At 38.8% G+C, this 47885-nt stretch carries 48 protein-coding genes and 1 pseudogene; 37 read left to right on the top strand and 12 right to left on the bottom strand.

Going from position 1 to position 47885, the window contains the following annotated elements:
* Positions 1-161: 161 nt before the first annotated feature.
* The 4 genes from AC1M89_RS13810 to AC1M89_RS13795 form a co-directional block, all read right to left on the bottom strand.
* Positions 162-905: an amino acid ABC transporter ATP-binding protein gene (locus AC1M89_RS13810; protein ID WP_481592363.1), complete on the bottom strand. Its 744-nt coding sequence runs from the start codon at positions 903-905 to the stop codon at positions 162-164.
* Positions 906-916: 11 nt separating this feature from the next.
* Positions 917-1594 carry an amino acid ABC transporter permease gene (locus AC1M89_RS13805; protein WP_481592364.1) on the bottom strand — a complete coding sequence of 226 codons (678 nt, stop codon included), beginning with the start codon at positions 1592-1594 and terminating at the stop codon, positions 917-919.
* 1 nt (position 1595) lies between these two features.
* Complete coding sequence (locus AC1M89_RS13800; protein ID WP_481592365.1) at positions 1596-2438, bottom strand: amino acid ABC transporter permease; 843 nt, start codon at positions 2436-2438, stop codon at positions 1596-1598.
* A gap of 69 nt (positions 2439-2507) precedes the next feature.
* Positions 2508-3407 (bottom strand): amino acid ABC transporter substrate-binding protein, encoded by a 900-nt coding sequence (locus AC1M89_RS13795; RefSeq protein ID WP_180028739.1) that lies wholly within the window; start codon positions 3405-3407, stop codon positions 2508-2510.
* Between the two features lie 458 nt (positions 3408-3865).
* Between AC1M89_RS13795 and AC1M89_RS13790 the strand changes: the two genes are divergently transcribed.
* The 5 genes from AC1M89_RS13790 (at position 3866) to hisG (ending at position 8202) form a co-directional block, all read left to right on the top strand.
* A complete protein-coding gene (locus AC1M89_RS13790) occupies positions 3866-5317 on the top strand; it encodes an RNA polymerase factor sigma-54 (protein ID WP_481592366.1) in 1452 nt (483 codons plus the stop codon).
* A 188-nt stretch (positions 5318-5505) separates the two neighbouring features.
* On the top strand, positions 5506-5838 hold the full coding sequence (gene hpf, locus AC1M89_RS13785; RefSeq protein WP_035268921.1) for a ribosome hibernation-promoting factor, HPF/YfiA family: 333 nt from the start codon (positions 5506-5508) through the stop codon (positions 5836-5838).
* 142 nt (positions 5839-5980) lie between these two features.
* Positions 5981-6232, top strand: coding sequence for a BolA family iron metabolism protein IbaG (ibaG, locus tag AC1M89_RS13780; RefSeq protein WP_180000146.1), 252 nt, complete (start codon positions 5981-5983; stop codon positions 6230-6232).
* Positions 6233-6239: 7 nt separating this feature from the next.
* The gene (gene murA / locus AC1M89_RS13775) at positions 6240-7499 is read left to right on the top strand and encodes a UDP-N-acetylglucosamine 1-carboxyvinyltransferase (protein WP_481592367.1); all 1260 of its coding nucleotides are present in this window, start codon (positions 6240-6242) and stop codon (positions 7497-7499) included.
* A gap of 4 nt (positions 7500-7503) precedes the next feature.
* The gene (gene hisG / locus AC1M89_RS13770; RefSeq protein ID WP_180000150.1) at positions 7504-8202 is read left to right on the top strand and encodes an ATP phosphoribosyltransferase; all 699 of its coding nucleotides are present in this window, start codon (positions 7504-7506) and stop codon (positions 8200-8202) included.
* On the opposite strand, the gene AC1M89_RS13765 is transcribed toward hisG, so the two are convergent.
* Positions 8199-8972: a hypothetical protein gene (locus tag AC1M89_RS13765; RefSeq protein WP_481592368.1), complete on the bottom strand. Its 774-nt coding sequence runs from the start codon at positions 8970-8972 to the stop codon at positions 8199-8201. The two genes, hisG and AC1M89_RS13765, sit on opposite strands and share 4 nt — an antisense overlap.
* Before the next feature lie 272 nt (positions 8973-9244).
* Between AC1M89_RS13765 and hisD the strand changes: the two genes are divergently transcribed.
* Both hisD and hisC read left to right on the top strand, forming a co-directional pair.
* A complete protein-coding gene (gene hisD / locus AC1M89_RS13760) occupies positions 9245-10546 on the top strand; it encodes a histidinol dehydrogenase (protein WP_481592369.1) in 1302 nt (433 codons plus the stop codon).
* A gap of 150 nt (positions 10547-10696) precedes the next feature.
* Positions 10697-11788, top strand: coding sequence for a histidinol-phosphate transaminase (gene hisC, locus AC1M89_RS13755; RefSeq protein ID WP_481609300.1), 1092 nt, complete (start codon positions 10697-10699; stop codon positions 11786-11788).
* Positions 11789-11836: 48 nt separating this feature from the next.
* Here the strand turns inward: hisC and pabB are convergent, their stop codons facing one another.
* Positions 11837-13183: an aminodeoxychorismate synthase component I gene (gene pabB, locus AC1M89_RS13750; protein ID WP_481614324.1), complete on the bottom strand. Its 1347-nt coding sequence runs from the start codon at positions 13181-13183 to the stop codon at positions 11837-11839.
* Between the two features lie 246 nt (positions 13184-13429).
* On the opposite strand from pabB, the gene filA reads away from it, so the two are divergent.
* The 6 genes from filA (at position 13430) to filF (ending at position 21446) form a co-directional block, all read left to right on the top strand.
* Entirely contained in the window at positions 13430-14299 is an 870-nt protein-coding gene (gene filA / locus AC1M89_RS13745) for a putative pilus system protein FilA (RefSeq protein WP_092768589.1), read from the top strand.
* A 183-nt stretch (positions 14300-14482) separates the two neighbouring features.
* The gene (gene filB / locus AC1M89_RS13740; protein ID WP_481609302.1) at positions 14483-15316 is read left to right on the top strand and encodes a putative pilus system C39 family peptidase FilB; all 834 of its coding nucleotides are present in this window, start codon (positions 14483-14485) and stop codon (positions 15314-15316) included.
* A gap of 65 nt (positions 15317-15381) precedes the next feature.
* The gene (filC, locus tag AC1M89_RS13735; protein ID WP_092768595.1) at positions 15382-16590 is read left to right on the top strand and encodes a putative pilus system protein FilC; all 1209 of its coding nucleotides are present in this window, start codon (positions 15382-15384) and stop codon (positions 16588-16590) included.
* 12 nt (positions 16591-16602) lie between these two features.
* A complete protein-coding gene (gene filD, locus AC1M89_RS13730; protein WP_180000164.1) occupies positions 16603-18270 on the top strand; it encodes a putative pilus system OmpP1/FadL family transporter FilD in 1668 nt (555 codons plus the stop codon).
* Positions 18270-19526, top strand: coding sequence for a putative pilus assembly protein FilE (gene filE, locus AC1M89_RS13725; RefSeq protein WP_481609303.1), 1257 nt, complete (start codon positions 18270-18272; stop codon positions 19524-19526). Before filD ends, filE begins: the two co-directional genes overlap by 1 nt.
* Positions 19527-19538: 12 nt before the next feature.
* Entirely contained in the window at positions 19539-21446 is a 1908-nt protein-coding gene (filF, locus tag AC1M89_RS13720) for a putative pilus system protein FilF (protein WP_481614323.1), read from the top strand.
* A gap of 35 nt (positions 21447-21481) precedes the next feature.
* Here filF and AC1M89_RS13715 read toward each other — a convergent pair whose 3' ends face one another.
* Positions 21482-22030, bottom strand: coding sequence for an NUDIX hydrolase (locus AC1M89_RS13715; RefSeq protein WP_035268253.1), 549 nt, complete (start codon positions 22028-22030; stop codon positions 21482-21484).
* A 130-nt stretch (positions 22031-22160) separates the two neighbouring features.
* Here AC1M89_RS13715 and AC1M89_RS13710 point away from each other — a divergent pair, with 130 nt between their 5' ends.
* The 9 genes from AC1M89_RS13710 (at position 22161) to AC1M89_RS13670 (ending at position 30449) form a co-directional block, all read left to right on the top strand.
* The gene (locus AC1M89_RS13710) at positions 22161-22775 is read left to right on the top strand and encodes a CoA pyrophosphatase (protein ID WP_035268255.1); all 615 of its coding nucleotides are present in this window, start codon (positions 22161-22163) and stop codon (positions 22773-22775) included.
* Between the two features lie 27 nt (positions 22776-22802).
* Complete coding sequence (locus tag AC1M89_RS13705; RefSeq protein WP_481598046.1) at positions 22803-23333, top strand: gamma carbonic anhydrase family protein; 531 nt, start codon at positions 22803-22805, stop codon at positions 23331-23333.
* A 122-nt stretch (positions 23334-23455) separates the two neighbouring features.
* Positions 23456-24121, top strand: coding sequence for a tRNA (adenosine(37)-N6)-threonylcarbamoyltransferase complex dimerization subunit type 1 TsaB (gene tsaB / locus AC1M89_RS13700; protein ID WP_481614322.1), 666 nt, complete (start codon positions 23456-23458; stop codon positions 24119-24121).
* A 12-nt stretch (positions 24122-24133) separates the two neighbouring features.
* On the top strand, positions 24134-24958 hold the full coding sequence (locus tag AC1M89_RS13695) for an undecaprenyl-diphosphate phosphatase (RefSeq protein WP_481592376.1): 825 nt from the start codon (positions 24134-24136) through the stop codon (positions 24956-24958).
* Positions 24952-25770, top strand: coding sequence for a class I SAM-dependent methyltransferase (locus tag AC1M89_RS13690; protein WP_481609307.1), 819 nt, complete (start codon positions 24952-24954; stop codon positions 25768-25770). Before AC1M89_RS13695 ends, AC1M89_RS13690 begins: the two co-directional genes overlap by 7 nt.
* Positions 25771-25888: 118 nt before the next feature.
* Positions 25889-27313, top strand: a complete 1425-nt coding sequence (locus AC1M89_RS13685; RefSeq protein WP_481614321.1) for a C13 family peptidase — start codon at positions 25889-25891, stop codon at positions 27311-27313.
* A gap of 32 nt (positions 27314-27345) precedes the next feature.
* The gene (gene fghA / locus AC1M89_RS13680; RefSeq protein ID WP_481592379.1) at positions 27346-28182 is read left to right on the top strand and encodes an S-formylglutathione hydrolase; all 837 of its coding nucleotides are present in this window, start codon (positions 27346-27348) and stop codon (positions 28180-28182) included.
* 219 nt (positions 28183-28401) lie between these two features.
* A complete protein-coding gene (locus tag AC1M89_RS13675) occupies positions 28402-29412 on the top strand; it encodes a YjgN family protein (RefSeq protein ID WP_481595149.1) in 1011 nt (336 codons plus the stop codon).
* An 11-nt stretch (positions 29413-29423) separates the two neighbouring features.
* Complete coding sequence (locus tag AC1M89_RS13670) at positions 29424-30449, top strand: M48 family metallopeptidase (RefSeq protein ID WP_481592380.1); 1026 nt, start codon at positions 29424-29426, stop codon at positions 30447-30449.
* A gap of 29 nt (positions 30450-30478) precedes the next feature.
* Here the strand turns inward: AC1M89_RS13670 and AC1M89_RS13665 are convergent, their stop codons facing one another.
* Positions 30479-30769, bottom strand: a complete 291-nt coding sequence (locus AC1M89_RS13665) for a DUF2218 domain-containing protein (RefSeq protein ID WP_481588036.1) — start codon at positions 30767-30769, stop codon at positions 30479-30481.
* A gap of 229 nt (positions 30770-30998) precedes the next feature.
* Here AC1M89_RS13665 and rpe point away from each other — a divergent pair, with 229 nt between their 5' ends.
* The 5 genes from rpe (at position 30999) to AC1M89_RS13640 (ending at position 34213) form a co-directional block, all read left to right on the top strand.
* A complete protein-coding gene (gene rpe / locus AC1M89_RS13660; protein ID WP_180000186.1) occupies positions 30999-31685 on the top strand; it encodes a ribulose-phosphate 3-epimerase in 687 nt (228 codons plus the stop codon).
* Between the two features lie 613 nt (positions 31686-32298).
* Positions 32299-32616 carry a DMT family transporter gene (locus AC1M89_RS13655; RefSeq protein ID WP_481588038.1) on the top strand — a complete coding sequence of 106 codons (318 nt, stop codon included), beginning with the start codon at positions 32299-32301 and terminating at the stop codon, positions 32614-32616.
* Positions 32617-32670: 54 nt separating this feature from the next.
* Complete coding sequence (sugE, locus tag AC1M89_RS13650) at positions 32671-32988, top strand: quaternary ammonium compound efflux SMR transporter SugE (RefSeq protein ID WP_180000188.1); 318 nt, start codon at positions 32671-32673, stop codon at positions 32986-32988.
* A 31-nt stretch (positions 32989-33019) separates the two neighbouring features.
* Entirely contained in the window at positions 33020-33508 is a 489-nt protein-coding gene (locus AC1M89_RS13645; protein WP_180028722.1) for a methylated-DNA--[protein]-cysteine S-methyltransferase, read from the top strand.
* Between the two features lie 36 nt (positions 33509-33544).
* Positions 33545-34213, top strand: coding sequence for a nuclease-related domain-containing protein (locus AC1M89_RS13640; RefSeq protein WP_180028721.1), 669 nt, complete (start codon positions 33545-33547; stop codon positions 34211-34213).
* 33 nt (positions 34214-34246) lie between these two features.
* Here the strand turns inward: AC1M89_RS13640 and AC1M89_RS13635 are convergent, their stop codons facing one another.
* Positions 34247-35014: a hydroxymethylpyrimidine/phosphomethylpyrimidine kinase gene (locus AC1M89_RS13635; protein WP_035268321.1), complete on the bottom strand. Its 768-nt coding sequence runs from the start codon at positions 35012-35014 to the stop codon at positions 34247-34249.
* Positions 35015-35097: 83 nt separating this feature from the next.
* Here AC1M89_RS13635 and AC1M89_RS13630 point away from each other — a divergent pair, with 83 nt between their 5' ends.
* A complete protein-coding gene (locus tag AC1M89_RS13630) occupies positions 35098-35745 on the top strand; it encodes an HAD-IA family hydrolase (protein WP_481614320.1) in 648 nt (215 codons plus the stop codon).
* A 54-nt stretch (positions 35746-35799) separates the two neighbouring features.
* Here AC1M89_RS13630 and AC1M89_RS13625 read toward each other — a convergent pair whose 3' ends face one another.
* Positions 35800-36264 (bottom strand): winged helix-turn-helix transcriptional regulator, encoded by a 465-nt coding sequence (locus AC1M89_RS13625; RefSeq protein ID WP_092768640.1) that lies wholly within the window; start codon positions 36262-36264, stop codon positions 35800-35802.
* Positions 36265-36402: 138 nt separating this feature from the next.
* On the opposite strand from AC1M89_RS13625, the gene AC1M89_RS13620 reads away from it, so the two are divergent.
* The 4 genes from AC1M89_RS13620 (at position 36403) to AC1M89_RS13605 (ending at position 40782) form a co-directional block, all read left to right on the top strand.
* On the top strand, positions 36403-37662 hold the full coding sequence (locus tag AC1M89_RS13620; protein WP_481614319.1) for a D-amino acid dehydrogenase: 1260 nt from the start codon (positions 36403-36405) through the stop codon (positions 37660-37662).
* Positions 37663-37706: 44 nt separating this feature from the next.
* A complete protein-coding gene (gene alr, locus AC1M89_RS13615; protein ID WP_481614318.1) occupies positions 37707-38810 on the top strand; it encodes an alanine racemase in 1104 nt (367 codons plus the stop codon).
* A 56-nt stretch (positions 38811-38866) separates the two neighbouring features.
* A complete protein-coding gene (locus AC1M89_RS13610; RefSeq protein ID WP_035268302.1) occupies positions 38867-39226 on the top strand; it encodes a RidA family protein in 360 nt (119 codons plus the stop codon).
* Between the two features lie 134 nt (positions 39227-39360).
* Positions 39361-40782, top strand: coding sequence for an amino acid permease (locus tag AC1M89_RS13605; RefSeq protein WP_092768649.1), 1422 nt, complete (start codon positions 39361-39363; stop codon positions 40780-40782).
* Positions 40783-40835: 53 nt separating this feature from the next.
* Here AC1M89_RS13605 and AC1M89_RS13600 read toward each other — a convergent pair whose 3' ends face one another.
* Positions 40836-41288, bottom strand: coding sequence for a CopD family protein (locus AC1M89_RS13600; protein ID WP_481589577.1), 453 nt, complete (start codon positions 41286-41288; stop codon positions 40836-40838).
* Positions 41289-41316: 28 nt separating this feature from the next.
* Entirely contained in the window at positions 41317-42546 is a 1230-nt protein-coding gene (locus tag AC1M89_RS13595) for a beta-ketoacyl synthase N-terminal-like domain-containing protein (protein WP_035268310.1), read from the bottom strand.
* A 275-nt stretch (positions 42547-42821) separates the two neighbouring features.
* Between AC1M89_RS13595 and AC1M89_RS13590 the strand changes: the two genes are divergently transcribed.
* The 5 genes and pseudogenes from AC1M89_RS13590 to AC1M89_RS13570 all read left to right on the top strand — a co-directional run.
* Entirely contained in the window at positions 42822-44249 is a 1428-nt protein-coding gene (locus AC1M89_RS13590) for an EcsC family protein (protein WP_481614317.1), read from the top strand.
* A gap of 171 nt (positions 44250-44420) precedes the next feature.
* Positions 44421-44795 carry a 30S ribosomal protein S12 gene (gene rpsL, locus AC1M89_RS13585; RefSeq protein ID WP_004648013.1) on the top strand — a complete coding sequence of 125 codons (375 nt, stop codon included), beginning with the start codon at positions 44421-44423 and terminating at the stop codon, positions 44793-44795.
* A 180-nt stretch (positions 44796-44975) separates the two neighbouring features.
* A complete protein-coding gene (gene rpsG / locus AC1M89_RS13580; protein ID WP_004648014.1) occupies positions 44976-45446 on the top strand; it encodes a 30S ribosomal protein S7 in 471 nt (156 codons plus the stop codon).
* Positions 45447-45577: 131 nt separating this feature from the next.
* Positions 45578-47713 (top strand): elongation factor G, encoded by a 2136-nt coding sequence (gene fusA / locus AC1M89_RS13575; RefSeq protein WP_035268315.1) that lies wholly within the window; start codon positions 45578-45580, stop codon positions 47711-47713.
* A 92-nt stretch (positions 47714-47805) separates the two neighbouring features.
* A pseudogene (locus tag AC1M89_RS13570) lies at positions 47806-47885 on the top strand (hypothetical protein); the annotation flags it as partial.

Here is a 47885-nt window from a genome sequence, read left to right as displayed (position 1 = left end):
CAAGGGGGTGTTTTTTTATATATATAAATTGAATTTGAAAATAATTAAACCCTTGTAATTAAATAAGAAGCTCCATTCAGTTAATTTATGCCAAAAGATTGATGATTCTTGCAATTAAAAAAACAACAATAATCGCGAAATTTTCGGATTTAATCTAATATTTAATGTACTGCTGAAATTTTCTCTAAAAAATACTTTGTTCTTTCATGTCGCTCTTGTGGCTTATTAAAGAAGTCATCAGTCGGGCAATCTTCTAGAATTTTGCCTTGATCCATAAATATCACTCGATCTGAAACTTTTTTTGCAAATCCCATTTCATGCGTAACACACATCATCGTCATGCCTTCTTTTGCAAGTTGGCTCATGACTTCAAGCACTTCACCGACCATTTCAGGATCTAATGCGGAAGTGGGTTCATCAAAAAGCATACAGACTGGGTCCATACAAAGACCACGTGCAATCGCGACACGTTGTTGTTGACCACCTGATAATTGTCCTGGAAATTTATCTTTGTGTGCTGTCAAACCCACTCGATCCAAATATTGTAAGGCCTTTATTTTAGCTTCTTCAGTTGAGCGATTAAGTACTTTGATTTGTCCTATTGTTAGGTTCTCTAACACAGTCATATGAGGAAATAGTTCAAAATGTTGAAATACCATACCTACTCTAGATCTGAATTTTGCTAGATTCGTTTTAGAGTCTTTTAAAGCGGTACCATCAACGATAATATTTCCTTGTTGAAAAGGTTCTAAAGCATTCACTGTCTTAATAAGTGTAGATTTACCTGAGCCAGATGGACCGCATACAACGACAACTTCACCTTTGTTGATAGTGGTTGAGCATTCGCTAAGTACCTGAAAATCTCCATACCATTTGGATACATCTTGAATTTCAATCATTGGCATTTTGATTCTCCTTATCGAATAATGGCTATTTTTTGATGTAAGTGTTTAACTAGTCGTGAAAGTGCAAATGAAATGACAAAATAGACGACAGCAACAACTAGATAAAAAACGGCTTTGGTTTCCGAACCATAGGTATTAGCTAAAGTATTTGCATTGCCTAGGAAATCTGGTGCACTGATGACATAAACCAAAGATACATCTTGAAAAAGAACAATGGATTGCGTCAATATCACGGGTAACATATTTCTAAAAGCTTGGGGTAAAACTACGTATGACATTGTCTGGCGATAATTAAAACCCAAGGCGTAACCTGCATTCACTTGTCCTTTAGAAACTGATTGAATGCCAGAGCGGACAATTTCTGAAAAAAAAGCAGCCTCAAAAATGGCGAAGGTTACTACACTTGAAAATAAAGGTCCCCAATAGGTGTGATATTGGAAATCGAAAAACTTAGGAAGTAAAAAGTAAAAGATAAAAATAACTTGAATGAGGGGAACACCTCGAAAAAAGTCGACATAAAATTTTGCAAATCCACTGGCAATTTTATTATTCGATAGACGCATCATCGCGATTGGTGTACCAAGAAGAATCCCACCAATAATCGAAAGAATGGTTACTGTAACTGTAAATTTAAAACCAGCGATCAAACTTGCAACGACATCGGGATGAGTTAGAACACTAAAGTCCATTTTATTTACCTCCCGAACCTAGACCTGGTACAGCCATCCGTTTCTCAATCCATGCCATCAGGTATTTAATTGAATAAGTGATGATGAGATAAACAGGTGTTGAAAGAATTAAAATGACCACGTCTTGAGAGGTTTCTTCTCGCATTGTTTTGGTATATGCAAAAAAATTCAAAACACTTAAGGCAAAAAGTACGGCTGAATTTTTAAATACATTCATTGCTTCTGATGTCAGTGTTGGCCAAACGATTCGATAAGCCACTGGCAGAATGACATAACGATAACTTTGGTTTAAATTTAAACCGATCGCATAAGCTGCATTTTTTTGACCTTGTGAAACGGTATTAATACCTGCTCGAACCTGCTCAGCAATCCTTGCAGCGGTATATAGGCCCAGCGCAAATACACCAATAATTGCTGGATTATTATTTAAAATATTTTGCCACCATCCGCCAGAAACCATTTCACCACTTCCAGTACTCATACTCAATGGTAGAAGTTGAGGGAAAACGAATGCCCAGAAAAATAATTGAACAATTAAGGGTATATTTCTGAATAACTCTACATAACAAGTCCCAATGAATGACAGTAATTTATTGGGTAATGTACGCATAATGCCAATAAGTGAACCAAGTATAAATGCGATGAAAAAGGCAATGACAGCAGTCCAGATCATGGTCCAAATACCTGATCCAAGTATCTGTAACCAAGTCGGTGCATCAGCAACAGCTGAATAACTTGAACCTCCAATCGCACTACAGATAGATTCAGCCCAATCTTTTTTATCAACGCCATATTCGTTGGATGCCAAGCAAAATGACGTCCAATTTAAAGAACCAACAGCCATTGAAATTCCCTGCAATGGTTACGAGAAAAAAGGGCTTAAGTGTTTCTATTTAAGCCCTCATAATTTTTGTTATTTAATCCCTGCATCATTCGGAGATGCTTTTAATTTTTTAAATGAGCTACTCATAGGCATGTTTAGATTGATATTGCGTGGTGGAATAGGTGATAAGAACCATTTTTTATAAAGGGTATCCATTTGACCATTTTTCCACATTCCAGTTACCACACGATCTGCAATCGCTTTAAACTTGGCATCGCCTTTAGGCAGCATAATTCCGTAAGGTTCTGACGAAAGGACTGGACCTACAATTTTAAAATCTTGAGGTTTTGATGATTTGGCAATGAGCCCTGCAAGAATATTGTCATCCATAACAAATGCAGCTGCACGTCCCGAAGCGACCATTGCAAAAGAATCAGCATGATCTTTACCATAGACATTGGTAACTTTTATTTTTTCTCCTCGTGCACCCATTTTGATGTATTTATCCGAGGTTGTTCCTTGCGTTGTGGCAACGGCTTTACCATTTAAATCACCTAAATCTTTGAAAGGCGCTGAAGCTTTGACTGCCATACGTACTTCAGTGGCAAAGTAATTTGTAGAGAAGTTGACTTGCTGTTGTCGCTGGACAGAGTTGGTTGTCGTCCCGCATTCCATATCAATGTTTCCAGCGAGCATTTCAGGAATTCGCGTGGAAGAAGTAACCGCTTTATATTCAACTTTTAAGTTGGGGAGTTTTAAGTCTTTTTTTAATTCGTTAGCTACGTTATTACAGATATCGATGGCATATCCCATAGGTTTACCACCAACAATATATGAGATTGGATCAGAAGATTCACGATACCCGATGATCACTTTTCCATTTTTTTTGATTTTCGCAATGGTGTCAGTAGCATTGGCTTGACTCATTGTTCCACCAGCGATGATGAAGCCTAATGCGCTGAGAAGGACTTTACCAGATAGACTTTTCATCAAGAAATCTCCATGTCTTTTAATATATCGTTCTTATAATTTTGACAGTTCTCAAATTTGGTTGAAATCTATTCAAAATAAGCTATTAATTATTTTTATACTTTCTATGAGAATAAGTAAAGAATAAAAAATACTCGAAATTCGAATGAATTTAGATTTTTTGATTAACGCGAAACAAATCATGAGCTTATAAAACCTTAATCATGAGTAAGTGGTTTATTTTTAATCAACCATAACTGCAGATAACGCTAAAAAATTATTTTTTTTATTTAAACTTGAGTGCTCATATTTTTTCTGAATATTAATTAAAAAAAAATGATTGAATTATAATGTATTTTATCCTTATTTGTTATTAACAATTAAGACTAATTGATTAACTTAACACTTGAAACTTATGTTATAAGAATTGTAGGCATGATTATTGCTTAAATAATAACGATGTTAGGGGGTAATGATTAATGAAATTAGCGTTAGGACTAAAAGTATCCAATTCTTTGTCTTTGACACCCCAACTCCAACAAGCGATCCGACTTTTACAATTATCCAGCTTAGAGTTGGAGCAAGAAGTTCAATTGCAGTTGGATAGTAATCCCTTACTTGAGAAGGTGGAAGACGATTCCCCAATGCAAAGTTTGGAGGAGTTGAATCAGGAGCAGTCTGCTAGTGATCTTACTCGAGAATTAAATGCAGATCATTTACCAAATGATTTACCTGTAGATACTGAATGGGATGATGTCTATACTCATCAATCATCATCAATGGAATTACCAGAATATGAAGAACGTGAGGATAATCGTTCAATTCAAAATACACTGAAAGATCATATTTTACAGCAAGTTAATCTCCTAAATTTCTCCCAAACTGATCTTTTGATTGCCTATTGCATCGTAGATGGTTTGGATGAAAAAGGCTTTTTAGATGAGAGCGTTGAAGAAATTCACCACGCAGTGCTGACTTTACTCGCACAGATGGATATTCAAGAAGATGTTGAGATTGATGAAATTTTAGTGGTGTTGAAACATATACAAAGACTAGAGCCGATTGGCGTTGGTTCACGCAATCTTGTGGAATGCTTATATGTTCAGCTTCAAGTATTGCCTAATACCTTACCTTGCCGTAATGACGCGTTATTGTTATTGCAGCATTATGAATTATTGATTGCCAATGACCTAAATAAATTACTGAAGCAAACAGGTTTTAAACTTGAACAGTTAAAAGCAGCAATACAACTTTTAAAATCATTACAACCCTATCCAGGTCTAATGTTTGAGAATAAAGAATCTGATTACCAGGTACCTGATGTGGTGGTGGCAAAGAAAAATGACAGTTGGCATGTGCACTTAAATCCGGATATTTTGCCAAAATTACGCATCAATCCTTATTATGCAAATATGATTCGTCGAGCTGATCAAAGTGCAGATAATCAATATTTACGCAATCAAATGCTTGATGCTAAAAATTTTATTAAAAGTGTAGATGAGCGCCATAAAACGCTTTTAAAAGTAGCGACATGTATTGTTCAGCATCAACGAGATTTTTTAGACTTGGGTGCTGAAGGAATGAAACCTTTGGTGTTGAGAGATGTGGCGGAGGAGGTTGAGTTACATGAATCAACAGTATCTCGTGTAACCACCAATAAATATTTGCTTACTCCGAGAGGGTTGTTTGAACTTAAATATTTTTTCTCAAGCCATGTTGGAACAACGTCAGGTGGTGAAGCGTCTTCAACTGCGATCCGAGCAAAAATTAAAAAGTTGATTGCTGAAGAGAACCCAAGAAAACCATTATCTGATAACAGTTTAGCTAAGTTGTTAAATGAGGATGGTATCGATGTTGCACGTCGTACAGTCGCAAAATATCGCGAATCGTTACATATTCCTGCATCATCCGATCGAAAAGTCTTGATCTGAAATTTGAAGTGTGATTATTCTAGAGGTTCATTATGACGAAATAATGAATCTCTTTTTTTTAGTTACACGAGGTTTAGCCAGCATGATTTCATGACTTAAATTTGCAGAATAATTCTATGTTGAATGTTCTGTCATGCAATCACATGGCTTAACTCAATCAAATCCTTTAGAAGGAGAGGGATAGGATTATGCAAATAACAATTCGTGGACATCATTTAAGTATTACTCCTGCAATAGAAGAGAATATTCGTTGTAAATTCGCCGAAATGACCAAGCACCTTGATCAGGTCAATAGTATGCAGGTGAAACTCACAAAGGATCACCAAGTCGATAAGCGTTCGAAAAAAGGAAGTTCGAATCATATCGCTGAAGCAATCGTGCGTTTACCCGGCGTCGAACTTTTTGCTCAAGCATCTGGCGATGATATGTATGCATCAATTAAAAAATTAACTGAGAAAATAAAAAGACAGTTAATGCGATATCGTAAAATGCAAATGGCTTTTCAGCCGCTGCCTATATGACGGTCTGTAGCTGAAAATAAAAAAAGAGGTATATTGCCTCTTTTTTTTATAGATAAATTGTATAGCAGATGAATTCATTGAATGAGTTATAGTAAAATAATCCGTTTTTACACAATCGATCGTCCCATGAGAGGTCTTTGCAATGAATAGTGAACAGCTCACTGAAATCTTAAAAGCTGCTTTCCCTTCTGCTGATGTTGCTGTAAGTGGACAAGGTGGGAAATTTGACCTCCGTATTGTAGATGATCTGTTTGAAGGTAAAAGAACAGTTGCTCGTCAACAAGCAGTTTATGCTCCTCTTAACGAATATATTAAAAGTGGTGCAGTTCACGCTGTAACCATACGCGCAATGACAAAAGAAGAATGGCGCAAAGCTAGTCTTTTCGGAGCTTAAGGAATAAATGGATAAATTTCTAATCACTGGTGGTAAAAGACTAGAAGGCGAAGTTCGCATCTCTGGTGCAAAAAATGCTGCATTGCCACTTTTAGCAGCAATGATTCTTGCTGAAACACCAATTACGCTCAGAAATGTACCCAAGCTTAAAGATGTTCATACGCTTGTAAAATTAATTGCAGGGCTTGGGATTACCATGAAGTATGAAGGTGATACTGTTGTCGCTGATACTTCAACCCTTGATAATCAATTTGCACCATATGAACTCGTAAAGACTATGCGAGCGTCTATTTTGGTGCTTGGCCCATTGCTGGCGCGCTACGGTAGTGCAAAAGTATCTTTACCTGGTGGTTGTGCTATTGGCTCACGTCCTGTTGACCAGCATTTAAAAGCATTAGAAGCTTTAGGTGCGGAAATTGAAGTCGAAGCAGGCTATGTCAATGCAAAAGTTGATGGTCGCTTAAAAGGCGGTGAAGTTGTTTTCGATATGGTCACTGTAGGTGGGACAGAAAACATCCTCATGGCTGCTGTCTTAGCAGAAGGTGTTACTACCATCCGTAATGCGGCTCGTGAACCTGAAATCACTGATCTTGCACTAATGCTCATAAAAATGGGTGCGAAGATTGAAGGTTTAGATACGGATACATTAATCGTCACTGGCGTAGAAAGTTTGCATGGTTGTGAATACTCAGTTGTTGCTGACCGTATTGAAACAGGATCTTATTTAGCTGCTGCTGCTATTACGGGTGGACGAGTTAAAACGACACATACAGATCCATTGCTGATGGAATCAGTGTTGGATAAATTTGAAGAAATGGGTGCAGAAGTTACGCGCGGTGATGATTGGATCGAACTCGATATGATGGGTAAGCGTCCTAAGGCCGTTAGTTTCCGTACATTGCCTCATCCAGATTTTCCAACAGATATGCAAGCACAATTGATGGCGGTCAATGCAATCGGTCGTGGGTTTGCAACAATTTCAGAAACGATTTTTGAAAACCGTTTTATGCATGTACCTGAATTGTCACGTATGGGCGCTAATATTCAGGTTGAAGGTAATGATGCAGTTGTAACAGGAGTTGAAAAACTTTCAGCTGCACCTGTTATGGCAACAGATTTGCGTGCTTCATTTTCTTTAGTTTTGGCTGCTTTAGCTGCTGAAGGAGAGACTTTAATTGACCGTATTTATCACATTGATCGCGGTTACGAAGATGTTGAAGCAAAATTACAAGGTTTAGGTGCCCAAATTAAGCGAGTGAGCGAGTAAGTTAATGAGCGATATGAGAAACGATGATCCTAATTTTGACGTAATGGGCAATTTTGATCATGGTTTAACCTTAGCATTAAGTAAAGGTCGTATTTTAAAAGAGACATTGCCATTGCTAGAAACAGCAGGGATTAATCTTTTAGAAGACCCAGATAAATCGCGTAAATTAATTTTTCCTACGACGCATAAACATGTTCGAATTTTAATTTTACGTGCATCTGATGTACCAACTTATGTAGAAAATGGTGCGGCTGATATTGGTGTTGCAGGTAAAGATGTACTGATGGAACATGGTGCACAAAATGTCTATGAACCATTAGATCTTAAAATTGCAAACTGTAAGTTAATGACAGCGGGCAAAGTGGGTATGGAGCGTCCGAAAGGTCGTTTGAAGATCGCGACCAAGTACGTGAATTTGACGCGTCAATACTATGCGAGCTTAGGCGAGCAAGTAGATGTGATTAAACTTTACGGTTCGATGGAGCTTGCACCTTTGGTTGGTTTGGGTGATTACATCGTTGACGTCGTGGACACAGGTAATACACTTCGCGCGAATGGTTTAGAGCCTCTTGAAGAAATTTGCAAAGTGTCTTCAAGACTGATTGTGAACAAAGCGAGCTTTAAGCGTAAACAAGCCTTACTTAATCCGATTCTTGCACAGCTTGAAAAAGCGGTGGAAGAAAGAGAAGCGAAAAAAGCTTAAGCTAGTTTAAAAAAAAACCGCCTTATTAGGCGGTTTTTTTTATGCGGTTTAATAATTTTAACTAGTTCTTGAACTAAATCATTAAAAGATTGATCGTAATCTTTTTTGTGCTCTGCAAAAGTTTTATCTGATTCGTTTATTTCTATTGATAATGGATCGGTGATAGTAACTTTAATATTTTTTGTAGTTATCATTTCATATAATTGATCGCTGAATTCTCTTCGAGCAGCATTTCCGATTATAGGTGGTGAATTTTCGAAATTCGTACCAAAATTATGTAGATCAATGATCTGAGTATTTGGGGTCACCTTAAATGCGTCATTGATGTGTCTGTAATAATTATTTAAATAACTTTCTTCAATATAAGTTATAGATTGATCAAAAAAATGAAACTGCATATAGAACTTTTTGTAGAACTTTATATCAATACGATCTTGATGGTTTAAAATTTTGTTTAGTAGTTCTAAGCCTTGTTGAATTAATTCGATCTCATTAATTTGAGACAAGCTTACTCTTTCATGCTCAAGGCTTGGAATGATTACAATGCTTTCTTTAACAGAATAAAGTGATTCAATTAATTTGTATTTTTTGTAAATTTTAAAATTCACTTCAATTAAAAGACTTATTAGTTTCTCAGCTTGTGATTTTTCTAAATCATATTGTTTTTCAATCTTCCAATTTAAGAAACCAATAATTGCAACTATTGGCGTCAGTACATATGCGGTTAAAGTTACTATATCTTGGATTCCTTGTTTAGTAACGGCACACATCAAAGACTGTCCCTGACAGTAATAAAAGTATTGAAAAATCCACAAATAGTTAAAACAACGACATAAATACCTAAATAGTAACCGACATATTTTTCTATTTCTTTCATCTAAAATCCCCCCGAGTAAAATCAAATTATGATAAGAACAGAGCTCAATAGAAAATTCAATTTAATCAAAAGTTATTTTCAATCATTTCTATCTGGGTTGCTTGAATGAAGATGCCCACAAATCAGTAGAAAACAGGTAAACTAAAGCTTCCCTTTAATTTCATTGTGGATAAATTGATGCGACGTTTATCGACTCAAGATCAAAATTTTAAGCAAGACTTTGCTGACTTGCTCGCTTTTGAAACCGTGAGTGACCCAGAACTTTTAAAAACAGTAGACAAAATCATTGCCGATGTTCGTCAACATGGTGATGCTCATGTTCTCAAACTCACACAACAGTTCGATCGACATCCAGCGCATCAATTTTCAGATTTAGAACTGACACAAGAGCAACTTAAAGCTGCATTTGATCATTTAACGACTGAAGTTCGAGAAGCTTTAGAGTTGGCTGCAAATCGTGTCCGTGAATTCCATCAGGCACAAAAACAAGATGGTTGGACCTATGTTGATGCTTTGGGTAACACCTTAGGTCAAAAAGTGACGCCGCTTGACCGTGTTGGAATTTATGTGCCAGGTGGTTTGGCTTCATACCCATCATCAGTACTCATGAATGCGGTTCCTGCTCACGTCGCAGGAGTACCTGAAATTATTATGGTTGTGCCTGCACCAAATGGTGATTTAAATCCATTGGTGTTGGCAGCTGCGTATTTGGCAGGTGTCACTCGAGTTTTTACGATTGGTGGTGCACAAGCGGTTGCAGCATTGGCCTATGGTACTGAAACTATTCCAGCAGTAGACAAGATCACTGGACCGGGCAATCGTTTTGTTGCAGCAGCAAAACGCGCCGTATTTGGTCAGGTAGGTATTGATATGATTGCAGGTCCTTCAGAAATTTTAGTGTATGCTGAAGGGGAAAATAATGCAGAATGGCTTGCAATGGATCTTCTGTCTCAAGCAGAGCATGATACTGTTGCTCAAGCTGTATTTATGACGCCAGACGAGCAACTGCTTCATGATGTCGCGATTGCAATTGAAGAGCACTTAAAAGCACTTCCTAAAGCAGAAATCGCACGAACTTCTATTGCTAATCGTGGTGCGCTCGTTTTAGTTAAAGATCGTGCCGAAGGTGCAGAATTGATCAATCAAGTTGCCCCTGAACACTTGATGCTATGTTTAGATGAAGCACAAGAAATGGCTGAAGGTATTCGCCATGCAGGTGCTATCTTCATGGGGCGTTATACGCCTGAAGCAATTGGTGATTACTGTGCAGGTCCGAATCATGTATTGCCAACCTCGGGTACGGCACGTTTTTCATCACCACTCGGGGTGTATGATTTCCAAAAGCGTTCAAGCCTAATCATGTGTTCGGAAGATGGCGTGAAAACTTTAGCGAAAACAGCAGATATTCTCGCACAGCAAGAAAACTTAGATGCTCACGCTCGTTCAGCGCGATATCGTTATCAGTAATTTAAACCATAAATTTGGTATGAATATTCCTCTCTAAATCTGTTTTTAAGCATTGCTGGAAATCGAAATGCAAGTGAGGTTAGGTGAGGGTAATTAAAAAATCTCTCCCTAACCTCCTTAGTCAGTGAGGGGAATTTAGAGAATTTAAAAATGAATATTACAGTAGAACAAATGCGTTTTTGGAGTCCCGAAGTACGTGAACTAGAGCCATATGTGCCTGGTGAACAACCCAAAATCCAAAATCTTTTAAAATTGAATACCAACGAGAACCCGTATCCACCATCTCCAAAAGTTGTAGAAGCGGTACAACAAGTTTTAGCAAATGGCGCGGATGTTTTACGTTTGTATCCTGACCCTGACGCATCGGAATTAAAGCAAGCAATTGCGAAACAGCAACATGTTCCAGTGGGGCACGTGTTTGTTGGTAATGGTTCTGATGAGGTTTTAGCTCATATTTTTAAGGCATTTTTTGTTCAAGATTTGCCAATTCTTTATCCAGATATTACCTACAGTTTCTATCCTGTTTATAGCCAATTTTTTGGTGTGAAAACTCAAATTTTGCCTTTAAACGAAAAATTTGAAATTGTTGTGGATGACTATAAGCAACCAAATGGCGGCATCATTATCACCAATCCAAATGCCCCTACCAGCATTGCACTTGGTTTGTCTGCAATTGAGGAAGTACTTCAATCGAACCCAAATTCAGTGGTTGTGATTGATGAAGCATATGTAGACTTTGGTGCTGAATCTGCAGTGGCTCTCGTAGAAAAATATGACAACTTGGTGGTCTGTCAAACAACTTCGAAATCACGTTCGCTTGCGGGATTACGGGTCGGGTTTGCGATTGCACAGCCGCATTTAATTGCAGCGTTAGAAGCGGTAAAAAATAGCTTCAATTCATATCCAATGGATCGTTTTGCGATTGCCGCTGCAGTGGCGTCTTTCGAGGATCAAGCCTATTTCGAAGCGCAAAATGCCAAAGTGATTGCCAGTCGTATAAAGTTAGTTGAGCAACTGCAATCTTTAGGATTTGATGTGTTGCCTTCTGCCGCAAATTTTATATTTGCAACTTTACCAAGCAAAGATGCAGGTCAGCTTGCAAATGAATTGCGAGAGCGTGGCATTATCGTAAGATATTTTAATAAACCACGTATTAATCAATATTTGCGTATCACCATTGGTACCGATGAGCAAAATCAACGTTTAATAGACACCTTGAAGGATGACATTTTAAAAGTGTGAGTGCTGCAAATTTTTGTTGTGGAAAAAGCGACCAGATAGGTCGCTTTTTTATGATTCGTACCATTGATTCATCAGTTTTAGCATGGCATCAACCTTATCAAAACATTCTTGATATTCTGCATCGCAATCTGAACTGATTGTGACACCACCACCAGCCCAAATAGACACATCTTGCTGATATTTTTGAATTGTTCGAATCAAAATATTCCAAGAACCAGTACCATCAAAATTAAAATAACCAATAGAGCCACAGTATGCACCGCGTGGGGACTCTTCAAGTTCTTCAATAATTTCCATCGCTCGAATTTTGGGTGCCCCCGTTATTGAACCGCCGGGGAGCGCTGCGTGTAAAACATCTAATTGATGAACATCGGATTTTAACGTCGCTTCAATTTCACTGACCATGTGGTGGACTTGATTAAAGCTTTCAATGTTAAATAATTTTGGTGTCTTGACAGTGCCAGTTTCTGCATAAATGCTTAAATCATTTCTGAGAAGGTCAACAATCATCAGATTTTCGGCCTTATCTTTCTCAGAGTTGATGAGTGTTTGTTTGGATTCTTGGTCTTTTTGAGTATCTTTAAAGCGTGGCATGGTGCCTTTGATCGGTTTAGTGATCATTTTTTTATTGGGTCTAAACTCGATAAATAACTCAGGTGAACAGCTCAAAAGTTCAAGGTTATCAATTTTAAGATAAGCAGCATAAGGAGCATTTGTGAGTGCCCAAAAAGGTTTAGCTATACTCAGTAGCTCACCTTCAGCTTGTGCTACAAATTCTTGAGTTAGGTTAATTTGGTAACAATCCCCAGCAACAATGTAATCTTGTACTCGTTGAAATGCAGTTTGATATTGTTGTTTAGTCCAACGTGCTTGCATGGGTGAACTGAGTTGAAATGATGATGGACTAGATTGCTGAATACAGTCTAATAATCGTGTATAAAGGCGCTCGGCATTATGTTCAGTGCTATAGAAAACCCAATCATTATTTTCATAAATCAAATAGCTTTCATACAAGCCAAAAAACAATTGTGGTTGTTTTTTTACCTTAGTGTTGATTTGAAAATTTGCTGCAAAATTATAATCATAGTATCCAATGTAACCACCTCTGAAATAATGGCGTGCAGAGTCAGAAAGTGGATTTTCACTACACTGAACAAAATCTTTGAGTGAAGAAATTTGACTTTCATACTGATAATTAAAATCAGAGCAACGCACAAATTGACTGAATCCGCCGTTTATATAAACGCAATATTTTTTTGGCAAAAATCCGATAATCGGTAAATCCTGATTTTCAAGATATACCAATCCTGTCAATGAACCAATTTTTTGCAAAAAATCAGCTTTACTTAGTCCTGAAATTTTTAAGTTTTGTTTAAAAAATGAAGCACTTACCATTTGTGACTTGTTACACTCTTTTCAGAAAATTTGCATCACCCATTTAATACTAGTTCACACTTATGCCATTTATCGGGAATAGGTCGAATTTTCTTAACAGATATTGATCATAAGATAACATAAGGTTAACTTAATACTGCAAAGCGAACTGCTCAAGGATGAAGTTTCAGTCGTTAAATTATAAAAACTTCAGAAACACGGAGAGCAGTCAAAAAAATGAAAAAAATGCTCTTGGGAGAGTACATAATGAAATTATTCACAAAATTGGCTTTAGTTTCTTCAATGGCGGTGAGCGTGAATGCTATGGCGATGCAGGCAATGGATGATGCATCACTCAGCGCAACGACTGGTCAAGATGGTATTACTATTGCCATTGATACAACTGCTGGTATCGAAATCGATAAGTTATATATTCATGATAATGATGGTTTTACAAATAGCGCTTTGACATTCGGTGATACGACCATTAATACAGCTGGCACTGCTGATCCAACAATTGGTGCTGGTGCAATCACGGTTAACGGTTTAACGATTTCAAAGGGTACTGGAAATACTCAAAACTTAGCAACGTTGAAAGTTGATGCCGCAGATGTTGGTGGTCAAGCGGTACTTAATGTTCTTGCTGAAACTGGTGCTTTAGACATCAATGTTGGTTCTATTGGGGTTGCAAGCTCTGGCACTTACAGTTCTGATGACAATGTTCGTGGTGTTGTTGAAGGTTCTGAAAAACAAATTATTACAGGTTTAACATTATCATTGGGTGCAACCAAAGCAAACGTTCAATTAGGTAATGCACCTCAAGGCGCTATGATTGTCGTTGATTCTGAAATCACTGGTGGTTTATCTACAAGCTTAACTATTAATGATACATCTACATCGGGTGGTGGTAGCATTGGAATCGAGGGCTTGAAAGTTACAAGTTCAGGCAGTAAAAACCTGAATGCTGACGCCAAAATTGGTGTAACAAAAGATGGATTATATATCAGCCCAGCTCAATCACCATTGAATGCTTACATCCAAAAAGTTTCTTTAGGTGAAGCTAATAAGAGTATCGGTTCAATCGAAGTTCAAGGTTTGAATTTGGGTAGCACTTCAATCAAAATTTCTGGTCACTAAGTTTTTATACAAAAAACGCGTGTTGATCACGCGTTTTTTAAATTTTGCGAATTTGAAATTAAAAAGTAAAAGTACTGTATTTTTAGGATGAAAAAGGTATTCTGAATATAAGAATAAATGTGAGTGCAAACTCCAACTACAGAATCATAAAGGCAAGTACGCCGAACTAGAACAGTTAACATTATGATAGAAATTACTTTAGGCTCTGCAATTATGTATTTTTTTGCGAGTCATGCTCTCGAAATTAAAGAAAAACCACGCGAAGCAGTTTATTACAGTGAGATTGCAGACTCACGACATCTATCTTATACAAAAAATCACCGTGAACCTGTAGTTATCAAGCCGGCTATCGAAAATCAGTTTAGAGGAATAGTTCGTCAAGCGTATGACTATAGTTGTGGTTCTGCGGCGTTGACGACAGTTCTTAATGGTCACGCTGGTCTAAATTTGACAGAACAACAAACCATGGAGGGATTGTTGCGATTTGGCGAGTATGATCGAATCATTGAGCGTAGAAGCTTTTCATTATTGGATATGAAGCGCTTCGTCACTGCTTTAGGTTATGAAAGTGGGGGGTACCGTGGTGAATTCAAAGACCTGATTAAACAGACACAACCTGCTATTGTTCCAATTCACTATGCAGGTTTTAAGCACTTTGTTGTATACAAAGCATATAAAGATGGAAGGGTTTATGTTGCTGACCCTGCATTAGGAAATATCAGTTTTGATGAAGCACGATTTAAAGAAATTTGGGAAAACAATACCTTATTTTTAGTGAACGTTCCTGAATCTCAACAGAAAGATCTATTGGCATTACAAGAAACAGATTTAAGACATGTCGATGATGCAACAATTAACCGTTACGCCTTAGTTGATGCACAATTTTCGTCAGATTATATGAATAAAATCGCAGATAAAGCCTCAACTATGCGTAAAGTATTAGATCTTGATCCCAAATCTCCAACGTATAATCAACCCATTACAACATATATGCGGCTTTACTATAAACGTAAGTAATTTAAATGCAATTAAATTGAATTGAAACAAAATCCAAATAATGAAGAATTGTGGTAGGAAGTAAAATGAATAATCAATGGACGAAAAGAACGCTACTCGCAATCAGTATTCAAATGATTGTCACAGGCGTCTATGCAGCACCCGAAACAGTTGAAGCTCCATCAGAAGAGAATATTTCTCAAGATACTCAAAATAATACTGAAAATAGTTCTGCGACCGAGCTTGAACAAGCACAATCAAGTTATACGGCAGAATCTACTGAAAATGTTGATGCAACACCTTCTCTTAAGCCAGGTGTTGAAGGGCAGGCTGCAAATGCACTCCAACAAAAAGAAGGTGATGCGACGCAAGAGACTAACTTGCAGGAAGTTTTTTCCTCTAATGAGCGACAATATTCACTGATTAAGCGTGGTGAGTTTTCAACGTTCTATGATCTTGATTATTCGTACTATCGGGATTCACAAATAAATGCTTCGATCGATGAAGGACAGTTGTATCAACTTCGTATTGATGAAGATGCAAATCATACGATTACCAATACCATCACAGCGCAATATGGTTTAAGAGATAACATCACGCTAAATGCTTCAATTCCATTGGTTGCAAAGTCTGATAGTGTCAAAGATACGACCACTGCTGGTTTGGGTGATATTAGTTTAGGGGCGCGTTGGGAGCCATTTCCACTGAAAGAAGGTCGTTTGCCACTTATTTTGTTTGGTAATCTATCGACAAAAACAGGTGATAGCCCCTATGAAATTAATCCTTTGACGGATCTCTCAACAGGTAAGGGGTATTATTCAGTTGGTGTTGGTGCAAGTACAAGAAAATATATTGATCCAGTTGTATTGTTTGCGTCAGTATCAACAAATTATGGTTTTAAGGAATCTGGCTTAAATCAAATCCGAGGGGGAGGAAATACTCAAGGTGAAGGTTTAACCGGGCGTAACCGTGTTTTAGATACATTTGAACCCGGTGTTACGGCTGGATTCTCGTTCGGGTTTGCATATTCATTTAACTATGATGTCTCGTTGACCATGTCTTATCAGCAATCGATGAACATGGGTACCAAATTTACATATGATACAGGTGAATATTACGAGCCTGCGACTCAGACCAGTTCTATGTTTGCGGTGGCTCTCGGTGTACGTGTTAGTCCGAAGACGATTGTCAATGGAACGATAGGTATCGGTTTAACTGAAGATTCTCCAGATGTTTCTCTCGGCCTATCGTTCCCATTAGATATACTTGGCTTCGGTAAGAAAAAAGCAAGCTAAAGGAGTTCGGAAATGAGTCAATTCCGTTTGCATCCTTTAGTTACGGCAATTGTTCTGAGTGGATGTAGTACGCAAGTCTTTGCACACCTTGGGCAGAATTTATCTGTAGATGTACGCTCATTATCAATGGGTAATGCTGTCACTGCAGATCCACCCGGGATTAGTGCAATTCACTTTAACCCTGCGGGTTTAACCAAACTCAAAGGGTTACAAACCGACGTTCAAGGGTTAGTTGCTAATTTTGATATTCAGCGTGAATTTTCCGCGCCATCAGGTTATGACGTCTTTGGATATTCTGATGATCCATTAATCTGTAATGATGCGCTTGATAATCCATCAAACCTCTGTACTGATTTTAAGGATTCTGTGAGAGGTGATGTCGAGTACGCATCCTTATATATTCCTATATTGAAAAAAATGGTGGATTTAGGAGAGGGATGGCCAGTAGCAGCTCCAACTGGAGGAATCTCCTACAACCCACCAGGATCTAAGTTTACTTTCGCTACAGCAGTTTATGCACCAATGGTTGCAGGTTTCGGTGCAGAAGATGGTAATCCGGGTAACTTCATGGGGCAGCAAGTTGCCATGGAGCGTATTACATATTTATCACCATCGATTGCATATCAAGTAAATGATGAACTTTCAATTGGTGCTTCAGTGGGCATGTCTTATCAAGCCATTGCCATGAAAACAGATTTACGTTTTCCAAATGAAATGATTGGTCTTCTTCGGATGGTGGATGAGTCTGTCTGTGCCCCTTTCCGTGGAGGGAATGACAATATTGTCACGAATATTTTGTTATTCGGCTTATGTAATACCAATGAGGGCATGAATCCATTTTCAACTTTCGGGAAAATCAATGTTGAAATGGAGCAGAGTTTATCACCAAGCTACAACTTAGGTGTCTTGTGGGAACCCACTGAAGAGTTTGGTTTGGGGCTGGTTTACCAAAGCGGTGCTAAAATGCGCTTGAAGGGTAAATATATTGTAGAAAATGGAAACGCATCCCGAGAATTAATCAAAGGACTAAACTCCTCACCTACGGGGCAAGTTTTGGCAACCATACTTGGTTTTCCAAACTATGTACCTGCGATTGAAACTGGTCTAATGTCTATGGATTTAGAATATCCAGCACATTTCCAAGCGGGGATTAAGTACAAAGTATTCCCGGACTTACAGGTAAATTTCGATGTGGGATGGACTGACTATGCGGCTTGGGATAAGTTTAAATTTGAGTTCGATCGTCAAATTTCTGCTCTGAAGATTGCAAAACTGTTATCTAATGATGTAACAGACTCTTCTTTATCTCTGCCTCTAGGTTTTCAATCTCCATGGAGTTGGGGCGTTGGCGTTGAATATTCTGCCAATGACCGTTTGAAATTCCGTGCTGGTTATGAACCTAGAACAAGTGCGATCCCAGATGGAAAGCGGAATACAATGGTACCGATCAATAATGCACAATTGTTTGGATTGGGTATTGGTTACCGTTTTGATGAAGATACAGATATTGATTTATCAGTCGGGTTCCTTCGTAGCCGCGATAGAATTCCAGCGGGATCAAGTAGCCTAGCCAATCTAGACGCCGTGGATAATTTATTACTTAATCCATATGCTGGCTTAAATGTATCGACGAATACCAAAGTTACGATTTTAGGTATAAATTATAGAACGAGATGGTAATGGACTTAAATCTTGAGCAATTTAAACAAATAAAGATAAGAGTAAGCCAGTCTCTCGGTTGTGTCTTATGCGCAGGTTCTTTTTTAATATGTCCTACATTGAATGCCCAAGACTTTTACACAATTATAGGTCCAGATGGTAGACCGATTGTCATTGAAAGATCTGCATCTAGTGCTCAAAAAAACGAATCTATTAAAAATCGAAAATCAATTCAAAGAGAAAATGTTCAGCCAAAAATCATTCAAAAAAAACCAGCAGATGAGCCTAAAAAAATACAGGTTGAAATCGCTCAGCCGAGTATTAAAGCTCCTACAGCGAGCAAATCAGTTGGGCGCAGTCAAAATGACAATGTTGAACAATCAACAGTGAGTGTTGAAAAAAAGACTCAAGATCAAACGACGAAAATTGATCTTGCACAGACTAAAGTCAATACGAAACATGAGCAGTCATTAACAAAAAATAAATCTACACACGATCAAAATTCTAAAGAAAGCGTTCAACGTGTTGAGCAGATTTCAGATAGCAAAAACGCAGGTGGTTCACTGAAAGCTGAAAAAGGAAGTCCTGTAACTGTAATTGATGGTGTTGAATACATTGATCATGAATATCTTGAGGATCATGAGTTTAATCTGGAAGGAAGAAAACGGTTTTATGTAGTTCCTGATACGCAGGGTGTAGGTGCAGCTCGTTTTGAAACAATTGAGCGACAAAAAGGGATTACCAAAGCCGTTTTATCTCAGTTCCTACAGCCGACAGAGCCTACAGCGAAAGAAGCAATGGCTTTATCGAGTACGTACATGCGTATTGAAGCAAAAGATCTTGCAGAATCTTTGGAACGTAAATGCTTTCAAGATAAAAAAATTCAGAAAGCTAAGCGTTTGAAGGGTGCTCAAGGTGAAATTGGTTTATGGCCAGTTGCGCCATTGAAAGAACGTTTTGCTTATGAGGTGGTGGAGTTAGATGAATCAATTGATCAGATTCAAATTCAATCATTTGCTTCATCTCAAAATAACCCAACTTTTTATTGGCCGATTGCAGTATTTTTGGATCAGCAAGGTTGCATTTTAGAGGGAGCGACTGGTTTTAAAAGTACAGATACTCAAGCCAACGTCACGACATACTCTGCACTCGAAGGTATATTAAAAAAACCACCTCAAACACGATATTTATTACTCACCCCTTTAGTCGAATCAATTGATATTCAAAATCAAAAACTCGTGAATACTGGTCAGCTAAAGCTTAAGGCCATCAAATAAAAGAGAACTAGAATGAAAAAGTCTAATATTATCCCATTCACGTTTTCCACGCTTTTTTTAGCACTGACTGGATGTGGTGGAGAGAGTGCTAAAATAAATGAAGATCCTAACCGTGGTTCCGTTACAACCTCTAATGGTTGTTTAACCTCAAATGATGCTAATTGTCTTGGATTTGTCTTGGACTATCCTGTAGAGGGACTAAAGTTCGATTGTAGTACTGACAAACTGAATCACTATCGAACTGAACTCGATCCTAATGTTGCGATTGGTTCATGCAAAGTGGGAGACAAAGTTACATTTTATATTCAGGGTGAAGCCAGTGCTCGAAAAATTGAGTTAGGGACGGTCGATTTAGGTTCAATTGTGCCTAAGAAAATGAGCGATGTTTATATTCAGATTGGTGTGCAAGATATGGCTCAAGGGCTAACTGGTAAGCCAATTGAAAATTTTAATATGTCCGATCCTACCTATAACGCAATGGTCGGAATTACACGAATTTTGCAAACATTAGGTGTAGATCAAATCAGTAATGTGCCTGGTGATATACAGCAAGTTGTGCTGTCAAAAGACAATTTGGATGGGCTTCAAGTGATCAGCCAAAATATAACGGCCAATGAGTTCAACAATGGCAGTTATGTTCAGATCCTGAAACCATGGTTAGATGTCGATAAGGTATCAATTGATGATGCGGAAAAAGTAGCACAACAGATCATCAGAATGAGAAGTGTGGGTATTTATCAGGCCAATCACTTACTCTTTATTGGACAAAATACTAATTTCGCAGGGTTTCACGGCTCAAGCCTAAACAATAATCAAGCAATTGCTGATATGAGCGTAATTACTACGCGCGAAGGTTATGCGAGTGGTTATCTCTCACAGTGGAGAGGGAAACCAATTGTTACGGGTAGTAATACTTCAGAAGAGTTAGCACGAGTATTATTAATCAATCAAGTACCACCTGAAAAATTAGATGTCGTTTCTAATTCAAAAGATTGGTTGAATAATATCTCACAAAAAATACAAAAACCTTTAGTTTTTAAAAGTATTGAATCTTCAAATGACAAATTAGAAATCTATAAAGGAACTCTGTTTGGTCAATCCATTATTCCTGGTAATCAGTATGCTTATCAAGGATTCTTAGGCAGCAAGGATACACCTACAAGCACTGAGGTATATGGGGAGTGGCGTCAAGATGTCAATTCTGAGCGCTATACAGGTAAGCTTGATATTCTAAAATACAGTCCAGTGAGCTATTTAGATCGTAAAGTGTTCAAAACACGTAAAAATGTTGAAGCTGGGGATCAAATTATTTTCCCATTATACGCAGATTTAGTGTTTAACTTTAATGATAAAACGATTCCATCACAAACAGTGAGTATCGTCATTGATGAAAATGGAGATATACGAACCAATCGTACTGCATCGAGTTTAAAATCTACCACTTGTCCAAGCATTAAGAATACTTCAACCATGACCGATGAATTGGATGTTCAACAATTCATTATTGGTACGACAGGCACAACATATTCAACTGCAAATGATAAATCTCTGACAATACGTATGATTCTAGCGAATCCAATTTTTGGGAACCTAAATGGGGTCAGAGCTGGACTAAATAACAGACCAGACTTTGGAGTCGATTCTAATAGTGAACTTGTGTCATCTGGAGGTGTGCGTTTAAATTTACAAAACTTAATCGTAAATAATGACATAAGAGCGGGTATTAATATCACGAGTTGGGATACTAAGGGCTCTACAGCCGCAGCTGAATGGGTGAATACGCATGCGACATACCAACACACGTACAATTCGATTCCAGAGAATAAACCAACGACTGAACAACTTAATCTAGCAAAGCTTAGAACAGGAACAATTGAAATTGCTTTAACACCTTGTTATCAAATAGGTCGAAAAGCTTAACCAAAAAAACTCCATCTTATGAGATGGAGTTTTTTTTAACCTGTTTGATCAAGTCGAGTACCTAAGGTCTCTAAGTGTGTAGGAAAATGATTCGATTTTCGGTCTTCAAAATAATGACGAAGCGTTCGTTCAACACTTGGGAAAGCTAAACTATCCCATGGAATCTCGTGTTCTTCAAATAAACGACTTTCGATGGTTTCTTCACCAGCTCCAAATTTACCTTCAACAAGGTGAGATTTAAATAATACGTAAATTTGACCAATACGAGGGATATTGTACATACAGTACAATTGCTCAATTTCCACTTCAGCTTCAGCTTCTTCACGAGTTTCACGAGCTGCACCTTGCTCCATTGTCTCGAAGAGTTCCATATATCCTGCTGGTAGCGTCCAAAGACCATAGCGCGGCTCAATCGCTCTACGACATAAGAGTACTTTATCTTCCCAAATCGCTAAGGCTCCACAAATGACCTTCGGATTCACATAGTGAATGGTTTTACAATGCGTACAGACTTGGCGTACTTTATGATCACCTAAAGGAATCTGTTCGGTCGTCGGTTGCCCACAGGCCGTGCAAAAAGGCATATGCTGTCAAGTAAAAATGAGATGATTCAGCATACCCCAAAAAAATAACTTTCGCATCATTTATAGCCTTATGCACAAAATTTCATATATGATGGGATGAGAATAAAAAAGAGAGATCGAGCTATTCAAGATGATGGATCATTCATTAACATTGCAACTGCAACAACACCTTAGGTTTTCTAAACGCATTCAAAAAGCTGATGCTGCAGTATTACTTGCAATCACCAATGAAGATGATCCTAAAATTCTGCTGACGCGTCGCTCTATTTATATGAATAATCATGCGGGTGAAGTGTCATTCCCAGGAGGAAAAAGAGATCCGAACGACACCAGTAATATTGTTGTTGCACTCCGAGAAGCGTGGGAAGAAACGGCTTTGAATCCGTTCGATGTAAAGTTGCTAGGTGATCTGCCTTCAGAGCGCTCGAAAGCGGGTGTTTTAGTAAAACCTGTGGTTGGATTGATACCGCCTAATGTGAAGCTTGTCCCACAACCTACAGAAATCGATCGTATTTTTTTTGCTTCAATCCGCGAAATGATGGATGCTCGCCCAACACCTTATGAAGTTCGATTGGCTAAGCAATCAATCTATTTTCCAAGTTTAAGAGTTGAGAATGAGGTGATATGGGGTCTTACAGCAAGGATCCTGATTTCGTTGTTTCAGTATGGCTTAAATTATAAAAAAAACTGGCCCTTTTTGCTCAATTCCCCAAGTTTTAAATCTTCAATTTTCAAACAACATTAAAATATTAAATGCATAGGATTGCTGCATATGATGTACAAATTTCAAGACAAAACCCCTTCAACGACGATTCAACCATGGAATGGATGGATTGCAGAAAATGCCACTGTGATTGGCGATGTTGAACTTGGACAAGAGGTGAGTGTTTGGTTTGGTGCGGTAATACGCGGGGATAACTGCAAAATTCGTATTGGTGATTTCAGTAATATTCAAGAAAATGCCGTCTTACACACTGATCCGGGCATTGAATTGAATGTTGGGCAATATGTCACCATTGGTCATCAAGCAATGTTACATGGTTGTACGATTGGAGATAATAGTTTGATTGGTATCAACGCCGTCGTATTAAATAATGCTGTAATCGGTAAAAATTGCATTATTGGCGCGAATGCGTTGATTCCAGAAGGTAAAATCATCCCAGATAATTCATTGGTGATGGGCTCTCCTGGCAAAGTAATTAAAACATTAGATGAGTTTGCAGAAGCTAAACTTAAAATGAGTGCGATGCATTATGCGCATCATTTCAAAAATTTCACTCAGCTTGAAAAATTTGAATTTTAAATATAAGTGTTGAGATTGATACCAGCGTTCAATAATCACTAAATCTGAACAGATCTGCTCTCGCAGGAATAATTCGAGTGGAGTATGATTAGCACCATTTTTAACGATTTATAGGGGCATGCATGAAATTGCTTGCATTAGAAACTGCCAATGAGCAGTGCTCAGTTTCGTTAATTGATGAGAATCAAGTACTTTTTTATAAACTAGATGATCGTGCAAAAGCGCAGACCCAATCTATCCTCCCAATGATTGAAGCAGCTTTTCAGCAAGCTGAAGTACACGTTTCAGATTTGGATGCGATCGCTTTTAGTCGTGGTCCTGGCTCATTCAGCGGTGTGCGTATTAATGCAGCAGTCACTCAGGCGCTTGCATGGTCACATGACGTGCCTGTGATTCCTGTTTCATCCCTTCAAGCTCTGGCACAGGCTGCTTATCGAATGTATCAACTGACAGAAGTTACGGCTGTACTTGATGCAAGAATGAGTGAGGTCTACATTGCAAGTTTTCAGTTAAATGCTCAAGGTTTAATGCAGTTGGTGGATGAAGAGCAATTATTAAATTATGAAAATGCTGCAGCCTATCAAAAGTTTCAAATGATTGGTTCAGGAACAAAATGTATTCATCCCGAATTAAATGATTATTCACATGTCCAAGCAACTGCTGAGGATATAGCGACGATTGCACGTGAACATGCTTTAAAAGAACAATGGCTCAGTGCCGATCTCGCACTACCCGTTTATTTACGTGACAATGCGTGGAAAAAAATTCCAGAACAAGGCAAAGCATAATTAGGAATTTCTATGGATCTTTTACTGCTGCTTAAAGCGGCAATTATGGGTATCGTTGAAGGTATTACTGAGTTTTTACCCATTTCTAGTACAGGCCATTTAATTTTAGCCGCTGAACTCATGAATTTCTGGACCAAGGAAAAAAGTGATGTCTTTGTGATTGCCATTCAAATGGGGGCAATCGCAGCGGTTATTTATGAATATTGGTCGCGCTTATGGGGTGCTGCAACGGGTATGGTCACTGGCGAAGCACAAGGTAGAAGACTCGGATTTGGTTTAATCTTGGCTTCAATCCCAATTGTTACAATAGGTTTGACCTTTGGGCAAACAGTAAAAGAGCTATTATTTAATAACTACGCGATTGCAATTGGCCTGATTGTGGGTGGTTTAATTATCATTTGGGTAGAAAAAAATCCCCCAAGAATACGTGTCAAAGAAGTTGAAGAGCTCAGTTATAAAGATGCAATTTGGATTGGTTTAATTCAAGTGCTCTCTTTGATCCCAGGTACGTCACGTTCTGGTGCTACGATCATCGGGGCAATGTTTTTAGGCGTTTCCCGCAAAGCAGCGACCGAATTTTCATTCTTTCTTGGAATTCCAGTCATTATTGGTGCTGGATTATTAGATTTATATCAAAGCTATGATGTGTTCCAGACTGCTGAAGATTGGGCAGTGTTGACAACTGGGTTGATTGTTTCATTTGTCTCAGCTTTATTACTCATTCGAGCTTTGGTTGCCTATGTCGCAAAACGTGATTTTATGATTTTTGCTTGGTATCGAATTGCTTCAGGTTTAGTGATCCTTCTCTTTGCATTTACAGGTTGGAAATTATGGTAAGCGAAATACGCTTATTTGCTGAACGAGATTTTCTTGAGAAAGCACAGCATTTTAATGCTGTGCTTTCTTCTCGTGGGGTGCAGTCAACAATCGAAGAGGTTGAAAAATTGAATGCTCGATTTTTCAGACATCATCCTGAACTTGCGCTTTGTGTTGATCAAGATGGGTTGTGGCTGTGCGCACAGGGCATGCGTATGCAACCTGATTGGAAAGCCGAAGTCGGTCGCTTAAAACGTGCTAGCTTAAAATCTGAAATGATTGCGAGGGCATGCCAGTTATCTGAAAAACCCCAGCTCATTGATGCCACCGCAGGGCTTGGGCATGACAGTTTACTGATGGCACATTTAGGGGCAAATGTCACATTAGTTGAACGACATCCAATTTTATATACTTTGTTAGAATCTACTCATCAACAAGCGAGTCTTGACCCATTTTTAAAGAGTATTGTTGCGCGTATTCAGCTGGTTTTCTCAGATTCTGCTGATTATCTTAAGCAATGTGCAAACCAACTCGTCGATGCCGATGTAGTGTATTTAGATCCAATGTTTCCACAGCGCGATCAGAATCAAAATGCCATTAAAAAACAAGCGCAAGTGAAAAAACAAATGCAGCTGTTACATCTTCTGTTGCCTGAAGATGGAGAGATGGATTTAGGTGAAGAATTGTTGGCATTGGCTCAAAGCGTTGCTAAGCGAGTTATTGTAAAGCGACCAAGGCATGCTGTTTATCTCAATGCGCAAAAACCTGATCATCAATGGTTAGGTGATGCATGTCGCTTTGATGCCTATTTTCAAACGATTGTTTCTGAGTAGTTTGGTAAATGACTCAAAAATAATCGAAAAATTGTTATATAGTTAAAAGTAGCATTGATAATTATTTAACCGAGCATAAACTTAAAAAAGCTGATCCAAGCACCTACACAGTAATCTTATGATAGACCTTAAACCTTCAATTAACTTTTGGCATGATTTAAAAAGTAACCAGCTTGCAGGGATTTGGTTATTTTTAGGTTCAAGGAAATCACTACAGATTGTAAGGCCATCAATTCTTCAACTTATTTTTTGGGGAATTCTTGGAGGTTCAGCGAGCTCTTTATTTAGCTGGTTGTTATCGAATGGTGCTGGAGAATTTAATTCTCAAGGATTAGTGAGTTATGCGCTCTGGCCATTTATTGCTTTAATTGTTGGGATTTTCCTTTCACAGCGTACTAATAATCCACGTTTGATGTTAGTGCCAGCATTACTTTGGTTAGTACTAGACACACATATTGTTTTGATTCAGTGTCTTATCCAATATTATTTTAATAACTTTGACTATCAACCTAATTTCCTTGTTGATCATTTGCAGCACATATTTTCTTTATTGTTTGTTTGGCAAAGTTTAGCTGTTGTTTGGGTTTTTTCGCGTGAATTAAAATGGCCTTGGTGGGAGCGACTGCTCATCATGATCGCCACGTTTTTTACACTTTTTGTGTGGCAGATTTCGTCACAAAGTCAACCAATTTGGAAGGTAGATGAGGCGCCTCCAAGTATTTCAGAACAATCATTTTACGCGCAAAGCAGATTATTAAATCAGGCGCTTGAACAGATCCAATTTGGAGAGTTCGCGAACTCGCATTGGTATTTTATGGGCGTAGCTGGTGCAAGTTATCAAGATGTATTCAAATTGGAAATTCAAAGATTTAAAGATCAATTTGATACGCGTTTCGGAACCTTTGGTCGTTCAATTGCGTTAATTAATAATCCTGCAACTCGCGAAGAATATCCAATTGCGTCAAAGACCAGTATTGATTTGGCATTGCAACGTATTGGCGCTCAGATGAATCGTGAAAGTGATGTCCTGTTTCTTTATATGACTTCCCATGGATTGAGTAACCAATTTCAAATGGAAAATACGCCAATTGATTTGGAAGACATAGATCCAAAATGGTTGCGCCAAACGCTTGATAAATCAGGGATCAGATGGAGAGTCATTGTGATTTCATCATGTTTCTCTGGTAGTTTTATTCCAGCGTTGCAATCGCCAGATACATTAGTCATTACTGCAGCTGCAGCAGATCGAGAGTCTTTTGGTTGTTCAAATGATACAGACTCGACTTATTTTGGACGTGCTTTCTTTGATTTAGCGATGCGTGAAAAAAATAGCTTACGTGAAGCCTTTGAAGATGCATCAGTCAATATTGCGCATTGGGAAAATGCACAAGGGTTTATGCCATCAGAGCCACAATGGGTCATTGGTAAGAATATGGAAATTATGTTGCCGCAACTTGAAAAGAGATTATTTCCTCAGGTTGGATTATCAACCGTAAGTAGTGAACACCAGAGTGATAGTGCTCAGTTTACGAATATGCGATGATGTTTTAAAAATTAAATGTGTGAGGCAGTGCAATGGAATTGGTTCAAAAGAATAAATGTTTTGATGGTGAACAACGTGTTTATCAGATCAATTCAAAGTTTTTGAAAAATCCCACTAAATTTTCTGTATTTTTACCTTCACAGGCACTCGAGGGTCAAAAATGTATTGCGTTGTACTATCTTGCAGGTTTGACTTGTACTGAAGAAACTTTTGTTATCAAAGCACATGCACAACGTTTAGCTGCACAATTGGGAATTATCTTGATTGCTCCAGATACATCACCTCGTGGTGACGACGTGGCGGTCGGGGATTCTTGGGATATAGGGCAAGGGGCTGGATTCTATTTAAACGCAACTCAAGCACCTTGGGCTGAGCATTATCAGATGGAGTCGTATCTTATACAGGAGTTGTATCCTTTAGTTCTTACATCGTTTCCTGTACAGGATGACGGGATTGGTATTTTTGGTCACAGCATGGGAGGGCACGGTGCACTCACGCTTGCTTGGAAATATCCAGACTTATTCAAGTCAGTCTCAGCATTTGCACCGATTTGTGCACCATCAATTTGTCCATGGGGTGAAAAGGCATTTTCAGCTTACCTCGGAGAAGATCGTGAGTTATGGAAAGCACATGATGCGAATGAGCTCGTGAAAGCAAAGGGTGCTCTATATCACGAAATTTTAATTGATCAGGGGGTTGCAGATCAATTTTATGCTCAACTTAATCCAGCACTATTTGCTGAATCATGTAAAACCGTAGGTCAAAAGCTCACATTGCGTGAGCACGAGGCTTATGATCACGGATACTTCTTTATCCAAAGTTTTATTGATGATCATCTGCAATTCCATGCTTTACAATTGCAAAATTAATCTGATTTGAATTTTAAGATATTCATACTTAAGTTCGTTATAATGTGTGCGATATCACATTTAAACCATGTTGAATGATGACATCTCTCGGGATGTCATTTTTTATAATCAGAGAAAATAATAATGAATTCATCAGAACACTCCGCTGAACAAGCACCCTTACCATTGATCAACGATCCATTTCCATTATCTGATGCAGATGAAAATCGACCGATTTATATGGGGAAAGTATTTAAATTTAAATTTCATGGCAATGCGATGGAGTACTTTGGCATATGGATCGTCAATATTTTATTGACGATTGCGACATTGAGCCTATATGCGCCATGGGCGAAAGTACGTCGTTTAAGATATTTTTATAACAATACCGAATTTTTTCATCGCTTTTTTGATTTTACTGGTTTACCGACTAAAATTTTGATTGGTCGACTGATAGCCATTGGCATTTGGGCAATATTTGCGATTGCCTCATATATGGATATGACGATAGCAGCATTTGGTGGACTGATTATTTATATTGCTCTTCCATGGTTGGTTCGTGCCACAATTCGATTTAATGCGCGCAACAGTAAATTTGGGAACAGCCGTTTTTATTTTTCTGGCACGAATAAAGAAGCCTATAAACAATTTTTACTTGCGCTTGCTATCACCATTTTTACATTAGGTATATTTAGCCCTGTCGCAATTTGGATTTATAAAAAATATACGCTTAATCATTTGTACGTTGGACAACTCAAATTTCAATTAAACAATGACTGGCCTAGTTATATGCGAGCAGTATATGTTCCCATGATTCTCTTTGTATTGATTCTTATGCTCATCGGATTTGGTGGTTCGACATTATCAATACTCAGTGGTCATGGAATGGATATGATGCTGATGATGATCTTTGCCGTTTATGTGATTGGAATGTTGTTTATTGGTCCGTTAATACAGGCACGAATTTTTATTACTACGTGGAATAGCACAACACTCAACAGCAGTCAGTTTAAGACCAGTTGTAATCAATGGCGCTATGCATGGATTGTTGCGAGTAATTGGATCGCTAGAATCTTAAGTTTAGGATTATTGTCAGCATGGGCTGCTATTCGCATTTATCGATACCAAGTTGAATCGATGAGCTTAGAATTAAATGATGATCCAAACCTGATGATGAATATTGCGCAAAGTGATCATAGTGCCATCGCGGAAGAAATTAGTGATATTTTTGATATTGATATTTCACTTTAGGAGTTAATTCAATGAATCAACCTCTCACAGTGACATATTATGATGGTGTTCTTTCTAAGCCTTTTACAGCACAGATTCGCCCTGCTAATCAAGACAGTATCGCTGTCAGTTATACAGATCAAGGCGAAGTGAAAACAGTCTACTATCATGCAGATGAAATGGTATTGCTTGGTAAAATTGGTCGACGTAATCCAGCTTTAGAGTTAACACATGACGCTAGGATTGAATTTCATGAGCGTCAGCTTCCTGAATGGTTGCCTGTTGAGCATAAAAATTTTCATCAAAAAGTATGGAAACTTGAACGTACACCATCGTTGATTATTTTTAGTGTTATTTTCGTGGTCGCACTTGGTTTCTCCGTCATTAAATGGGGAATACCGACGGCATCGCACATTGTTGCTTTCCAGCTGCCAGAAAATACGCTGAATCGTTTGGGTGGTCAGGCAGAAGTTTATTTAGCCGAATACACTAAACCTTCTCAGTTATCACAGCAAAGACAGGATCGGATTCTCGCGGATTATCTGAAATATGTTGCTGAGGGTCGTCCCGCTCAGTTGAAATTTAGGGAAGGTACCTCGCTTGGAGCCAATGCACTCGCATTGCCAAACAATACAATTTATCTCACCGATGAATTAGTGAAGCTTGCCAAGAATGACCAGGAAATTATCGGCGTTTTGGCACATGAACAAGCACATTTATTAAAACGTCACAGCTTACAACAAGGTCTTTCGAGCCTAGGATTCAGCGTACTTTATATTGCTATCACTGGTGATGGATCGGATTTAATTGCGACTTTGCCAGTTGCCATGATTGGTGCAGGATATTCACGGAAGTTTGAGTTAGAATCAGATCAGTATGCGCTAGAACTCATGCATAAACATGAAATGGATACAGTGCATTTTGCAAACTTTTTAAAACGTATGAGTGATGATATGGGAGAAGACGAAGATCAATCAAAAATTCTTGATCTCTTTGCAAGTCATCCTGCCACTGAAGAACGAATTCGCCGTGTTACTGAATTTAAACAGCAACAATAATGAAAAGCCGACTTTATGTCGGTTTTTCTTTAACTTTCTCTAGACCATATAACTTGATAGTCAGCTTGAACCATGCGATTGATATGATCAAGCACGACATTTTCTAGTCGTATTAATTCTTCTAAAGATATTTCTTCTTTATTCACAATACTGACATGAAGTTGATCAGGTTGTATTGATAATTCAACTGTCACTTTTGGCATAAAAATTTGATATTGGTCATCGGTATTGGCGACATCAAATTTATGTTTCCAATGATTGCTTAATCGTTTAGCGATACGTAATGCTTCGGAGCTGTCTATCGTTGTGGTTGTTTTCATTATTTACCGTAATGCTTGAAATTTATTGTATCTTAACATTCATCTCACCATAAGGTTGTTCCGAATATGCAACATAGCTTTGCATAAGTCATATTCCGTCCTTGAAGATTTTTTTATCAACGATTTGCATTTTGAGTTGAAATTTAAATAGCAGTAATTTCGAAGGAATGAATAAACGAAGTTTTGCTATAATCAACTTTTGAATTCTAATTTCCCGCCAGGTCCTGACATGTCCAAGCCATTCTTAATTGCTCCATCGATTTTATCTGCTGATTTCGCTCGCTTAGGTGAAGAAGTCGAAAACGTACTTGAAGCAGGTGCAGATGTGGTCCATTTCGATGTAATGGACAATCATTATGTACCAAATTTAACTTTTGGTGCTGGTGTATGTAAGGCACTTAAAAAATATGGTATTCAGGCCCCAATTGACGTTCATCTTATGGTGAAACCAGTCGATCGTATGATCGGAGATTTCTTAGAAGCGGGTGCAGATATCATCACTTTTCATCCAGAAGCATCAGACCATATCGACCGTTCATTGCAGCTGATTAAAGCTGGTGGTGCTAAAGCAGGTTTAGTTTTTAACCCTGCAACGCCTTTACATTACCTTGATTATGTACTGGATAAAGTGGATCAAGTCTTATTAATGAGCGTCAACCCTGGCTTCGGTGGACAAAAATTTATCCCAATGACGCTAGATAAACTTCGTGAAGCACGCAAAATTATTGATGCATCTGGTAAAGATATTCGCTTAGAAGTTGATGGTGGTGTTGGTCCAGCAAATATTCGTGAAATCGCTGAAGCTGGTGCAGATATGTTTGTAGCTGGTTCTGCCATTTTTGGAAAGCCAGATTATAAAGCTGTAATTGATGAAATGCGTGCAGAGTTGGCGAAAGTAGGTTCAATTAACGTTTGATCCGAAACATGTATAACACTACACACATCTGTGGATAAGTTTATGGATAACATGGTGGATATCTGTGTTGATAACAGTCTGGATAATTTGATTAGATTATAATCATATTTAGTTCAATGGTTTGTTTATTAGACAATAAATGTATAAAAAGGACTCATTTGAGTCCTTTTTTACAAATAATGGATCTTCTTATCCTTTCTGTTGAATTGTTAGGGGGGAGAAATTTTCGTTGCTCATTATTTGGCTTATCTTCATTAATAAGTCTTAAAAGAGCGAGATAAAAAATCAATTTAAATTTAAACATCCCAGACCAGTGATTCTATAGTGCAGTAAAGTGTTTTAATTTAGTGCGGATTTAGTCTTCTATCTGCCAATAGCGATCGCCTTTGTAATGCAATAGCCTAAAAATGCAGAAATAATCTAGAAAAGCTAGTCCGATAATGACCTATTTTTTGTAGGTGTATTTTGGGTCAAAAATTGTAAAATTGCGCCTATTTTGTGCGTGTGTTGATATAATTCAACCATCATTTGGAGGAACGACCTCCCTCATTTCTCTGAGAAAAATCGTCAGGACGGCCTGACTCTTAAATTATTTTAATTGGGAGCAGGCATCATGGCTTGGTTTATTCTTATTCTCGCGGGTTTATTTGAGATCGTTTGGGCATATAGTATGAAAATGTCTGAAGGATTTACTAAATTCACACCGACTGCAATTACTCTATTTTTTATGGTTCTCAGTTTTGGGTTGTTGGCACATGCCATGAAAACATTCCCTCTGGGAACTGCCTATACGATTTGGACGGGGATTGGTGCAGTAGGGTCTTTTTTAGTCGGCATTTTTATTCTGGGTGAGCCTGCGACAGCAATGCGGATGATTGCGGCTATTCTGATTATTTCAGGTTTAGTCATGATGAAATTAGCTTCAGCGTAAGATTTAAGGCAGCGTATCCATACGCTGCTTTTTTTAATTGAGAGAGGGTTTATTTTGGCTTGGTTAGTCTTGATTGTTGCAGGGTTGTTGGAAGTGGTCTGGGCCTATTTTATGAAAGTTTCAGATGGATTCACCAAATTGACACCCAGTATTTTGACGATCGTTTTCATGATCGCAAGTTTTGCTTTACTTTCCCATGCGATGAAAACTTTGCCACTCGGGACAGCTTATACCGTATGGACAGGCATAGGTGCTGTAGGTTCATTTGTGGTTGGGATTTTTATTCTTGGAGAACCTGCAAATGCAATGAGAATGATCGCTGCAGTATTGATTATTTCGGGTTTGGTCTTGATGAAGTTATCATCAACATAGTTAGATGATTCAACTTTCAGGCGATTAAAAAATGACTCAATTTTATTTAAAAAAAATAATGACACCTGTCGGTGAACTTCAATTGGTTGCTCATGATCGAGCATTGATTGTTGTCGCTTGGGAGAATGCACTTCCTCAGTTTATCCGAAATCAAATCGTAATTCAGCGGGATGATCACGAGATTTTATGCATTGCCGAAACACAGCTTCGCGAATATTTTTTAAAACAACGTCAGGTATTTGATTTGCCTATAGAACTTTATGGGACAGAATTCCAACGCTCGGTATGGAATGCGCTGTTAAAAATTCCTTTTGGAGAGTCTAGAACGTATAAGCAAATTGCTGAGGATGTTGGGAATGTAAAAGCGGTTCGAGCGGTAGGCTTGGCCAATGGGAAAAATCCTATCGCGATCATTGTACCTTGTCATCGTGTAATAGGTGTCAATGGCAAGCTGGTCGGATTTTCAGGAGGTGTGGAAAATAAGCTTAAGCTGCTGCAGCTTGAAGATGATAAGTGGTGATGTTATAACAGCATAAACATATGAAATACAAAAATTATGTCTAATGAAAATCCTATAATTACAATTGTTTTTAATCTCATATCGCAGTTATGGTGGTTGATCTTAATTCTAGCAATCATCCCTGTATTCAAAATGTTTGTACCTTATATCAAAGGAAAATTGGGTGAATACATTGTCCAATATCATGCAAAAAAATTTTTGAATGAGGACTATATTTTACTGAATGATCTAACATTTTTGGATCAGGACAATCAGACCACACAGATTGACCATATTTTATTGAGTCCTTATGGAATATTTGTGATTGAGACCAAAAACTATAAAGGTTGGATTTTTGGCTCATCACATCAAAAAATGTGGACTCAAAAAATTTATAAATCTAGCCATAAATTTCAAAATCCATTGCACCAAAACTACAAGCATATAAAGGTTTTAGAGGGATTGTTAAAAGATTTAATCGATTCAAATCTGTCGATACATGGGTTAATAGTTTTCGTGCCTAATTGTGAGTTTAAAACACCAATTCCTGTACATGTTCATTGGGGTAAAAGTTGGATTGAAGAAGTTAAAAGCTACCAAATGAAAGTGATTGATGATCGTAGACTACAGAGAATTAAATATCGTATTGAAAAAGCAGCGCTTCAAAAATCGTGGAAAACCAATAGAGAACATATCCGATCAGTCAAAGAAAGACTAAAAGATTAATAAAAAAAAACCCACAGTCAGTGGGCTTTTTATTTAGAAGCGTTTTGGAATTCTTTGGCCACCTTCAACTGGGATTTCAGCACGTTTTAATACACCAAATAGCCATGTTTCCGCATGGTGAACTGCATTTTTAATTTGATCACCTTGTGCCAACCTCCCTGCAATAAAACTAGCAAGAGAACAGCCTGAACCATGATACTCACCTTCAAGACGAGGACATTTTGTTTCAGAGACCATATCACCGTTGATGTAGAGTGCATTTCTAATATAAGTCGGTGTGTCTTCGTGACCACCTTTGACTAATACAGCTTTAGCACCCATTTCAAATAACTTCTGTGTAGCTTGATCTAAATCTTCACAGCCTGTTAATGCGCGAAGTTCAACGGTATTCGGTGTAAGAATCGTAGCAAGAGGAATCAATTCAACAAAAGCCTTGACCAATGTTGCTTGATTTCCTAATGAGCCACCACTATTGGCAACCAAAACTGGATCGAGTACATATTGGAAATCAGGATGTGCTCTTAGGAATTCTGCCAAAGCGGCGATATTGTCGGTAGTGCCGAGCATGCCAGATTTCACTACTTTGATAGGAAGATCGTTCACTACAGCATTCGCTTGAGCCAGCAGTAAATCTTTTGAGGTTGCTTCAAATCCAAAAACTTGTTGAGAGTTTTGAATGGTTAACGCTGTACATGCGATTGCTGCATGAGCACCACTTTGGCCGATCGCTTCAATATCTGCTTGTAAGCCAGCACCACCAGATGGATCTAAACCAGAAAAGCACAATACAGTAGGGCGCACAACAATGTCCTTCATCGATCAATTTGGAGTAGTATAGGCAAGTTTCTGAGAAGTCTCGATAGCATTTCTAAAAAAGGTACAGCATGATTAAAAATATTCTCATTGATTTAGATGGAACGTTAACTGATCCTAAAGTGGGTATTACGACTTCTGCACGTTATGGTTTAGAAAAAGTAGGTCATCTTATCGCGGAGGATGAGAATATTGATTGGATTATTGGACCACCTTTAAAAGCCTCGTTGGCCAAAATTTTGAAGGTTGATGTGAATGATGATTTGGCGGAACAGGCTTTACTTGGTTATCGTGAACGCTTTGCTGTAAAAGGTTTATTTGAAAATTTATTATTTGAAGATGTAGCAGAGACATTGGCAAAACTTAAGAACAAAGGTTACAGATTGTTTTTAGCTACTGCAAAGCCTGAGGTGTATGCCCAGAAAATTCTTGAACATTTCAATCTCACACCGTATTTTGATTATGCCTATGGCAGTGAGTTAAATGGTGACCGCACCAATAAAGCTGAACTTATTGCATATATTTTAGAGCGAGAAAAAATTAAGCCAGAAACCTGTTTAATGGTAGGGGACCGAGAGCATGACATTATCGGTGCTCGAAAAAATGGGATTGAAACGATTGCGGTGGAATACGGTTATGGCAGTGATGCAGAGTTAGCCGCTGCTGCACCCAAAGCCAGAATTCAAGCTTTCCATCAAATTTTAAATTACGTTGATTAATCTAAGCCGAAATTTGGGCTCAAGAGCAACTCTCAAGAGATTGCTCTTCGTAGCTTAGCTTAGATCCAAGTACAAGGACTCTTTGACCTCTTCCATCACGATGTAACTATGGGAGGATGCAGAGGAGGGAAGCATTTTAAGCAGGTCACCCAGTAGTTGGCGATAAGCACTCATTTCTTTTAGTCTCGCTTTCACCAAGTAATCGAATTCACCTGAAATTAAATGACACTCTAATACCTCAGGTATCTCAACTAAATTCTTGGCGACTTGATCAAAAACATCTCCAGATTTCGCCGATAACTTAATTTCTAGAAAGACGAGTAAATTACGCTCCAATAACTCCGGATTTAATCGGGCGTAATAGCCCATAATAATGCCATCTCGTTCTAGTCTTTTCACTCTTTCCGAGCATGGGGTTGTAGAAAGATTTACTTTTGCAGCCAGTTCACTAATGGCAATACGACCGTCCTTTTGCAGAATATCTAAAATCATACGATCAGTGCGATCTAATTTCCGCATGAATAATTTCCTTATTTTTTAATTTTTTCAGGATAAAACCCTTAAATTACCTAAATTATAACGATTAAAAGAGTGAAAAAAACTATTAAAGCAAAAATATACTAGTGAAATAAACTACACAGTGCTGAGGGATAGTTCATGCGCGTTATTGTATTAGGTAGTGGTGTCATTGGTGTTGCAAGTGCGTATTACCTAGCGCAACAAGGAGCAAGCGTCACTGTATTAGATCGTCAATCAGGTCCTGCCGAAGAAACGAGTTTTGGCAATGCAGGACAGATTTCTCCTGGGTATTCTACACCATGGGCCGCACCAGGAATTCCATTTAAAGCGGTTAAATGGATGTTTCAACATCATGCACCATTAGCAATTAATGTAGATGGAAGCTTGTGGCAGCTGAAATGGATGGCTCAAATGTTGAAGAACTGCAATGCGGCACATTACGCCATCAATAAAGAGCGTATGGTACGTGTTGCTGAATACAGTCGAGATTGTTTAAGAGAGTTACGCGAAAATATTGGCATATCTTATGAGAATCGTTCAAAAGGAACATTACAAATTTTTCGTAAGGATGCGCAATTAGACGCAGTTCAACGAGACATTGAAGTTTTAAAAGAAACAGGTGTCGAATTTGAGTTATTAGATCGTGACGGTCTAGGTCGAGTTGAGCCTGCGTTAGCGGAAGTTAAAGACAAATTGGTCGGTGGTTTACATCTTCCAAATGATGAGACTGGGGATTGCTATATCTTTACCAACGCGCTTGCTGAATATGCAAAAGGTATTGGTGTTGAGTTTAAATTTAATCAAAATGTTGAAAAACTCGTAGTTGAAGGTGACGAAATCAAAGGCGTTGTTGTAGACGGTCAGGTACTCACGGCTGATCGTTATGTACTTGCCTTCGGTAGCTATTCACGAGATTTTATTAAACCATTAGGTCTAGATTTGCCCATTTATCCTGTAAAGGGATATTCATTAACTATACCTATCGTGGATGCGCAATATGCCCCTCAATCAACTGTCTTAGATGAAACCTACAAGATTGCAATAACTCGTTTTGATCAACGAATTCGTGTTGGTGGGATGGCTGAGTTAAGTGGTTTTAATAAAGAGTTAAATGAGGATCGCCGTGGCACCTTAGAGATGGTAACGCGTGATTTGTTCCCAGGTGGAGATATGGCACAAGCCAGCTTCTGGACGGGACTACGACCAATGACGCCAGACAGTACGCCTATTATCGGTGCGACGAAATATAAGAATCTATTTTTAAATACTGGACATGGCACGCTCGGTTGGACCATGGCATGTGGTTCTGGAAAGCTGATTAGTGATTTAGTGCTGAATCGGACTCCAGAGATTAGTACCGATGGACTTTCAATTCAACGTTATAACCACGCAGCTTAAAGGCTGCGTGGTTTGATATTAAAAAATATAATAGGACAAGGAATATGTCTCGCCCGATACAGGCTGTCATTCATTTAAACGCAATCAAACATAATTTGAAAGTTGCTAAGCAACATGTGCCAAATGCCCAAATTTTTGCTGTTGTAAAAGCTAATGCTTATGGCCATGGGATCGAGCGCATTTATTCAGCCTTAAAGGATGCAGATGGAATTGCACTTCTAGAGCTGAGTGAAGCACAACGAGTTCGAGATTTAGGTTGGAAAGGCCCAATTTTGCTTTTGGAAGGTATCTTTCAAGAAGCGGATTTACAGTTGTGTCATGATTTGGAACTTCAATTTACCGTTCATAATGAGATTCAAGTCGAATGGATTAAGCGGTGCGGTTTAGATGCTCATTTTAATATTTTTCTGAAAATGAACAGTGGCATGAATCGTTTAGGATTCCAACCTCAACGTTACTCTGAAATTTGGAGTCTGTTAACTGAATTGCCGCAAGTGTCATCAATCACTCACATGACACATTTTTCTGATGCTGATGGCGAGCGCTTGAATCAGGTTGGCGTTGACTATCAAATTTCAGTATTCAATCAAATCGTCAGTGCTTTAGGTGGTCCTTGCTCAGTAAGTAATAGCGCAGCCATTCTTAGACATGCCAATCATGTCCACTCTAACATTGTACGTAGTGGCATTATGTTGTATGGGAGTTCACCGGATTATCCAACCCATACTATTCAAGATTGGGACTTAAAACCAACAATGTCTTTAAGAAGTGAATTGATTGCGATTCAAGAAATTAATCCTCAGCAAAGTATTGGCTATGGATCGACATTTTTTGCAGAACAAGCTATGAAAATTGGCATTGTCGCTTGTGGATATGCAGATGGATATCAACGGATTACTCAATCTGGCACAGCAGTGCTTGTGAATGGGCAAAAAACTTCTTTAATTGGTCGTGTAAGTATGGACATGCTAGCTGTTGATATCACGCATATTGAAGATGCAAAAATTGGCAGTGAAGTCGTACTGTGGGGCGTCTCAAAGTATGGAAGTTTGTTACCGATTGATGAGGTCGCTGCAGGAGCGAGTACTGTGGGATATGAGTTAATGTGTGGCGTAACGACGCGGGTTCCATTTGTTCTAGAAATTTAATGTTAAAAATTCAACGATCAACACTAGGATCGATACTGAGTAATCAAGGAATTAATATGCAAAATCAGGATATTCAAAAATTCAATAGTAATGGCGTGATGAGTGCAGTTACAGTCTTTAATCAAGTGGCTTATCTTTCTGGTCAAGTACCTAAGATTACGACGCCTGATATCGCCTTACAAACGAAAGATGTGCTGAATACGATCGACGCTCTTTTGGCTCAAGTAGGCACAGATAAATCTCGTTTATTGTCAGCACAAGTTTTCGTGAAGAATTTGGAAGATTTTCAAATCTTCAATCAAATTTGGATTGAATGGATGGAGGATTCAATACCACCATCACGAGCAACCATTCAGGCTGACTTAGTTAATCCAGAATGGTTAATTGAAATCGCAGTGATTGCTGCATTGAAATAACTGAATATAAGTAAGAATTCACGAGGAAGAGTCATTTATGGCTCCTCTCATAATAACAAAATCTCTCGAATCTCAGTTTGAAGCGGAATTTAGGCTGATCGATTAGATTAGATGGTGTAAAAGGATGTTGAATAATGACAACCACAAATATTGATGAACAATCATCTCCCAATGAATTACAGCGTAAGCTTTCAAATCGACATTTACAACTCATCGCCATCGGTGGAGCGATTGGTACAGGGTTGTTTATGGGCTCAGGAAAAACGATTTCACTTGCAGGACCTTCAATCATCATCATTTATATGATTATTGGTGCCATGTTTTTTTTCTTGATGCGTGCCCTTGGTGAAATTCTTTTATCTAATCTGCACTACAAATCATTTATTGATATGGCACATGATCTCATTGGACCAGGTGCAGGGTATTATATTGGTTGGTCCTATTGGCTGGGATGGATTTTGGTCGGTATTGCTGATTTAGCAGCAATTATCAATTATCTCAGTTTTTGGTTACCTCCAGATCAAATGTTTACCCCAATGGGGCAAGCAGCGATTAGTGCAGGATGTGTCTTATTCATACTCGCAATTAACTTAGTCACTGTAAAACTTTTTGGTGAAATTGAGTTTTGGTTTGCATTAATCAAAATTCTAGCCATTATTGGATTGATCTTGGTGGGTGCCTTCATGGTGTTTACGAGTTTTCAGTCACCAAGTGGTGCTGTTGCAAGCTTCAGTAACATTTGGTCTCATGGTGGAATGTTCCCGAAAGGAACCATGGGCTTTTTGGCAGGCTTTCAAATCGCAATGTTTGCCTTTGTTGGTGTAGAGTTACTCGGGACGATGGCTGCGGAAACCAAAGATCCTGAAAAAAATTTACCAAAAGCGGTTAATGCTATTCCGACACGTATTATTATTTTCTATGTGCTTTCGTTGATCATGATTATGTCTGTGACACCTTGGATCAATATCCCAGCAGATCAAAGTCCATTTGTCACATTATTCTTATTTGCGGGTATTGGTTCAGCTGCTGTGATTATGAACCTAGTGGTTTTGTCTTCTGTGATGTCTTCCATGAACAGTGGTGTCTTTTCTACCAGTCGAATGTTATTTGGATTGGCCCGTGACGGCCAAGCCCCTCAAAAGCTAGCAGAACTTTCAAGTCGTGCCGTACCTGCTAAGGGATTAATCTTTTCATGTACATTTATTATGGCCGGTGCAGCATTTCAGTATTTTGTGCCAAATACGATGGAAGCTTTTACATTAGCAAGTTCGCTGTGTGTGATTCTTTTCATTAGTATTTGGGCGATTATCATGGTGTGCTATATACGCTACCGTAAATTGCGACCTGAGCTACATGAAAAGTCGAATTTTAAAATGCCGGGTGGAGTGGCAATGTCATACGTTGTATTGGCATTTTTGCTATTTGCATTAATCATTTTAAGTTTAGAGCCAGACACGCTTAAAGCTTTGATGATTAGCCCAATCTGGTTGATTCTGTTAGCTGTAACATACCGTGTTCTTTATAAACCACGTATGCGTAAGCGTAACCATAATTAATTTTTAGAGAAAGAAAAAACCTCCACGAATGGAGGTTTTTTTATATTCTTTAGTTAGAATGTAGGTTTGACCACAACTAAAATTACAACTGCGAATAAGATCAATGTGGGCATTTCGTTGAAATAGCGCCAGAACTTATGACTTTTATAGTGTGCATTATCAATGAGTTTTTTACGGTAATATCCACACACTAGGTGGTATATGACCAGTAATCCGACTAAACCAACTTTTAAATAAAACCATAAAGCTTCATGATAATGTCGAGTTGCATCACCCCAGTCCACTAAAAAATGTGCAGTGATCAATGTTGCGATCATCGCAGGCCACATAATGCCACGATAAAGCTTACGTTCCATGACTTCAAAGCGTTGATGACTTATGGCATCTTCACTCATCGCATGATAAACATAAAGCCGTGGTAGATAGAACAAAGCAGCGAACCAACATACCACAGCAATAATATGTAATGCTTTTACCCATAGGAAAGCATCTGAAGGAGCATCCATCTAATCACCCATTATGGGCGGAATTAAATTAGCCTTCCCATTTCTTGAAAATGAGGCAGGCATTTACGCCGCCGAAACCAAAACTGTTACTCATTACAGTATTCAGTTTTGTATCGCGTTTTTCAAGTACGATATCAAATGGTTTTGCACCTTCATCAAGCTCAGTAACGTTGATATTTGGTGCAATAAAGTCATTCTGCATCATGAGAATAGAGTAAATCGCTTCTTGTACACCTGCAGCGCCTAAGCTATGACCTGTCATAGATTTTGTTGAACTTAAAGGTGGTACTTGACCTTCACCGAATGCACGTTCCATTGCTTTCAATTCAGTCACATCACCAGCTGGTGTAGATGTGCCGTGTGTATTTACATAATCAATTTTTTCAACACCATGCTGTTTTGCTTCATCAAGTGCCATCAAGATGCAACGTGTTGCACCTTCACCTGATGGTGCGACCATATCAGCACCATCAGAGTTGGCTGCATATGCAACGACTTCAGCAAGAATATTTGCACCGCGCGCTTGAGCATGCTCAAGAGATTCAAGTACCACGAAACCACCGCCGCCAGCAATGACAAAACCATCACGATCAGCAGAGTAAGGGCGAGAAGCGGTTTCTGGTGAGTCATTATATTTTGAGCATAAAGCACCCATTGCATCAAATAATAGACTTTGTGACCAATGGTCTTCTTCACCACCACCAGCGAGCATTAGATCCTGTTTGCCAAGTTGAATCAGGTTGTATGCGTAACCAATGGCATCAGCTGAGGTTGCACAAGCACTTGTAATAGAGTGAGCGATACCTTGTAATTTGAATGCCACACCAACGTTAGCTGTAATAGTATTTGACATATTGCGTGGAACAAAGAAAGGGCCAATTTTACGTGCGCCTTTCTCTTCAAGAAGTTCAATCATTTCAGCGACAGAAGCTGTAGAGTTGCCGCCTGAACCACCCGCAATACCATAACGAGGATTGCCCGCAAGATCTTCAGCGGTTAGACCCGCATTTTCAACCGCAGCGACTGCAGCGTTATAGGCATACATCGCACATACACCCATAAAGCGTTTCAGTTTACGGTCAATACCGTCAAAATTTTGTTCTGCTGCAGCACTAACATGACTTTTAAAATTAAGTTCAGCATAAGTTGGGTTAAAACGTGTGCCTGAAATACCATTTTGTAAGGCATGATTTACATCTTCTAATGTATTACCAATGCATGAGTTAATGCCCATACCAGTGATTACAACACGTTTCATTTACAATTCCCTATTATGGTGAAGTCATTTTATGGAAAAATTCACATCGATGATTTGATTGGATGTAAAAGTCCATAAGATCTTGTCAAAAATTCGTATCATGATATCAGAATCTATTTTAAATTCTTATGGCAAATCAATATCGCAGCGTTAAAACGCTTATTGGCAGATATGTTCACTATATTGCAACCGAATAAAACACGATAAAGTTGAGATAACTCTTGACTGCGCATAGAATTTTAAACATAAGTGATAAATGCGAAGGAGGGTTGTAAATGGCAAATTCTAATAATAAGCAATCTAGCGGACTGGTATTAAAAGCATTTGGAGTGGCTAAAAAGCTCAGTGCTACTGGATTTGAACTGGCACAACATGTTGCACCAGGATCAATTGCGAAATTGACGCAACAACCTGATCCACAAAAAATTATTGACATAACTTTAGATGAGAGAAAAATGACTGAACAAAAAAAGTACGAAACCCCTCAACAATTATTTCGTGATCATGTCCCTCAAGTTTCTCAAAAAATTTTTGGTCGTCATTACAGTAAATTAAATAATGTTGCTTCTTTTATCTCTCCGGACTTAAACAACAAAGTTGCAGATTATTTTTTTGATAAATTGAATGATTTTGTTTCTGAGTTAAGTTCAGTTGAGCATGTATTAAAGGAAGTTGGTGCAAAAAGCTTGGATGAACTTAAATCAAGCCCTGATCGTGCGAATCGTATCGGTGAAGCATTAGCCAATCAAAATAAGTTGATTGCAGCGGTTCAGGGGGCAGTTTCTGGTGCGACAGGCGTAGTTGGTACGGCCATCGATATTCCTTTCTCGTTGGCATTTACGTTGCGTAGTATTTACCAAGAAGGGCGCGCGCACGGTTTTGAACTTAATCATCGTCAAGAGCAAGAGATCGTTGAGTATGTATTCAAACAAGTCGATTTAGGTGTTATTGCGGAAAAGCAAACACTTTTAGTGGCATTAAGAACAGTCGCAAATTTATTGGAAACACAAGATACTCATCAGCTACAAACCCTATTGGGCTCTAGTAACGACTTCACGGCTTTAAAAAATTGGCTGAGTAATCCTGAAGGTGGTTATAAATGGAATTGGTTGAATCAGATTCCTCAAATTTCAATTTTATCTAAATTAGCACCTGTGGCTGGTGCTGGTATTGGTGCAGTATATAGCTGGCGTTTGGTGGAAGAGGCTCATTCTAAAGCTAGAGCTGTTTTTTCAGGAGCACAGCAGTACATTCTCCAACATCCAGATGAGCAGGTATCTGTTCAGGAGGCCTTTGAGCGCGGTACAGAATTATTAAAGCAATCTTCACTCGCATTGAATTCCACAGTGTCAATCAATAATGAGTTAGTGGTTGAGGTTGAAGAGTTTGCAAAAAAACTTGAAGGAGAAGAGTCTATTCAAGTTGATGAGTCTGCAGTTCATAATGATTCAATTTCAGCAATTAAAATTGAAGCAAAATCTGCCGAGTCTGAAAAAGAAGAAGCGGTCAGTGTTGAGGATGGTCTTAAGGCCTTAGCTGAAAAACATGTGGAATCGGCTTCTAATGAAAGTGTTCAAGACGCTGATAAAGACCAGCCTCAAGGCGAACCTATTGTGCAGGTAAAAGCGCCCCCTAAGCGTCGTAATTCAAAAAAGAAAGACGAAGCAGAAAACTCACTACCTACGTCACAGAAAAAACAATAAATTTAGTTATGAATGGTTGATCAAATCATTCTGAAAATTTCGTTGTAAGCACACAATGGTCAATATTTGATGTCATGTTGAATGTTGACCATTTTTACTTCTTGGCTTACAATTGCATGCCCTCAAAAAGTAGTATTTTTTGGGGCTTTTTATTAACGGGAGAATTGCCACATGGCAACAACAAATCAGTTGATCCGTAAGGGTCGTACGACTTTGATTGAAAAATCAAAAGTTCCTGCGTTGAAGGCTTGTCCACAACGTCGTGGTGTTTGTACACGTGTTTACACAACTACACCTAAAAAACCTAACTCAGCAATGCGTAAAGTTTGCCGTGTTCGCTTAACTTCAGGTTTTGAAGTATCTAGCTATATCGGTGGTGAAGGCCATAACCTACAAGAGCACAGTGTTGTTCTTATCCGTGGTGGTCGTGTTAAAGACTTACCAGGTGTACGTTACCATACCGTTCGTGGTTCTTTAGACTGTGCTGGTGTTAAAGATCGTAACCAGTCTCGTTCTAAATACGGTACTAAGCGTCCTAAGAAATAATCTAACTAGATCATTTTCTTAAACGTATAGAACTGCAATCCTTTATCGTCTCGCTTGTCTGATTTCTGCATTTAATTTTGTGAAATTCAAGCGACGTGTAGTAAGGCCAGCGAATAGTACATGACACTTTGTACTGCTGCTGGATAAACCTGAAGTGTCATATTTATAGGTAGTATTAAAATGCCAAGACGTCGCGTAGTCGCTGCTCGTGAAATCCTTCCGGATCCTAAGTTCGGCAGCCAAACAATCGCTAAGTTCATGAACCACGTAATGCAAGATGGTAAAAAATCTATTGCTGAAAGTATCGTTTACGGTGCTTTAGACCGCGTTCAAGAAAAATCTAAAGTAGACCCAGTTGAATTTTTCGAGACTACTCTTGAAAAAGTTCGTCCTATGGTCGAAGTAAAAGCACGCCGTGTTGGTGGTGCTACATACCAAGTTCCTATGGAAGTACGCCCATCCCGTCGTACTGCTTTAGCGATGCGTTGGTTAGTAGATGCTGCTGCTAAGCGTTCTGAAAAAACTATGGCGTTACGCCTTGCTGGTGAGTTGCTTGACGCAGCTGAAGGTAAAGGTTCAGCGATCAAGAAACGTGAAGATGTGCATCGTATGGCTGAAGCCAACAAAGCCTTCTCTCACTACCGTTTCTAAGCGGATAAAACAGCCCCTATTCAGGAGGGTGGTAAGTCGGGTTTCACTGATTTGTCATCGAATCGCTTTAAGCTGCTCAGCAGCTTAAAGCGTCCTGTTTTAAACAACAAAATTTAGGAATGCAAGAAATCATGGCTCGTCAAACCCCAATTTCTCGTTACCGTAACATTGGTATCTCAGCACACATTGATGCTGGTAAAACAACGACTTCTGAACGTATTTTGTTCTACACAGGTGAGAGCCACAAACTAGGTGAAACTCACGAAGGTTCAGCAACAACTGACTGGATGGAACAAGAGCAAGAACGTGGTATTACTATTACTTCAGCAGCAGTAACTTGCTTCTGGAAAGGTATGGGTAACCAGTTCGAACAACACCGTATTAACGTAATTGACACACCGGGACACGTTGACTTCACGATCGAAGTTGAGCGTTCTATGCGTGTTCTTGACGGCGCGTGCATGGTTTACTGTGCTGTAGGTGGTGTACAACCTCAGTCAGAAACTGTATGGCGTCAAGCAAATAAATATAAAGTACCTCGTATTGCGTTCGTTAACAAAATGGACCGTACTGGTGCAAACTTCTTCCGTGCTGTTGAACAAGTAAAAACACGTCTTGGTGGTAATCCAGTGCCAATCGTGATTCCTGTTGGCGCAGAAGAAAACTTCCAAGGTGTAGTAGACCTTATCGAAATGAAAGCGATTATCTGGGATGAAGCATCTCAAGGTATGAAGTTTGAATACGGTGAAATTCCTGCTGACCTTGTTGAGCTTGCTCAAGAATGGCGTACGAACATGGTTGAAGCTGCTGCAGAAGCATCAGAAGAACTCATGGATAAGTACCTAGAAGAAGGTGATTTGACTAAAGAAGAAATCATCGGTGGTCTTCGTGCACGTACATTGTTGAATGAAATTCAACCAATGCTTTGTGGTTCAGCGTTCAAAAACAAAGGTGTTCAACGTATGTTGGATGCTGTTATTGAATTCTTACCAGCACCTACTGACGTTGAAGCAATTAAAGGTATCTTAGACGACAAAGATGAGACAGAAGGTTCTCGTGAAGCGTCTGATGAAGCACCGTTTGCTGCGCTTGCGTTCAAAATTATGAACGACAAATTCGTTGGTAACTTGACATTCGTTCGTGTTTACTCAGGTGTTCTAAAAGCTGGTAGTGCAGTTTATAACCCTGTTAAATCTAAACGTGAACGTGTTGGTCGTATTGTACAGATGCACGCTAATGACCGTCATGACATCGAAGAAATTCGTGCGGGCGATATCGCGGCATGTGTAGGTCTTAAAGATACGACTACAGGTGATACACTTTGTGATGAAAACAACGTAATCACATTGGAGCGTATGGAATTCCCAGAGCCAGTAATTGCACTTGCAGTTGAACCTAAAACTAAAGCTGACCAAGAAAAAATGTCAGTTGCTTTGGGCCGCTTGGCGAAAGAAGATCCATCATTCCGCGTTCGTACTGATGAAGAATCTGGTCAGACTATTATTGCTGGTATGGGTGAGCTTCACCTTGACATCATCGTTGACCGTATGAAGCGTGAATTCGGTGTTGAAGCGAACATTGGTAAACCAATGGTTGCTTACCGCGAAACGATTAAAAAATCTGTTGAGCAAGAAGGTAAGTTTGTTCGTCAAACTGGTGGTAAAGGTAAATTCGGTCACGTATATGTACGTTTAGAGCCAATGGATCCTGAAGCTGGTAAAGACTACGAGTTCGCTGAAGAAGTTGTTGGTGGTGTTGTACCTAAAGAATTCTTTGGTGCTGTAGACAAAGGTATTCAAGAACGTATGAAGAATGGTGTCCTAGCTGGTTACCCAGTTGTTGGCATCAAAGCGACATTGTTCGATGGTTCTTACCATGATGTCGACTCTGACGAATTATCGTTCAAAATGGCGGGTTCTTACGCATTCCGTGATGGTTTCATGAAAGCAGATCCTGTTCTTCTTGAACCTATCATGAAAGTTGAAGTAGAAACTCCAGAAGACTACATGGGCGATATCATGGGTGACTTAAACCGTCGTCGTGGTATGGTTCAAGGTATGGACGATTTACCTGGCGGTACTAAAGCAATCCGTGCTGAAGTTCCACTTTCTGAGATGTTCGGTTACGCAACACACATGCGTTCTATGTCTCAAGGTCGTGCGACTTACTCTATGGAATTTGCTAAATATGCTGAAACTCCACGTAACGTGGCTGAAGGCATCATTGCTAAGTTCCAAGCTGGTGGTAAAAAAGGTGACGACGAGTAATCTTTCGATTACTATAAGCCCAACTAATTCATAGTTTAAAACCAAGTGCTCATGGAGTGATCCTCCATGAGTAGTTTAAAAAGGAAGATCTCATGGCTAAGGCTAAGTTTGAACGTAATAAGCCACACGTTAACGTGGGCACAATCGGTCACGTTGACCATGGTAAAACAAC

It is taken from the genome of Acinetobacter sp. ANC_7635, assembly GCF_056779945.1.
Note: the sequence above shows the minus strand (reverse complement) of the source record. Positions and strands in the feature narration are given on the sequence as shown.

Coding starts and splice junctions, on each gene's coding strand:
- AC1M89_RS13810 (WP_481592363.1), bottom strand. CDS start 905: ATGCCAATGATTGAAATTCAAGATGTATCCAAATGGTATGGAGATTTT.
- AC1M89_RS13805 (WP_481592364.1), bottom strand. CDS start 1,594: ATGGACTTTAGTGTTCTAACTCATCCCGATGTCGTTGCAAGTTTGATC.
- AC1M89_RS13800 (WP_481592365.1), bottom strand. CDS start 2,438: ATGGCTGTTGGTTCTTTAAATTGGACGTCATTTTGCTTGGCATCCAAC.
- AC1M89_RS13795 (WP_180028739.1), bottom strand. CDS start 3,407: ATGAAAAGTCTATCTGGTAAAGTCCTTCTCAGCGCATTAGGCTTCATC.
- AC1M89_RS13790 (WP_481592366.1), top strand. CDS start 3,866: ATGAAATTAGCGTTAGGACTAAAAGTATCCAATTCTTTGTCTTTGACA.
- hpf (WP_035268921.1), top strand. CDS start 5,506: ATGCAAATAACAATTCGTGGACATCATTTAAGTATTACTCCTGCAATA.
- ibaG (WP_180000146.1), top strand. CDS start 5,981: ATGAATAGTGAACAGCTCACTGAAATCTTAAAAGCTGCTTTCCCTTCT.
- murA (WP_481592367.1), top strand. CDS start 6,240: ATGGATAAATTTCTAATCACTGGTGGTAAAAGACTAGAAGGCGAAGTT.
- hisG (WP_180000150.1), top strand. CDS start 7,504: ATGAGCGATATGAGAAACGATGATCCTAATTTTGACGTAATGGGCAAT.
- AC1M89_RS13765 (WP_481592368.1), bottom strand. CDS start 8,972: ATGTGTGCCGTTACTAAACAAGGAATCCAAGATATAGTAACTTTAACC.
- hisC (WP_481609300.1), top strand. CDS start 10,697: ATGAATATTACAGTAGAACAAATGCGTTTTTGGAGTCCCGAAGTACGT.
- pabB (WP_481614324.1), bottom strand. CDS start 13,183: ATGGTAAGTGCTTCATTTTTTAAACAAAACTTAAAAATTTCAGGACTA.
- filA (WP_092768589.1), top strand. CDS start 13,430: ATGAAATTATTCACAAAATTGGCTTTAGTTTCTTCAATGGCGGTGAGC.
- filB (WP_481609302.1), top strand. CDS start 14,483: ATGATAGAAATTACTTTAGGCTCTGCAATTATGTATTTTTTTGCGAGT.
- filC (WP_092768595.1), top strand. CDS start 15,382: ATGAATAATCAATGGACGAAAAGAACGCTACTCGCAATCAGTATTCAA.
- filD (WP_180000164.1), top strand. CDS start 16,603: ATGAGTCAATTCCGTTTGCATCCTTTAGTTACGGCAATTGTTCTGAGT.
- filE (WP_481609303.1), top strand. CDS start 18,270: ATGGACTTAAATCTTGAGCAATTTAAACAAATAAAGATAAGAGTAAGC.
- filF (WP_481614323.1), top strand. CDS start 19,539: ATGAAAAAGTCTAATATTATCCCATTCACGTTTTCCACGCTTTTTTTA.
- AC1M89_RS13715 (WP_035268253.1), bottom strand. CDS start 22,030: ATGCCTTTTTGCACGGCCTGTGGGCAACCGACGACCGAACAGATTCCT.
- AC1M89_RS13710 (WP_035268255.1), top strand. CDS start 22,161: ATGATGGATCATTCATTAACATTGCAACTGCAACAACACCTTAGGTTT.
- AC1M89_RS13705 (WP_481598046.1), top strand. CDS start 22,803: ATGATGTACAAATTTCAAGACAAAACCCCTTCAACGACGATTCAACCA.
- tsaB (WP_481614322.1), top strand. CDS start 23,456: ATGAAATTGCTTGCATTAGAAACTGCCAATGAGCAGTGCTCAGTTTCG.
- AC1M89_RS13695 (WP_481592376.1), top strand. CDS start 24,134: ATGGATCTTTTACTGCTGCTTAAAGCGGCAATTATGGGTATCGTTGAA.
- AC1M89_RS13690 (WP_481609307.1), top strand. CDS start 24,952: ATGGTAAGCGAAATACGCTTATTTGCTGAACGAGATTTTCTTGAGAAA.
- AC1M89_RS13685 (WP_481614321.1), top strand. CDS start 25,889: ATGATAGACCTTAAACCTTCAATTAACTTTTGGCATGATTTAAAAAGT.
- fghA (WP_481592379.1), top strand. CDS start 27,346: ATGGAATTGGTTCAAAAGAATAAATGTTTTGATGGTGAACAACGTGTT.
- AC1M89_RS13675 (WP_481595149.1), top strand. CDS start 28,402: ATGGGGAAAGTATTTAAATTTAAATTTCATGGCAATGCGATGGAGTAC.
- AC1M89_RS13670 (WP_481592380.1), top strand. CDS start 29,424: ATGAATCAACCTCTCACAGTGACATATTATGATGGTGTTCTTTCTAAG.
- AC1M89_RS13665 (WP_481588036.1), bottom strand. CDS start 30,769: ATGAAAACAACCACAACGATAGACAGCTCCGAAGCATTACGTATCGCT.
- rpe (WP_180000186.1), top strand. CDS start 30,999: ATGTCCAAGCCATTCTTAATTGCTCCATCGATTTTATCTGCTGATTTC.
- AC1M89_RS13655 (WP_481588038.1), top strand. CDS start 32,299: ATGGCTTGGTTTATTCTTATTCTCGCGGGTTTATTTGAGATCGTTTGG.
- AC1M89_RS13645 (WP_180028722.1), top strand. CDS start 33,020: ATGACTCAATTTTATTTAAAAAAAATAATGACACCTGTCGGTGAACTT.
- AC1M89_RS13640 (WP_180028721.1), top strand. CDS start 33,545: ATGTCTAATGAAAATCCTATAATTACAATTGTTTTTAATCTCATATCG.
- AC1M89_RS13630 (WP_481614320.1), top strand. CDS start 35,098: ATGATTAAAAATATTCTCATTGATTTAGATGGAACGTTAACTGATCCT.
- AC1M89_RS13625 (WP_092768640.1), bottom strand. CDS start 36,264: ATGCGGAAATTAGATCGCACTGATCGTATGATTTTAGATATTCTGCAA.
- AC1M89_RS13620 (WP_481614319.1), top strand. CDS start 36,403: ATGCGCGTTATTGTATTAGGTAGTGGTGTCATTGGTGTTGCAAGTGCG.
- alr (WP_481614318.1), top strand. CDS start 37,707: ATGTCTCGCCCGATACAGGCTGTCATTCATTTAAACGCAATCAAACAT.
- AC1M89_RS13610 (WP_035268302.1), top strand. CDS start 38,867: ATGCAAAATCAGGATATTCAAAAATTCAATAGTAATGGCGTGATGAGT.
- AC1M89_RS13605 (WP_092768649.1), top strand. CDS start 39,361: ATGACAACCACAAATATTGATGAACAATCATCTCCCAATGAATTACAG.
- AC1M89_RS13600 (WP_481589577.1), bottom strand. CDS start 41,288: ATGGATGCTCCTTCAGATGCTTTCCTATGGGTAAAAGCATTACATATT.
- AC1M89_RS13595 (WP_035268310.1), bottom strand. CDS start 42,546: ATGAAACGTGTTGTAATCACTGGTATGGGCATTAACTCATGCATTGGT.
- AC1M89_RS13590 (WP_481614317.1), top strand. CDS start 42,822: ATGGCAAATTCTAATAATAAGCAATCTAGCGGACTGGTATTAAAAGCA.
- rpsL (WP_004648013.1), top strand. CDS start 44,421: ATGGCAACAACAAATCAGTTGATCCGTAAGGGTCGTACGACTTTGATT.
- rpsG (WP_004648014.1), top strand. CDS start 44,976: ATGCCAAGACGTCGCGTAGTCGCTGCTCGTGAAATCCTTCCGGATCCT.
- fusA (WP_035268315.1), top strand. CDS start 45,578: ATGGCTCGTCAAACCCCAATTTCTCGTTACCGTAACATTGGTATCTCA.